General features: G+C 66.8%; 54 protein-coding genes and 1 riboswitch (1 of these 55 only partly in view). Of the genes, 27 read left to right on the forward strand and 27 right to left on the reverse strand.

What is annotated here, in order from left to right; all coding sequences use genetic code 11:
• Positions 1 to 23: 23 nt before the first annotated feature.
• On the reverse strand, positions 24 to 281 hold the full coding sequence (locus tag WC729_RS24125) for a hypothetical protein (RefSeq protein ID WP_372857003.1): 258 nt from the start codon (positions 279 to 281) through the stop codon (positions 24 to 26).
• 107 nt (positions 282 to 388) lie between these two features.
• Positions 389 to 590, forward strand: a riboswitch (cobalamin riboswitch).
• A gap of 255 nt (positions 591 to 845) precedes the next feature.
• On the opposite strand from WC729_RS24125, the gene WC729_RS24130 reads away from it, so the two are divergent.
• The 5 genes from WC729_RS24130 (at position 846) to WC729_RS24150 (ending at position 7750) form a co-directional block, all read left to right on the forward strand.
• Positions 846 to 2783: a TonB-dependent receptor plug domain-containing protein gene (locus tag WC729_RS24130; protein ID WP_372857004.1), complete on the forward strand. Its 1938-nt coding sequence runs from the start codon at positions 846 to 848 to the stop codon at positions 2781 to 2783.
• Positions 2783 to 3793 (forward strand): ABC transporter substrate-binding protein, encoded by a 1011-nt coding sequence (locus tag WC729_RS24135; RefSeq protein ID WP_372857005.1) that lies wholly within the window; start codon positions 2783 to 2785, stop codon positions 3791 to 3793. Before WC729_RS24130 ends, WC729_RS24135 begins: the two co-directional genes overlap by 1 nt.
• A complete protein-coding gene (locus tag WC729_RS24140; protein WP_372857006.1) occupies positions 3790 to 4752 on the forward strand; it encodes a FecCD family ABC transporter permease in 963 nt (320 codons plus the stop codon). The genes WC729_RS24135 and WC729_RS24140 overlap by 4 nt, the downstream gene beginning before the upstream one ends.
• The gene (locus tag WC729_RS24145; protein WP_372857007.1) at positions 4743 to 5519 is read left to right on the forward strand and encodes an ABC transporter ATP-binding protein; all 777 of its coding nucleotides are present in this window, start codon (positions 4743 to 4745) and stop codon (positions 5517 to 5519) included. Before WC729_RS24140 ends, WC729_RS24145 begins: the two co-directional genes overlap by 10 nt.
• Before the next feature lie 308 nt (positions 5520 to 5827).
• Entirely contained in the window at positions 5828 to 7750 is a 1923-nt protein-coding gene (locus WC729_RS24150; protein ID WP_372857008.1) for a PEP/pyruvate-binding domain-containing protein, read from the forward strand.
• A 51-nt stretch (positions 7751 to 7801) separates the two neighbouring features.
• Here WC729_RS24150 and WC729_RS24155 read toward each other — a convergent pair whose 3' ends face one another.
• The 5 genes from WC729_RS24155 to WC729_RS24175 form a co-directional block, all read right to left on the reverse strand.
• On the reverse strand, positions 7802 to 8869 hold the full coding sequence (locus WC729_RS24155) for a cupin-like domain-containing protein (protein WP_372857009.1): 1068 nt from the start codon (positions 8867 to 8869) through the stop codon (positions 7802 to 7804).
• A gap of 393 nt (positions 8870 to 9262) precedes the next feature.
• Positions 9263 to 9610, reverse strand: coding sequence for a DUF86 domain-containing protein (locus WC729_RS24160; protein ID WP_372857010.1), 348 nt, complete (start codon positions 9608 to 9610; stop codon positions 9263 to 9265).
• Positions 9600 to 9896, reverse strand: coding sequence for a nucleotidyltransferase family protein (locus WC729_RS24165; RefSeq protein WP_372857011.1), 297 nt, complete (start codon positions 9894 to 9896; stop codon positions 9600 to 9602). The genes WC729_RS24160 and WC729_RS24165 overlap by 11 nt, the downstream gene beginning before the upstream one ends.
• 45 nt (positions 9897 to 9941) lie before the next feature.
• A complete protein-coding gene (locus WC729_RS24170) occupies positions 9942 to 10529 on the reverse strand; it encodes a hypothetical protein (RefSeq protein WP_372857012.1) in 588 nt (195 codons plus the stop codon).
• 34 nt (positions 10530 to 10563) lie between these two features.
• Positions 10564 to 11145: a TetR/AcrR family transcriptional regulator gene (locus WC729_RS24175; RefSeq protein ID WP_372857013.1), complete on the reverse strand. Its 582-nt coding sequence runs from the start codon at positions 11143 to 11145 to the stop codon at positions 10564 to 10566.
• Between the two features lie 194 nt (positions 11146 to 11339).
• Between WC729_RS24175 and WC729_RS24180 the strand changes: the two genes are divergently transcribed.
• From WC729_RS24180 to WC729_RS24195, 4 genes are all read left to right on the forward strand, one after another.
• Entirely contained in the window at positions 11340 to 11930 is a 591-nt protein-coding gene (locus WC729_RS24180) for a DUF308 domain-containing protein (protein ID WP_372857014.1), read from the forward strand.
• Between the two features lie 437 nt (positions 11931 to 12367).
• Positions 12368 to 13990: an MFS transporter gene (locus WC729_RS24185; protein WP_372857015.1), complete on the forward strand. Its 1623-nt coding sequence runs from the start codon at positions 12368 to 12370 to the stop codon at positions 13988 to 13990.
• Between the two features lie 41 nt (positions 13991 to 14031).
• Positions 14032 to 15225 carry a hypothetical protein gene (locus tag WC729_RS24190; RefSeq protein ID WP_372857016.1) on the forward strand — a complete coding sequence of 398 codons (1194 nt, stop codon included), beginning with the start codon at positions 14032 to 14034 and terminating at the stop codon, positions 15223 to 15225.
• A 46-nt stretch (positions 15226 to 15271) separates the two neighbouring features.
• Positions 15272 to 16297: an alanine racemase gene (locus WC729_RS24195; protein WP_372857017.1), complete on the forward strand. Its 1026-nt coding sequence runs from the start codon at positions 15272 to 15274 to the stop codon at positions 16295 to 16297.
• Between the two features lie 472 nt (positions 16298 to 16769).
• Here WC729_RS24195 and WC729_RS24200 read toward each other — a convergent pair whose 3' ends face one another.
• Complete coding sequence (locus WC729_RS24200; RefSeq protein ID WP_372857018.1) at positions 16770 to 17942, reverse strand: acetyl-CoA C-acetyltransferase; 1173 nt, start codon at positions 17940 to 17942, stop codon at positions 16770 to 16772.
• Positions 17943 to 17976: 34 nt separating this feature from the next.
• Positions 17977 to 18981 carry an alpha/beta fold hydrolase gene (locus WC729_RS24205; RefSeq protein ID WP_372857019.1) on the reverse strand — a complete coding sequence of 335 codons (1005 nt, stop codon included), beginning with the start codon at positions 18979 to 18981 and terminating at the stop codon, positions 17977 to 17979.
• Positions 18982 to 19076: 95 nt separating this feature from the next.
• Here WC729_RS24205 and phaR point away from each other — a divergent pair, with 95 nt between their 5' ends.
• Positions 19077 to 19631, forward strand: coding sequence for a polyhydroxyalkanoate synthesis repressor PhaR (gene phaR / locus WC729_RS24210; protein WP_372857020.1), 555 nt, complete (start codon positions 19077 to 19079; stop codon positions 19629 to 19631).
• An 8-nt stretch (positions 19632 to 19639) separates the two neighbouring features.
• On the forward strand, positions 19640 to 19825 hold the full coding sequence (locus WC729_RS24215) for a hypothetical protein (RefSeq protein WP_372857021.1): 186 nt from the start codon (positions 19640 to 19642) through the stop codon (positions 19823 to 19825).
• A gap of 4 nt (positions 19826 to 19829) precedes the next feature.
• On the opposite strand, the gene WC729_RS24220 is transcribed toward WC729_RS24215, so the two are convergent.
• From WC729_RS24220 to WC729_RS24230, 3 genes are all read right to left on the reverse strand, one after another.
• On the reverse strand, positions 19830 to 20984 hold the full coding sequence (locus tag WC729_RS24220; RefSeq protein ID WP_372857022.1) for an aspartyl protease family protein: 1155 nt from the start codon (positions 20982 to 20984) through the stop codon (positions 19830 to 19832).
• 144 nt (positions 20985 to 21128) lie between these two features.
• Positions 21129 to 22652, reverse strand: a complete 1524-nt coding sequence (locus tag WC729_RS24225; RefSeq protein ID WP_372857023.1) for a CpaF family protein — start codon at positions 22650 to 22652, stop codon at positions 21129 to 21131.
• 102 nt (positions 22653 to 22754) lie between these two features.
• Positions 22755 to 23486, reverse strand: a complete 732-nt coding sequence (locus WC729_RS24230) for a helix-turn-helix domain-containing protein (RefSeq protein ID WP_372857024.1) — start codon at positions 23484 to 23486, stop codon at positions 22755 to 22757.
• A gap of 85 nt (positions 23487 to 23571) precedes the next feature.
• On the opposite strand from WC729_RS24230, the gene WC729_RS24235 reads away from it, so the two are divergent.
• Positions 23572 to 24036 (forward strand): DUF6265 family protein, encoded by a 465-nt coding sequence (locus WC729_RS24235; protein ID WP_372857025.1) that lies wholly within the window; start codon positions 23572 to 23574, stop codon positions 24034 to 24036.
• On the opposite strand, the gene WC729_RS24240 is transcribed toward WC729_RS24235, so the two are convergent.
• The 5 genes from WC729_RS24240 to WC729_RS24260 all read right to left on the reverse strand — a co-directional run bounded on the left by WC729_RS24240 (position 24037) and on the right by WC729_RS24260 (position 28968).
• On the reverse strand, positions 24037 to 24288 hold the full coding sequence (locus WC729_RS24240) for an ATP synthase F1 subunit epsilon (protein WP_332719829.1): 252 nt from the start codon (positions 24286 to 24288) through the stop codon (positions 24037 to 24039). It abuts the gene before it with no gap.
• A 117-nt stretch (positions 24289 to 24405) separates the two neighbouring features.
• Positions 24406 to 25938, reverse strand: a complete 1533-nt coding sequence (gene atpD, locus WC729_RS24245) for a F0F1 ATP synthase subunit beta (protein ID WP_372857026.1) — start codon at positions 25936 to 25938, stop codon at positions 24406 to 24408.
• Positions 25939 to 25962: 24 nt separating this feature from the next.
• Positions 25963 to 26841: a F0F1 ATP synthase subunit gamma gene (locus tag WC729_RS24250; protein ID WP_372857027.1), complete on the reverse strand. Its 879-nt coding sequence runs from the start codon at positions 26839 to 26841 to the stop codon at positions 25963 to 25965.
• Between the two features lie 13 nt (positions 26842 to 26854).
• A complete protein-coding gene (gene atpA / locus WC729_RS24255; RefSeq protein ID WP_372857028.1) occupies positions 26855 to 28384 on the reverse strand; it encodes a F0F1 ATP synthase subunit alpha in 1530 nt (509 codons plus the stop codon).
• Positions 28385 to 28413: 29 nt separating this feature from the next.
• Positions 28414 to 28968 carry a F0F1 ATP synthase subunit delta gene (locus WC729_RS24260; protein WP_372857029.1) on the reverse strand — a complete coding sequence of 185 codons (555 nt, stop codon included), beginning with the start codon at positions 28966 to 28968 and terminating at the stop codon, positions 28414 to 28416.
• A gap of 284 nt (positions 28969 to 29252) precedes the next feature.
• On the opposite strand from WC729_RS24260, the gene WC729_RS24265 reads away from it, so the two are divergent.
• The 5 genes from WC729_RS24265 (at position 29253) to WC729_RS24285 (ending at position 34596) form a co-directional block, all read left to right on the forward strand.
• Positions 29253 to 31022 carry a methyl-accepting chemotaxis protein gene (locus tag WC729_RS24265; RefSeq protein WP_372857030.1) on the forward strand — a complete coding sequence of 590 codons (1770 nt, stop codon included), beginning with the start codon at positions 29253 to 29255 and terminating at the stop codon, positions 31020 to 31022.
• Positions 31023 to 31233: 211 nt separating this feature from the next.
• Positions 31234 to 32085, forward strand: a complete 852-nt coding sequence (locus WC729_RS24270) for a hypothetical protein (RefSeq protein WP_372857031.1) — start codon at positions 31234 to 31236, stop codon at positions 32083 to 32085.
• Positions 32086 to 32153: 68 nt separating this feature from the next.
• Positions 32154 to 33191 carry a bifunctional DNA-binding transcriptional regulator/O6-methylguanine-DNA methyltransferase Ada gene (gene ada / locus WC729_RS24275; RefSeq protein WP_372857185.1) on the forward strand — a complete coding sequence of 346 codons (1038 nt, stop codon included), beginning with the start codon at positions 32154 to 32156 and terminating at the stop codon, positions 33189 to 33191.
• On the forward strand, positions 33188 to 33658 hold the full coding sequence (locus WC729_RS24280; protein ID WP_372857032.1) for a DUF1203 domain-containing protein: 471 nt from the start codon (positions 33188 to 33190) through the stop codon (positions 33656 to 33658). The genes ada and WC729_RS24280 overlap by 4 nt, the downstream gene beginning before the upstream one ends.
• Positions 33659 to 33714: 56 nt before the next feature.
• Positions 33715 to 34596, forward strand: coding sequence for a lysostaphin resistance A-like protein (locus WC729_RS24285; RefSeq protein ID WP_372857033.1), 882 nt, complete (start codon positions 33715 to 33717; stop codon positions 34594 to 34596).
• Here the strand turns inward: WC729_RS24285 and WC729_RS24290 are convergent.
• The 4 genes from WC729_RS24290 to WC729_RS24305 form a co-directional block, all read right to left on the reverse strand.
• The gene (locus tag WC729_RS24290) at positions 34593 to 36131 is read right to left on the reverse strand and encodes a S1C family serine protease (RefSeq protein WP_372857034.1); all 1539 of its coding nucleotides are present in this window, start codon (positions 36129 to 36131) and stop codon (positions 34593 to 34595) included. The two genes, WC729_RS24285 and WC729_RS24290, sit on opposite strands and share 4 nt — an antisense overlap.
• A 74-nt stretch (positions 36132 to 36205) precedes the next feature.
• Positions 36206 to 37780: a DUF1570 domain-containing protein gene (locus WC729_RS24295; RefSeq protein WP_372857035.1), complete on the reverse strand. Its 1575-nt coding sequence runs from the start codon at positions 37778 to 37780 to the stop codon at positions 36206 to 36208.
• A gap of 98 nt (positions 37781 to 37878) precedes the next feature.
• The gene (locus WC729_RS24300) at positions 37879 to 39429 is read right to left on the reverse strand and encodes a hypothetical protein (protein ID WP_372857036.1); all 1551 of its coding nucleotides are present in this window, start codon (positions 39427 to 39429) and stop codon (positions 37879 to 37881) included.
• A 50-nt stretch (positions 39430 to 39479) separates the two neighbouring features.
• A complete protein-coding gene (locus WC729_RS24305; RefSeq protein WP_372857037.1) occupies positions 39480 to 41693 on the reverse strand; it encodes a primosomal protein N' in 2214 nt (737 codons plus the stop codon).
• A 28-nt stretch (positions 41694 to 41721) separates the two neighbouring features.
• Here WC729_RS24305 and WC729_RS24310 point away from each other — a divergent pair, with 28 nt between their 5' ends.
• The gene (locus WC729_RS24310; protein WP_372857038.1) at positions 41722 to 42606 is read left to right on the forward strand and encodes a tyrosine recombinase XerC; all 885 of its coding nucleotides are present in this window, start codon (positions 41722 to 41724) and stop codon (positions 42604 to 42606) included.
• Positions 42607 to 42747: 141 nt separating this feature from the next.
• Here WC729_RS24310 and WC729_RS24315 read toward each other — a convergent pair whose 3' ends face one another.
• The 4 genes from WC729_RS24315 to rsmI form a co-directional block, all read right to left on the reverse strand.
• Positions 42748 to 43347, reverse strand: a complete 600-nt coding sequence (locus WC729_RS24315; RefSeq protein ID WP_372857039.1) for a DedA family protein — start codon at positions 43345 to 43347, stop codon at positions 42748 to 42750.
• Positions 43348 to 43353: 6 nt separating this feature from the next.
• Positions 43354 to 44304, reverse strand: coding sequence for a glutathione synthase (gene gshB, locus WC729_RS24320; RefSeq protein ID WP_372857040.1), 951 nt, complete (start codon positions 44302 to 44304; stop codon positions 43354 to 43356).
• Between the two features lie 55 nt (positions 44305 to 44359).
• Positions 44360 to 44716 (reverse strand): YraN family protein, encoded by a 357-nt coding sequence (locus WC729_RS24325; protein WP_372857041.1) that lies wholly within the window; start codon positions 44714 to 44716, stop codon positions 44360 to 44362.
• A gap of 171 nt (positions 44717 to 44887) precedes the next feature.
• The gene (rsmI, locus tag WC729_RS24330; protein WP_372857042.1) at positions 44888 to 45721 is read right to left on the reverse strand and encodes a 16S rRNA (cytidine(1402)-2'-O)-methyltransferase; all 834 of its coding nucleotides are present in this window, start codon (positions 45719 to 45721) and stop codon (positions 44888 to 44890) included.
• 10 nt (positions 45722 to 45731) lie between these two features.
• Between rsmI and WC729_RS24335 the strand changes: the two genes are divergently transcribed.
• Entirely contained in the window at positions 45732 to 46922 is a 1191-nt protein-coding gene (locus tag WC729_RS24335) for a penicillin-binding protein activator (RefSeq protein ID WP_372857043.1), read from the forward strand.
• Positions 46923 to 46991: 69 nt separating this feature from the next.
• A complete protein-coding gene (locus tag WC729_RS24340) occupies positions 46992 to 47153 on the forward strand; it encodes a hypothetical protein (protein WP_372857044.1) in 162 nt (53 codons plus the stop codon).
• A 47-nt stretch (positions 47154 to 47200) separates the two neighbouring features.
• Here WC729_RS24340 and hemW read toward each other — a convergent pair whose 3' ends face one another.
• On the reverse strand, positions 47201 to 48361 hold the full coding sequence (hemW, locus tag WC729_RS24345; protein ID WP_372857045.1) for a radical SAM family heme chaperone HemW: 1161 nt from the start codon (positions 48359 to 48361) through the stop codon (positions 47201 to 47203).
• A gap of 51 nt (positions 48362 to 48412) precedes the next feature.
• On the opposite strand from hemW, the gene WC729_RS24350 reads away from it, so the two are divergent.
• Entirely contained in the window at positions 48413 to 48970 is a 558-nt protein-coding gene (locus tag WC729_RS24350) for a CAP domain-containing protein (RefSeq protein WP_372857046.1), read from the forward strand.
• Positions 48971 to 49126: 156 nt separating this feature from the next.
• Here the strand turns inward: WC729_RS24350 and rdgB are convergent, their stop codons facing one another.
• Together rdgB and rph are read right to left on the reverse strand one after the other, a co-directional pair.
• Positions 49127 to 49747, reverse strand: coding sequence for an RdgB/HAM1 family non-canonical purine NTP pyrophosphatase (gene rdgB, locus WC729_RS24355; RefSeq protein ID WP_372857047.1), 621 nt, complete (start codon positions 49745 to 49747; stop codon positions 49127 to 49129).
• Complete coding sequence (rph, locus tag WC729_RS24360) at positions 49744 to 50460, reverse strand: ribonuclease PH (RefSeq protein WP_372857048.1); 717 nt, start codon at positions 50458 to 50460, stop codon at positions 49744 to 49746. The genes rdgB and rph overlap by 4 nt, the downstream gene beginning before the upstream one ends.
• Before the next feature lie 87 nt (positions 50461 to 50547).
• On the opposite strand from rph, the gene WC729_RS24365 reads away from it, so the two are divergent.
• The 6 genes from WC729_RS24365 to WC729_RS24390 form a co-directional block, all read left to right on the forward strand.
• On the forward strand, positions 50548 to 51099 hold the full coding sequence (locus WC729_RS24365; RefSeq protein ID WP_372857049.1) for a hypothetical protein: 552 nt from the start codon (positions 50548 to 50550) through the stop codon (positions 51097 to 51099).
• Between the two features lie 60 nt (positions 51100 to 51159).
• The gene (hrcA, locus tag WC729_RS24370; RefSeq protein WP_372857050.1) at positions 51160 to 52203 is read left to right on the forward strand and encodes a heat-inducible transcriptional repressor HrcA; all 1044 of its coding nucleotides are present in this window, start codon (positions 51160 to 51162) and stop codon (positions 52201 to 52203) included.
• 20 nt (positions 52204 to 52223) lie between these two features.
• Positions 52224 to 52775 (forward strand): nucleotide exchange factor GrpE, encoded by a 552-nt coding sequence (gene grpE / locus WC729_RS24375; protein WP_372857051.1) that lies wholly within the window; start codon positions 52224 to 52226, stop codon positions 52773 to 52775.
• The gene (locus tag WC729_RS24380) at positions 52772 to 53779 is read left to right on the forward strand and encodes a hypothetical protein (RefSeq protein ID WP_372857052.1); all 1008 of its coding nucleotides are present in this window, start codon (positions 52772 to 52774) and stop codon (positions 53777 to 53779) included. Before grpE ends, WC729_RS24380 begins: the two co-directional genes overlap by 4 nt.
• Positions 53776 to 54999 (forward strand): threonine synthase, encoded by a 1224-nt coding sequence (locus WC729_RS24385; RefSeq protein ID WP_372857053.1) that lies wholly within the window; start codon positions 53776 to 53778, stop codon positions 54997 to 54999. The genes WC729_RS24380 and WC729_RS24385 overlap by 4 nt, the downstream gene beginning before the upstream one ends.
• Positions 55000 to 55099: 100 nt before the next feature.
• Positions 55100 to 56499: the start of a PAS domain-containing protein gene (locus WC729_RS24390; RefSeq protein ID WP_372857054.1), read on the forward strand. 1957 nt of this gene lie beyond the right edge of the window; only the first 1400 of its 3357 coding nucleotides appear in the window; it begins with the start codon at positions 55100 to 55102; its stop codon lies off the right edge, out of view.

Below are 56499 nucleotides of genomic sequence, written 5' to 3' on the forward strand. Positions count from 1 at the left end.
CCACGGGCTTTTTTATCGCCGCGCTAATCCGCCCTGCGCTGCATGCCCGCATCCGAGGCGCGCAGCATGCGCGAGCGGAATTTCACCCGCTGCCAGAAGGTCGCGTCCTGCAGGCGCCGTTCCTTGATCGCGTCGCCGGTCAGCAGGTCGAGCAACGCGTCGCTTGCTTCTTGATCCTCGGCCGCGAACTCGCCGGAGATTTCATCGAACCGGTCGCGCTGCTCCTCCATCGTGTAGGTGCGGGGCGCAAAGTCGGTCTTTTTGGCTGGGGAACCGCTCATGTCAGTACCGCCTTGATCGAGATCAACGTCTCGAATCGGCATGAGGTTCCGGCCGCATGGCATCGCAAAGCCGGTCGCGCCGCTTGCCACTCCGCCCCTACGCCGATAAGGGCGCGTCCGTGACGGGTTCCCGGCAACGGGAACAATAGGGAAGTCGGTGCGCGGAACCTTCCGCAACTCCGATGCTGCTCCCGCAACTGTAACCGGTTAGCCGGTGCTCCATCACGCCACTGGGTAAAAGCCCGGGAAGGCGGAGCATCAGGCGAAGACCCGGAAGCCAGGAGACCTGCCCGCCACGGTCGATCCATCGCGCGGGCGGGATGCACCGGGCGGACGAGGGCATTGCCTCGAGTGAGCGACATGAACCGGGCCGTCTGGGCCGGATGTCGCCCAAGGCACGTCCGGACCGGTAGGCCCCATGCAAAGGGGTACATCATGTCCATCAGTTCCACAGTCAACGACGCCGGTTCCTTCCATTCCGGGGACGTCACAGTCCATTCCGCAGTTTTGCGTAGCAATCGTTGCGCTCACGGAATTTTTCAGCGTAACCGCCGCCATAACCATTTGAGCCTGCTCGCGGTGTCCGTCGCCCTGTTCGCGACGATGCCGGCCTTCGCCCAGGACGCGGCGCAGGATTGCGCCGCCAATCCTGGCGATTGCGTCGTCAGCACCGCCTCGCTCCGCGCCGACGTGGTCGTCACGGCGACCGGCGTCGAGCAGCCAGTCGAGCAGATCGGCCAGGCCGTCACCGTCGTCGAGCGCGCCGAGATCGAGCGCCGCCAGACCGTCTCCATCTCCGATCTGCTCGCCACCACGCCGGGCGTCACCGTCAGTCGCAATGGCGGGCCCGGCAATTTCACTGGCGTGCGTATCCGCGGTGCGGAGGGTGAGCAAACCCTGACCCTGATCGACGGCGTGCGCGTCAACGATCCGTCCTCGCCCGGCGGCGGCTTCGATTTCGGCAATCTTCTCGCCGGTTCGGTCGAGCGGATCGAGGTGCTGCGCGGCCCGAACTCGGTGCCCTGGGGCAGCCAGGCCCTGGGCGGCGTGGTCAACATCGTCACCGCGACGCCGACCGAGGGGCTGCAGGGCCGCGGCAGCGTCGAATATGGATCGCATGACACCGTCTTCGCCAATGCCGGCGTTTCCGGCGGTAAGGGCGCGGTCACTGCGTCGCTGACCGGCGGCTACCTCCGCACCGACGGCGTCTCGTCCGCCGCGATCGGCACAGAGCCCGATGGCTATCGTCAATATGGCGGTACCGGCAGCGTCAACATCGCCTTCACGGACGGGATCGGGCTCGACCTGCGCGGCTATTATGCGCACAGCCGCCTCTCGCTCGACGGCTATCCGCCGCCCAATTACTTCCCCTTCCAGGACACCGCGGAATATTCCACCGCGCAGGAAATCTACGGCTATGCCGGCCTCCATGCGAACCTGCTCGACGGCCGCTTCCGCAACAAGGTCGCCTTCACCATCGCCGACATCAACCGCGACAATTTCGATCCGTCGTTCGGCACCGCGCCGAGCTTCTTCGGTCGCGGCCGGAGCGAGCGCTACACCTATCAGGGCGATTTCCAGCTGGTCGACCAGGTCCGCCTCGTCGGCGGCGCGGAGCATGAGAACAGCAGCTATTTCGACGGCAAGAGCGAAAAGACCGGGATCACCAGCTTCTATGGCGAAGCGATTGTTCGGCCGATCGATCAGCTGACCGTGACGGGCGGCGTGCGCCACGACGACCATCGCAAGTTCGGCGGTCATACCAGCTTTGCCGGGAATGCAGCGCTCGCGCTCGGTACGGGCACCATCCTGCGCGCCAGCTATGCCGAGGGCTTCAAGGCCCCGACGCTGTATCAACTGTTCAGCGACTATGGCAACGAGCGGCTGAAGCCGGAAACCGCGCGCAACTATGACGTAGGGATCGAACAGAAGCTGCTCGAGGGGCGCTTCACCGCGCGGGCGACCTATTTCCATCGCGACACGAAGGGCCAGATCGATTTCGTGTCCTGCCCGACGGTCGACGTCACCAACCCCAATTCGATCTGCTACCAGCGCCCCTTCGGCACCTATGACAATATCGCCCGCACGCGCGCCCAGGGCGTCGAAGTCGAGCTGGAACTGCGCCCGATCGACGATCTCACGCTCACCGGCAATGTCAGCTATATCGACAGCGAGAATCGCTCGCCCGGCGCCAATTTCGGCAAGGACCTGGCCCGTCGCCCGAAGGAAACCGCCAGCGTCTCGGTGGACTATCGTCTGCCCTTCGGCCTGTCGGTCGGCGGCACGATCAGCGTGGTGGGGGACAGCTATGACGATGTCGGCAACTTCAACCGCCTCGACGGCTATTCGCTGGCGAGCCTGCGTGCCGAATTCCCGATCGGCGATCGCCTCACCGTCTATGGCCGCGTCGAGAATCTGTTCGACGAGAAATATCAGACGGTCGCCACCTATGGCACCTATGGCCGCACGGCCTTTGGCGGCATCCGCGTGAAGTTCGACTGATGAAACGGGCGATCCTGCCGCTCGTCCTGCTCCTCGCCGGGTGCTCGCCCGCGCGGGCGCCGGGCGGCGGCGGGATCGTCTCCACCAATCCCTGCGCGGACGCGATCCTGATCGACCTCGTCCCCGCGAACCGCATCGCCGCGATCAGCCATTATTCGCAGGATCCCGGCGCGACCTCGATCGACCTTTCGGTGGCGAACCGCTTCGCCTCCACCACTGGCACCGCCGAGGAAGTGATCGCGCTGAAACCCGATCTGGTGGTGACCAGCAGCTTCACCCCCGCCAGCACCCGCAATGCCTACGCGCGGGCCGGGCTGAAGACGCTGCTGCTCGATTCTCCCGTCACGATCGAGGCAAGCAAGGCGCAGGTCATGCAGATCGCGTCGGCTGTCGGCGCCGAGGCAAAGGGCAGGGCGCTCAACGCGCGCATCGACGCGGCCGTCTCTTCTGCCCTTCCCCGGCGAAGGCCGGGGCCTAGTTGGGAAGGTGGAGGTAATGGAGCTCAGGCACCAGCCAAGGCAGGTCCCGATACTGGGCCCAGTACCGGGTTGAACATGCCCCGCATGTTCAAGGATCGTCCGGGGGACGATCCGACCCGGTACTCTTCGTCGGGGAAGGATAGTGGGGAAGATCCCTCAGCCCTGCTCTTCATCGCCGGCAACCTCGTCAACGGCTCGGGCACCCTGCTCGACGAACTGCTCACCAGGGCCGGTTTCCGCGACGCCGCGATCGATTACGGCCTGGCCTTTACCGGCACCCTCCCGATCGAAACCATTGCCGCAAAGCCGCCCCGCGTGATCCTCACCCCCGGCCCGTCGCGCACCGCGACCCTCCGCGCCCGCGTCCTCGCCCGTACCGGTGCCAACACGGTCGAGGCGGCCTTCCCGCGCAGCCTGGTCAATTGCGGCGGCCCGACGATCATCCCCGCCATCACCCGCCTCGCCGCGATCCGTCGATCGCTGGATTGGCGGACCGCTTCTTCCCCTCTCCCGCAGGGAGAGGGAAAATGAAATTGAAGCTCGCCCTCCTCGCGCTGCTGGTCGTCCTCGCCTTCGGTCTCTCGCTGATCGCGGGCAAGACCTGGATCCCGGCCGATGCCTGGTTCTCGGACGATCCGCGCTTCGCCATCATCGTCGAGCTGCGCCTGCCGCGCGCGCTGCTCGGCCTCGCCATCGGTGCCGTGCTCGGCCTGTCGGGCGCTGTGCTGCAAGGCTATCTCCGCAACCCGCTCGCTGATCCGGCGGTGGTCGGCGTCTCCTCCAGCGCAGCGCTCGGCGCGGTGGCGGCGATCATCCTCGGCGTTGCGGGCAATCCGCTCATATTGTTCGCCTGCGCGATGCTCACCGCCGGCGGATCGATGGCGCTGCTCGCCGCGCTGACCTGGCGATCGCCGAGCCCCGTCCAGTTCATCCTCGCCGGCACCGTGCTCGCCAGCCTTGCCGGCGCGCTCACGGCCTTCCTCATCTCGATCGCGCCCAACCCCTATGCCGTGGCCGAAGTGATCGACTGGCTGATGGGCGCGCTCACTGACCGCAGCATCGAGGATGTCCGCACCGCGCTCCCCTTCATGGCGCTGGGCGCGATCCTGCTGTTCCTCACCGGCCCGTCGCTCGACGCGCTGACCCTGGGCGAGGCGGCGGCGCGCTCGCTCGGCGTCAGGCTCGGCCGGCTCCAGGCGCTGATCGTGCTCGGTACCGGCCTCACCATCGGCGCCAGCGTCGCGGTGACGGGCGTGGTCGGCTTTGTCGGCCTGGTCGTGCCGCACATGCTCCGCCCGATCTTCGGCCACCGCCCCGCTGCCCTGCTGCTGCCCAGCGCGCTGGGCGGTTCCGCGCTGGTCCTGATCGCCGACAGCCTGTGCCGCCTCGCGCCGGGCGCGGGCGAGGTCAGGCTCGGCGTGGCGATGGCGCTGATCGGCGCGCCCTTCTTCCTGATGCTCCTGCTCAAGGGCCGCACGTCGTGGAACTGATCGTCGAGGGCCTCGGTGTCACGCTGTCCGGCCGCAGAGTGCTGGACGGAGTCAGCGCCGTCCTCCGCCCCGGCCGGGTGACCGCGATCCTCGGCCCCAATGGCGCGGGCAAATCCACCCTGATCAAGACCGCCGCCGCGCTGATCGCGCCGAGTGCCGGTGCCGTCCGCCTCGGCGAGCGCACCGTCGCCGCGCTCGATCCCCGCGAGCGGGCGCGCCGCATCGGCTATCTCCCGCAGGACGCCCGGGTGCACTGGAACATCGCGGCGTCCGACGTGGTGGCTTTGGGCCGAGCCCCGCACCGCGCGCCCTTTGCCGGGCCCGACGCCCATGATGCCGAGGCAGTGACTCAGGCCATGGCCGCGACCGAGACCGGCCACCTCGCCATCCGTCCGATCAACGAGCTGTCGGGTGGCGAGCGCGCCCGCGTCCTGCTGGCCCGGGTCCTCGCCGGCGAGCCCGACTGGCTCCTCGCCGACGAGCCGCTCGCCGGCCTCGATCCGCATCACCAGCTCGATATCCTCGACCGGCTGGGTGAGGTCGCGCGGCAGGGCAGGGGCGTGGCCATCGTCCTGCACGACCTGCTCCATGCCGGCCGCGTGGCGGACGACGTGCTGCTGCTCAAGGACGGGACGATCCTGGCGAGCGGCGAGGCCGGCGCAGTGCTCACCCCGGAGAATCTGCGCATCGCCTTCGACGTCGACGTCAGCGTCCACCGCGACACCGAAGGCCGCCTGATCTGCCTCCCCCGGGGACGGGTGGTTTGATATATATTCAATCCCTCCCCCTTCAGGAGCTCTGCTTTTCCCTCTCCCAGCGGGAGAGGGAAGGGGCCCGCCGCGAAGCGGTGGGAAGGGTGAGGGTGACCAGCATGGGCGTCTCATACTCAACCTCACCCCGCGCTGCTGCGCAGCTTGCCCCTCTCCTGAGAGGAGAGGGGAAGATGGGCGCCTGCACAATGTGTTAATCGCTGGCCGCTGAAGGGGAGGGGCTCTCATTTGGCCAAATCAATTCTCTCTAGCCACTGGACCGCAGCCCCACTTTCGCGCAGCCTCGCGGGGTTCGGGAGGGACTCGTGACCAAAACCATCGCGGCCATGCTTGCCCTTGCCGCCCTCGGCTTCGCGGCGAACGACCTGTCCTCGCTCAGCGGCCAGACGACCGCGCCGGATCGCTCCCCCGCGCCCCAGGCCGGCATCAGGAACGACGCCGAATTCGATCGCCTCGCCCGCACCGAGGGCGGCGGCCGCTTCCTCGCGCTGCCGCAGCTGATGTTCGCCATCGACCGCGCCGCTTCGACGCCGAAGCTGCTGTGGATCGACACGAAACGCTATCGCTATCACCTCGAATATCTCCAGGCGAAATACCTGACGCTCGCCGACAGCCAGACCTTCAACGACGCCAATTATTCCAACCCGAAGCGGCGCTTCATCCTCGGCTCGGTCGTCCGCTATCCCCGGCTGAACCGCTACGGCGTGGAATTATGGGAGGGCGATCTGGTCGAGCCCGCGCTGCTCGCCGACATGATGCGCGTGCTCCAGGCGGGTTTCCCCGCGTCGCTCACCTTCAAGCCCAATTCGGATCAGCAGCGCGAGGCCGCCGGCCAGGCGAAGCTGCCGACCATCGGCGTCGACGAAGCCTATGGCAGCCGCGAGGAGCTGGTCCTCAACCATGGCCGCGCGGTCGGCCGGCTGGTGGTGGTGAAGGAGGGGCAGGAGGACACGCTCACCCCCGGCGACATCGCGGTGCTGACGACCATGCCGATCCGCATGCCGCCAGTCGCCGGCATCGTCTCCGCGACCTTCACCACCCCGATCAACCATGTCAGCCTGCTGGCCAAGACCTGGCGCATTCCCAATGCCTATCGCGCCGATGCCGATCGCCGCTGGGCCGCGCTCGCCGGCCAGATGGTGCTGCTCGATACGCGCGGCGCCATGGTCGTGCTGCGCATGGCGACCCCGGCCGAGGTCAAGACGGCCGAGCGGGCGAAGAAGGCGCGCGCCGTCCAGGTGGCGCAGGCCGACACCGTCTATTCGGGCCTGCCCTCGCTGGTCGAGCAGGACGAAAGCTGGGCCCGCCGCACCGGCGCCAAATCGGCCAATCTCGGCCAGGTGGCGCAACTCGCGGTGCGCGACGGCCGCTTCACCGTGCCGCCCGGCTTCGGCATTCCCTTCTCCTTCTACGACCGCTTCGTTGCGGCCAACCAGTTCGGCCCGCGCATCGCCGCGCTGCTCGCCGATCCGCGCCGCACTGAACCCGCCTGGCGCCAGCAGGAACTGGCCAAGCTCCGCGCTGCCTTCCTCGCCGGCAAGATCCCGGACGCCGATTTCGCCGCCATCACCGCGCGCCGCGCCGCGCTGCTCGGGCCAAAGGGGGTGTTCATCCGCTCCTCGACCAATGCCGAGGATCTGCGCGGCTTCAACGGCGCCGGCCTCTACGATACCGTCCCCAATGTGGTCAGCGCCGAAGATCTGGCGAAAGCGGTAAAAACCGTGTGGGGCTCGATCTGGAACGACCGCGCCTTCGCCGCGCGCGAAGCGGCGGGCATCGACCACCGCTCGGTCCGCGCCGCCGTGCTGGTCCAGATCGGCGTCGATGCGGATTCGGCCGGCGTGATGACCACGATCGACCCGTTCGACGAGCAACAGGCCGACGAGACCCGCATCTTCATCGCTGCGAAGCGCGGCTTGGGCATCCGCGTGGTCGAGGGCCGGAAGATCGCCGAGCAATTGATCTACCGCCCGGAGCTCGAATCGATCCAGGTCCTCACCCGCTCGAAGGACGATGTGCTGCTGCATTTCTCCCCCGGCGGCGGCGTGGAGGAAGTGAAGATCGAAGCCGACCGCCCCGTCCTGTCCGACGATCTGGTCCGCCGGCTGGGGAAGGTCGGCCGCGCGGTGGAGGAAGTGTTCGGCAACCGGCCGCAGGATGTGGAATGGCTCGTGGTCGGCGACCGGATCATGGTCGTGCAGTCGAGGGATTATGTGCGGGGGCGATAGGGTAATAATAGCGTGTTTTCACGCACTGGCGGGCCATTCTGACTGGAACATCTACCGTCGCCATGGAAGCGCACGAGCAAGGCGGCGCAGGCCCGAGACGAACCTCGGCTTCCGCTCCAGTTGCGGCGCCAGCTTCAGCGCGATCTCGGTGCGCAACCCGGTCGCCGCTTCAGCATTGATCTCGCCCTGCACACCGCGCCGCTCGGGCGGAAGATGCGTGCCCGGCGGACCATCGTCGCCGAATACATAATGGCCGAACAAGGCGCGCCAGGCGTCGCGCCGGCTGTCGGGCAGGTTCTTGATCGACATCATCGCGAGCAGCAACGCCTCGGTGCCCACCTCCTGCGTGTTCGCCGCGACCTTCCACCAGAAATTGACGAGCAGATTGATCCGATCGAGCGACCTGACATGATGCCACCAGAGGGAGGGGATGTAGAGCGCATCACCAGGCTCGAGCTCGACCACCTGAGATGCCGCGATCGCCTCAGCGAACAGCGGAAAACGAGCGGGATCGGGCGCATCGAAATCGACCATTGAGACGATCGGGCCGGCCGGGGTCAGCTCGAACGGCCCTGGATAAAGGCCGCGCACCTGTTCGGGCGGAAACAGCGTGAACCGCCGCCGGCCGGCAACGCAGCAGGCGATGTTTTCGGTTGGGTCGTAGTGAGCCGCGACGATGACCGCATTGCCGATCCACAGGCGCGGCCCGACGCTGTCGGGCAGCATTGGCAACCGATTCTCTCGATGGAAGCCGGGAAAATATCGGCGCGCACGGGCTGACTGGATCGCAAAGGCGGGCGGCGATTCCTCCTTCGACAGCGCGACCAGCCGGTCGAGCGCATCGCCGACTTTCATGCTGTCCTTGTGGTAGTTGAAGCCAGTGACGGCAGCGTCGTAGGCGAAGCGGCCCGCCACCGCCGCCGGCGCAGTCTTGGTCACGAGCGGCACGCCGCAGTCGAAGCGTTTCAGATAGGCAGCGAGCGCCTCGCCGCCCTCGCTCGCCGCACGCGTCGCGGGCCAATCCCGCACCAGGCCGCGGACCACCACGGGCCGATAGGCCGGTACTATCTCTTCATGGAAAAGCGCCGCGCTGAAATCGCCGGCATTAATTTCGCGCACCCGTTGCCCCATGTCCTGTTTGCCAGCGAATCCGATTTTGGGCGCGCTGCCGCGTGGGGTCAACGTCGCGGTGCGATGCCAATGGTCATCGCCGCATCGGCAATCCGGTTCGCTGGTCTCCAATCGCGCCTCGGGGAAGAGGGGAATAGAATAGGCGAATTCGATATGCGCCAGGTCGCATAGCGGTTGGCGTGACTGCTCTCGTGACTCAGATGCTCGACGGATCGGGTTTGGCATTGACGCCGACCTGGCGTTCGCCACCCCGAAGTCCTGCGATCGACCGGGCCAGGTTCTCCCGCGCCGCCGTTTTGAAACGCTCACGACCCCAGAGTTACGGTGCCAGTTTCCCAATTATGGAAACGCAACGTCGACAGCCAGCTCCCGCAAAGCAGGTCAGTCGTCCGCCGAGAGCGCCCTTTCGCAGTCGCGCCGCAATTCCGGCAACCGGTCCGTCACGGTCGCGTAGATCGCCGGCAGACTGACACGATCATAGTCGTGGCGAAGCAGGTTGCCCAGGCCCCGCACCGCTGAAACGGGCAGGGATGGCGCGATTTCGCCCATGCGCTCCGGCCCAATCTTGATCACTGCCTCGGTAATCCGTTGCAGGCACCGTTCCACCGCGTCGATCGTCTTTGGATCGACCGCGAACGCCGCATAGTCCATGTTCCCCACATAGGATGCGATCCGGTCGATATTGTCGACGATATCCTGAAGGCGAAGCCGCTCGCGGCTAGAAGACACGCACGCGATCCCGATCGATTTCCGCCTGCATGCGCGCGGTGCGGGCGGGTTCGGCGACCAGATCGACCGTCGCGCCCAGCATCTCCGAAAGCTGCTCTGCGATCTCCGCGAAACGGAACAGGTCGATCCGTGCGGCATCGTCGAACGTCGCGGCCAGGTCCACGTCCGACGCGGAGTTGCCGTCACCGCGTGCCGTCGATCCGAACAGCGACAGATGTTCCAGGCCCATCGCGCGAATATCCTTTTCGCGCTTTCTGAGCTGGTCGAGGATCGCTTCGTATTTCACGGCCGGAAATATAGCTGGAAACGCCGTGCCCTACAAACCGCTGCGTCAGCCACTGCGCAGCTTTGCGATCGATCGGGCCAGGTTCTCCCGCGCCGCTGCTTCGAACCGCTCTCGCCCCCAGCCCGAGAAATACAACGCCTCCCGCGCCAGAAACCCCTCGAGAATAGCCGCCCGCCCGGCCCGAAACACGTCCTCCGGCACCTCGCGATACTCATGTCGCACGCCCGCTTCATACGCATCGAAGACCGCCGGCGCTGCGCCGAGGATCGACAGGTCCATGTCGAGGAACATCGCCATGTCCGCCACCTCGTCAGCGAGCAGGTCGGCGGGGATCGCATGATGCGCAGTGGCTTCGATCAGGCGCAGCGTCCGGCCGAGCGTCGGCTCGGGCACGACTCCCTTCAGCATCTCCGCCGCCAGCGCCGCGCTGCGGCTTTCATTGTCCTTGCGGCGCGGTTCGTAGATCGCATCGTGCAGCAGGATCGCGCAGCGCACTGCCTCGGCATCGTGCAGTTTGTCCTCGACCTCGGCATGGAGCGCGAGCAGCGCGAGCGGATGGCTCCAGCCGTGATAGCCGCGGTCGGGCCCGGCATGGAGGCCGCGAATCTCGTCGATCAACGCATCGCTCAGCATTGCTTCCCTTCCGGCCTGCGCGCTGCTGACATCGTCAGGCGCGAATGCGCTGAATCGAGGCCTCGACGATGAGGTCGAAGCGCCCGGGATCGTCGAACGCGCGCGCGGCGAGCATGGCGCCGTACACCGATGCCATGAAGGCCTCCGCTTCGATGGCAGGGGAGGCGTTCAGCCGCATCGCGCCCTGTTCGACCCCGAGCGTCAGCACCCGCGCGAGCCATCCGGCAAGATCGACGAAATGGCCGCGGACCGAGATGGCGACTTCCGCCGGGAGACCCGGAAGGTCGGCGGCAAGGATCGCGGCGAGGCAGAAGGGTGCGCTCTGGTCCTTGATGCAGCGTTCCCAATAGCCCGTATAGGACAGGAGCTGGTCCATCGCGACGGGCGAACCCTCCTCCAGCGCCGCGATCTGGGCGCGGATGATCGCGCGGCCCTGCTCCACGACCGCGACCACCAGGTCGACCTTCGACGGAAAATGATGGTGGATGCTCGCATTGCGGATACCGAGGCGTTTCGCCAGGTCGGCATAGCTGAAGCCGTTATACCCGCCGCGCATGATCAGCTGGGCGGCGGTACCCACCAGCTTCCCCGCCGTATCGCCTTGAACAAACCCCATCGCACCTACCTTCTGATAGGTAGATATATCCGTGAGAGAGACTGCGCAAGGCGCTGACGGCCATGTCGCATGAGCCCAGCCCCGATCGGGACGGCCGTTCCCAGCCCATGCCACTGCAACGACAGCAGCGCGCAAGCCCATTGACCGAGCGACTCCTACCTACTAGTAGGTAGACACATATTCGGAGAATCACCGTGCAGCATCAGTCCATCGATCATCGTCGCGTCGCCTCCTCGGCTGCCTGGCTCAGGAACTATTATGTCATCCGCTTTGCCGTATCCGCGGCCTGGGTGGTCCTGGCCTTCACCGTCGCCAGGCAGGCGCCGATGATCGCTGCCGTCATGCTGGTCGCCTATCCCGCCTGGGACGCGCTCGCGAACTTCATCGATGCGAAGCGCAGCGGCGGCCTTGGCCGCAACAGGAGCCAGCTACTCAACGTCGTCGTCAGCGGGCTCACCGCGATCGCCGTCGCCGTCGCGCTTGGCCGGGGCATGAATTCGGTACTCGCCGTCTTCGGCGTGTGGGCGGTGCTCGCGGGACTGTTCCAACTCGCAACGGCCATCCGGCGCTGGTCGGCGTTCGGGGCACAATGGGCCATGATCCTCAGCGGTGCCCAGTCCGCCCTTGCAGGTGCCTTCTTCGTGACGATGGCGAGCAGCCCGGCGGTTCCCGGCATCGCCGACATTGCCCCCTATGCGGCGTTCGGCGCCTTCTACTTCCTCGTTTCCGCGATCTGGCTGACGGTCGGCAATGCCCGTCGCGGTTCGACCAGCGCGGCCATCTGACTACGCCGCCATCGCGCACCATGCCTCCAACCTGGGCGTGGTGCGCAAGGAACGCGGATGGCGCCTGCCATGAGGATCTGGCTTAACTTTATTTCTCACAAGTAGTTAATATTGAATAATAAAATACCATTTCGACCGACGTCGAAAATGTCAGCAACCTCCATGACATTTCCAACACCGAAGGCGCCGGGAATGTCAGCGACCTGCATGACATTCCTGTCGACCGCCTCGATTCAACCCGGCCGCCAAACCGCCTGGATCAGCATCACGGCGGACGCCCGCGTCCCGTCTCTTTCTCATCGCCTGCTCTCATGTCCAGCGCACCACGGGCAAGACACGCCCGGCGCCACCAAAGCGATTGTCCGCGCCCACCGATCCACCCCATCTTGCCGCCCCGGCATATCCCGCTAAACCTCCCGTCAAGGGGAGAAGCAAACATGGCCACGATCACGGCTGCCGACATGGCGTCCGAACCGGGTGCGACGCCCGAACCGAGCCGGAAGGACATCCAGCTCGTCATTACTGCGTCGTCGCTCGGCACGATCTTCGAATGGTATGATTTCTTCATCTACGGCACGCTCGCCGCCTCCGGCATCATCGGCCGCGTCTTCTTCCCCGCCGGCAACGAGCTGGTCCAGACGCTCGCCGCCTGGGCGGTGTTCGCGGTCGGTTTCGGCTTCCGTCCCCTGGGCGCGATCCTGTTCGGTTTCCTCGGCGACAAATGGGGCCGCAAATACACCTTCCTCGTCACCATCACCCTGATGGGCGTCGCCACTGCCGGTGTCGGCCTGGTGCCCTCGGCCGCCTCGATCGGGCTCGCCGCGCCCTTCATCGTCATCTTCCTGCGCATCCTGCAGGGCCTGGCGCTGGGCGGCGAATATGGCGGCGCGGCGATCTATGTCGCGGAGCATAGCGGCAAGGGGAAAAGCGGCTTCTACACCAGCTTCATCCAGGCCAGCGTGGTCGGCGGCTTCATCCTCAGCCTGATCGTCGTGCTGCTGTCGAAATGGCTGATGCCGGCCGCGGTGTGGGACAGCTGGGGCTGGCGCTTCCCCTTCGTCTTCTCGCTGGCGCTGCTCGCCGTGTCGCTGTGGATGCGCCTGAAGCTCAACGAGAGCCCGGTGTTCAAGGCGATGAAGTCGGCCGGCGAGACCGCCAAGAACCCCTTCACCGAAAGCTTCACTTATCCCGGCAATCTCCGGCGGCTGTTCGTCGCGTTGTTCGGCATCTCGGCCGGGCTGACGGTCATCTGGTACACCGCGACCTTCACCGTGCTCTCCTTCCTCCAGACGACGATGCGGGTGAACGCCACCGCGGCACAGCTCATCGTCGGTGTCGGCGCGACGCTCAGCCTGTTCTGGTTCATCTATTTCGGGAAGCTGTCGGACAAGGTCGGCCGCAAGACGCCGATCATCCTCGGCTATGCGATGACCCTGGTGCTGATCTTCCCGCTCTTCTGGATGATGGGCGGCGCGGCCAACCCCGAGCTATCGCGCGCCGCGCGCCGCGCGCCCGTTATCGTGTCGGGCCCGTCCTGCGACTATAATCCCTTCGCCGCGAAGCAGGTCGACAAGTGCGGCGAGCTGCTCGATTATTTCTCGAAAAAGGGCGTCACCTACACCAAGGCGCAGACCCCGGTGACCCTGGTCACGATCGGCCAGGTGCCGGTCGCCGATACCAGCCCGGCCGGTCTCGATGCGGCACTGGCCAATGCCGGCTACAAGCTCGACAAGGTCGTGCCGACGGTAAAGAGCATCATCCTGATCATGCTCGCGATCATCGTGATGGGCGCACTGTCGGGCATGACCTACGGCCCGGTCGCGGCCCTGCTGTCGGAGATGTTCCCGCCGCGCATCCGCTACAGCTCGATGTCGATCCCCTATCATATCGGCACTGGCTATTTCGGCGGATTCCTGCCCTTTATCGGCCAGTATATCGTCGCCCGGACCGGCGATCCCTATGCCGGCCTGTGGTACACGTTCGCGGTGGTCGCGATGGCGCTGGTGGTGACCGCGGTCGGCCTGCACGAGACCAAGCCCGGCACGGCGAGCGCCGACTGATGCAGGGTTGGCGCGTGTTGGCCGTCGCGCCGATTCTCATGATGCCTGGCGCTGCGGCAGTCGCACAGACTGCCCCGCCACCCATCGTTGCCGTTCCGGTCGCCCCGCGCGTGGCGCCGGATCCCTATGCCGCATGGATCAAGGCGTCGGGCACCATGGACTATCATGGCCGTCCGGTCCGGGTCGATCTGCTGGTCAACGGTCATGAGGCGGCGATCCGGGCCAGGGCGGGCGCCGCGGTTGAGATGCGCCCCGTCACCACCGCTGACATGGCGATCCTGCTGCTGCTCGATCGTCGGCTGGAATTCCTCTGGCCTGCCCTGCTCGACTGGGCCGGCCCGGATCTCGGCAGGTTCCGCGACTTCTCCGTCGCTGATGCGGAGGCGGCTTATAACAAGGGCGAGCTACGGGCGCCGCCGCGCACGACCGCCGAATCGAGCACTCGGCCCAAGACCCGCCGGCTGTTCCAATATTCGGAAGCGTTGTGGTTCGCCGGCTATCGCGACAAGGCCCGCGCCCTGGTCGACACGGCGCGCACGGAGACCGGGCGGCGGACCGACTGGGACCGTACGGAGTGGACCATGCTCTCGGCGCGCCTTGCCTCCTACACCAGCAATGAGGGTCGGCGCGACGACGCGATCAGGCTGTTGATCGAGGCAAAGGCGACCCTGGGGGCCGACAGTCCCTATGCGATCAACTTCGACATCAATCGTGCAGCCTATCTCGCCGAGGCTGGCCGCTCGGCCGAGGCACTGGCGCTGATCGAGACGCTTGCCCCGCAATTCGAGACGAAGAAGGACGGCAAATACGGCAAGGGCGGGGAAAAGGTGCCCGGCAGCGAGCGCCAGTTCGCCTGGATCAAGGCCTGCGCGCTGTCCGGGCTCGGCCGCGCCGAGGAAGCGACGCGCGCGCTCGCGCCGGTGCTCAACGAGCGCCAGGCGAGCGACCCGGATTTCGTGGTCACGCCGAACGCGGCGATCCGTCAGCGTGCCTATGTCTGCATGAAGCAGGTCGACGGCGTCGTCCGCGAGCTGCTCGCCGAGATGGACGAGGTGCTCGTCGCTCCCCGCGCGCTCTACTGGATGACGCCCGGGGCGACGCCGGCGGGGCTGGACCCGGCAATGCTTGCCGCGGTCCGCGCCGATCCGCGCATGAAAGCGGCGATGGCCGGGCGACTCCGCCCGCTCCCGGCCGAGCTGACTCCTGCGCTGAACGGATGGGCTGGTCCCTCCTGACGCGCCGCACTGGCGCCCGGGCCGTGACATCGTTAGGTCGCGGCCAATGACGTCCGCTCCTCTTCGCCTGCGCCTCGACGGCGCTACCCTTGCCGACAATTGGCGCACCCTCGCCGCGATGAGCGGCGGCGCGGCGTGCGGCGCGGCGGTGAAGGCGGACGGCTATGGCCTGGGCGCGGTCGACGTCGCGAAGCGGCTTGCGGCCGCTGGCTGCCGCGACTTCTTCGTCGCCACCTGGGCCGAAGCGGCGGCGCTGGCGCCGCTCGGCCTGCCGGTCACCGTGCTCCACGGCGTGCGCGATGAGGATATGGCGCTGGCCCTGACCGGCATCGCTCGCCCGGCGCTCAACACTGCTCATCAGGTCGCGCGCTGGAGGGCGGCGGGCGGTGGCGCCTGCGACGTGATGATCGACACCGGCATGAACCGGCTCGGCCTGTCGGTCGACGATCTGCCGTTGCTCGAGGGGCTCGTCATCGAGACGCTGATGAGCCATCTCGCCTGCGCCGATGAGGATGTGGCGATGAACGAGCGCCAGCGCGCGGCCTTCGCGGCGCTCGCCGGCCGGACGGGCGCGAAGCGGATGAGCCTCGCCAATTCGGCCGGTATCGCGCTCGGCCCCGATTATGCCTTCGACCTGACTCGCCCCGGCCTTGCCCTCTACGGCGGTATCCCGCGTGGCGAACTCGGCGCGATCCGCCAGGTCGCGACGCCCGAGGCGCAGATCCTCCAGCGCCGCACCGTGCCCGCGGGCCAGACGATCGGCTACAACGCGACCTGGACCGCGCCGATGGCGACCGAGGTCGCAGTCCTCAACCTGGGCTATGCCGACGGCTATTTCCGCGGCTTCTCGAACACGGGCGCGGCGCGGTTGGGTGGGCAGGTGCTGCCGCTGCTCGGCCGGGTCTCGATGGACCTGATCGCGATCGACGTCACCGCCGCGCCGGAACTGGCGGAGGGCGATTGGCTCGCGCTCGACTATGCCCTGCCCGAAGCGTCAGCGCGGTCCGGCATGTCGCAATATGAACTGCTCACCAGCCTTGGCGACCGCTTCGATCGGCTCTGGAGCGACTGACCGGAGCGCGGCTCGATTCAACCCCTGCGACAATCGTCTATCGTCACCGCCGGCACGAAGGCGTCAGCCAATCGTGCCGGCTCTTTCTCATGACCGTTTCGAATATTTCCAAGGCCATCGCCTCGTCCGCGGCCTTCTCGCCAGACGCGCGCCATTCTCACATTCGCGCGTTAGCGACTCTCACATTGCGCAGAATCTATACTTCGCATTCAGGCTAGTGGCGGCATCTGTTCGCGAAGCGTACGTGACGCTGTCGCGATCATCACGAAAAATCCAAGCCAAGCTACAGAAAGTCGGCATGAGAGATCTACGCGAAAAACACGTAAACCGACTCTCACATTAGCTCGAACTCTGGCTCGTTACTGATACGGATTGCGCAGAATGACTTTGCCGGATCGGCCGGGATCGATCCGGATCGCCAGTCTCGCCTGCAATGCTGCAGGCGAATGAGAACGCAAAATCGTCGGCGGGCTTACCGCTCCACGCACATGGCGATGCCCATGCCGCCGCCGATGCAGAGTGTGGCCAGGCCCTTCTTCGCGTCGCGCTTGCCCATCTCGTACAGCAGCGTCGTCAGCACGCGCGCGCCGCTCGCGCCGATCGGGTGGCCGATCGCGATCGCGCCGCCATTGACGTTGACCTTCTCGGCATCCCAGCCGAGCTCCTTGCCGACCGACAGCGCCTGCGCCGCGAACGCTTCGTTCGCCTCGATCAGGTCGAGATCGGCAATGCTCCAGCCCGCTTTCTCCAGCGCGCGGCGAGTCGCCGGCACCGGGCCGATGCCCATGATCGACGGGTCGACGCCGGCTGAGGCCCAACTCGCGATCCGCGCCAGGATGGTGGAGCCACGCTGTTCGGCTTCCTCGCGGCTCATGATCACCAAGGCCGCCGCGCCGTCGTTCAGGCCCGATGCGTTGGCGGCGGTCACCGTGCCGTCCTTCTTGAACGCCGGGCGCAGGCCCGATAGGCTCTCCAGGGTCACGCCGGCGCGGATATATTCGTCGTCCGCCACGATCGTGTCGCCCTTGCGACCCTTGATCGTCACCGGCACGATCTCGTCCCTGAACCGGCCCGAGGAGCGCGCCGCATCGGCGAGGTTCTGCGAGCGGACCGAGAAGACGTCCTGCATCTCGCGCGTCACCTGGTACTGCTCGGCGAGGTTCTCGGCGGTGATGCCCATGTGATAATTGTTGAACGCATCGGTCAGGCCGTCGCTGATCATCGTGTCGACCAGCGAGAGATTGCCCATCTTGGTCCCGCCGCGCAGGTTCTGCGCGTGAGTCGAGAGCGACATGGATTCCTGTCCGCCCGCGACGACGATGCGCGAATCGCCCGCCTGGATCGCCTGTGCCGCCAGCGCGACGGCGCGCAGGCCCGATCCGCAGACCTGATTGACGCCCCAGGCCGGGATCTCCTTGGGCACGCCCGCCGCCATCGATGCCTGGCGCGCGGGGTTCTGGCCCTGCGCCGCGGTCAGCACCTGACCCAGGATCACCTCGGACACGTCGGCCGCCTCGACCCCGGCCTGCGCCAGCGCGGCCTCGATCGCGATCCGGCCAAGCTCATGCGCCGGAGTCGACCCGAAGGCGCCGAGGAAGCTGCCGACCGGCGTGCGCTTGGCGGCAGTGATGACGATGTCCTGCATGAGTCGAGGCTCCCGTTGGAGAAGGATTTGGGCGCTATCTAGTGCCGGGGATCGCGCTTAGCCAGTCCGCCAGCGGTTCCCATAATTGCGATCGCCCGCCGCGCCCCACGATCATGCCGACATGCCCCGCGCCCAGATCGCGCCGGTCGGGCAGGTCCGCTGCGCTGCGGGCCGGTACGATCCGGTCGGTCATCGACACGAAGTCGACCGCCGGGCACGCCAATTGCGCCGGATCGGCAATCGCCCCGCCGACTCGCCAGCGCCCGCTGCCGGGCAGATCGGCCTCGATGAAGTCGTCGAACATCTGCCGGCCGGCGGCATAGGGCAGGGGGGCACCGGCATTCGCCCAATCCTCCATCGCGACGAAGGATCGGGCGGTGGCGCCGCCCGGCTCCATCGCAGCGAACGCCTCGTACTTCGCGATGGTGCGCGCCGGGTCGAGTCGCCAGAATCCGGTCTGCAGCACTTCCATCGGCACCAGCCCCATCGCCTCGCAAGCCGGTTGTGCGGCGCGCCAAAGCTCGGCGATATCGCCCCGTGCTGCATCGCCGAAGCCCGAAAAGCGCCAGGGCGCAGCAATCATCGCAAGTCCCGCGACCGGTACCGCGCAAGCGGCGGCCAGCGCGATGGTCCCGCCCAGGCAATAACCGGCCAGCACCGGTGGCTCCTCGAACTTCGCGATCAGTGGCAGCAGCAGCTGCTCGACATGCGCAGTGACGTCCATATCACGCTCGGCCGGGTCGGGCGTGCCCCAGTCGAGCAGGAACGGCCTAAATCCCTGATCTGCAAGCCATTGTATCAGCGAATTGCCGGACATCAGGTCGAGAATGAAAGCCGGATTGATGAGTGAGGGGATGACGATCACCGCCCGTCCGTGGCTGCCCTTCGCGCTGTAATCGCGCAATCTCGCGCGGCCCTTGCGGAACCGCGCGGGCGCCAATCGGCGCGTCCGGCCGCGCGGCGCATCCTGATACGCGCGCAATCCGGCGAGTGCTGCCGCCCGCCGTTCGGGCGATGCTGCAGTCTCATTGCGCAACATATCCAGGAACAGCGGTAACGGGCGTGGACCGTGTTGCGGTGCGGTATGAAAGGGTGGTACAGAAGGATCAAGCACAGGGTCGGGAGCCTTCTTTCATGAAGAAGCAGAATGCGGGCGACGGCCCGGTTATCATCAAGAAATACGCTAATCGGCGTCTCTATAACACCGAGACCTCGTCCTATATCACGCTCGAGCACCTCGCCGCGATGACTCGTGAAGGCCGCGACTTCAAGGTCGTCGACGCGAAGAGCGAAGAGGATATCACGCATAACATCCTTACCCAGATCATCATGGAGGAGGAATCGCGCGGGCAGACCATGCTCCCGGTGAACTTCCTGCGCCAGCTGATTGCGATGTACGGCGATTCGATGCAGCAGATGGTGCCCGGTTATCTGGAGGCGTCGATGGACAGCTTCCGCCGCAATCAGGAGCAGTTCAAGTCGGCGGTCGAGGGCGCCTTCGCCAACTCGCCCTTCGCCGATCTCGCCAAGCGCAACATGGCCATGTTTGAGGCTGCGACCCAGGCGTTCAAGCCCGGCGCCAAGCCCGGCGACGCCCCCGTGCCCGCCGCGAGCAAGGACGATGAGATCGCCGCGCTCAAGGCCGAACTCAGCCGGCTTCACGAGAAGATCGAGAAGCTCGGCGACTGATCCGTTCGATGGTGAGTCCGTTCTGGATCGGCGCGGGCGGCTCGCTTGCGCTGGCGATTGTCGCCGGATTCCGCGACCGGCGGCGCAAGCGCCGCGCCAATCTCGACTCGATCGGGCTGGTCGACTGGCCGACCGTTCAGGTGCTCGCGCTGATCGCCGCTGCGATCCTCGCCAGCATCGCGGCCAATAGCTGAGTCGTCAGTAAAAGGCCGCGAGCGTCAGCTTCCGCTCGCCGCCGCCGCACAGCCCGAGCGTCACCGTCCGTCCCGCTTCTCCCGCCGGCCAGTCGCTCGCCGGCGGCGCGACGCCATCGACCGAGCAGATCCGCTCCCCGGCGCGCCAGCCTGCCGATTCACCCGGCCCGCCCTTCATGACGTGCAGCACGACCAGCGCCTCGCCCTGCGCTTCGACCAGCAATCCGCTGGTCGATCGTGCCGGCGGCCTGTCCGCCTCCGGGCCGGGGCTGAGGATCATGTGCCCGGCCTTGGGGTCGAGCAGTACATGGTATCGCTTGAGGAAGCCGGACCCGATCCGCCCCGCGACTCCGATCCGGGTCGAATAGCCGCCCGCCCGCTCGACATTCATCGCGACATTCCGCGCGGTCAGCGCCCCGAGCGTCAGCTCGGACAGGATCGCCAGGTCGGTGACGACCGGGCCGGCGAGCCCATGGCTCATCGTCGTGGTCATGTGCGGCGCCAGCGCGCCGTGCGGCCGCCAGGCATCGCCCGATACGGTCATCGCGCCGCCATCGCCGGTATCGATCACCATCGGCCGCACGCGGACGCCGTGAAGCTCCATCTCGGTGATGTAGAAGCTCAGATCGGTTCCGATCCGCAGCGGCGCGCTCTTGCCGGGAAAGGGCAGGCGGCCCGATTGCAGCAACCGGAAACGCCGCGCCGGATAATCCACATCGAGCGCGTAGCCGCCGACCAGGTCGATGCCGACCAGCATCTCCACCGCGTCGCCCCCGGTCGCCGCCTGCGCCAGATCGAGCACGGCCAGCTTGCCGCCGCTGCGGCGCAGCCCGCCGAAGCTGATCGACGCGGCATCGGCCCATTCGATTCCGACGGCGCCGCCGATCGCCGCAGCGCTGCGCTCGCCCCGCGTCCTCAGCTTCATCCGGCGCGCATAGGCGCGGGAGATGGTGGTGACGCTGACCGCGGTGTCGAGCATCGCCGTCACCGGCCTGTCATCGAGCTCGAGCGTGAAGCGGATCTGGTCCTGCGGAGTCAGCTCGAACGACACCCACCGCGCCTCGGTGTCGCTGGCGAGAGTGAGGATCGGTGCCGGCGCAGGTTTCTGCGCGAACGCCGGCACGGCCAGGAATAGTAATAGGAGAGTGAGCCAGCGCATCGCCTCCGCGATACCAAAACCCCTCTCCCAGCGGGAGAGGGAGGGGCCCATGCATAGCATGGGAGGGTGAGGGCGACCGGCAACCTTCATGTCACCCTCATCCGGCGCTTCGCGCCACCTTCTCCCGACGGGAGAAGGATTAAATCAGAGACACGCCTCGAGATACGCCTGATCGAAGCCGAACTGCCGCGCCTTTTCCAGCGTGTACGGCCGCAGGCCCATCGAGCGGTATTCGCCGATGATCTTGCCGTCGGCGCTCTCGTCGAGATATTCGAACTTGAACAGCTCCTGGGTGACGATCACCGGGCCTTCCATGCCGATCACTTCGGTCACGTTGGTCACGCGGCGAGAACCGTCGCGCAGACGTTTCACCTGGATGATCATCTCGACCGAATCGGCGATCTGGCGGCTGATAGCTTCCTTCGGCACCTTGATGTCGGACATCATCACCATGTTCTCCATACGGGCGAGCGCCTCGCGCGGGGAGTTGGCGTGGAGCGTACACATGGAGCCGTCATGGCCCGTGTTCATGGCGGCGAGCATGTCGAAACACTCGCTGCCGCGGATTTCGCCGAGGATGATGCGGTCAGGGCGCATACGCAGGGCGTTCTTGACGAGATCGCGGATGCTGACCTCGCCCTGACCCTCGAGGTTCGCCGGCCGGGTTTCGAGCGGCAGCCAGTGCGGCTGCTGCAGGCGAAGCTCGGCCGCGTCCTCGATGGTCAGCACGCGCTCGCCCGGATCGATCATCTTCGACAGGGCGTTGAGCATGGTGGTTTTACCGGAACCGGTACCGCCGGAGATGACGACGTTGAACCGGCACGCGCCCGCGATCTTCAGCGCGGTCGCCATCTTCGGGCTCATCGAGCCGAAGCCGGCCATCATGTCGAGCGTGATCGGCTTGGCGGAGAATTTACGAATCGAGATCGCGGTACCGCGCAAGCTCAGCGGCGGCACGATCACGTTGACGCGGGAGCCGTCCTTCAACCGGGCGTCGGCCAGCGGCGTGGTCTGGTCGACGCGGCGGCCGACCGAGTTGCAGATGCGCTGCGCGATCTGGAACAGATGCTCCTCGTCGCGGAACTGGATATGCGCCAGCTCCAGCTTGCCCTTGCGCTCGACGAAGGTCTGCTCGGGGCCGTTGACCATGATGTCGGTGATGTTCGGATCGGCCAGCAGTTCTTCGAGCGGCCCGAGACCGAGCAGCTCGTCGACCAGCACCTTTTCCAGCGCGAACTGTTCGCGGCGGTTGAGCGTCAGCTTCAGCTCGGCGAGCACTTCGCCGATGATCGGGCGGAATTCCTCGGCCAGCTCGTCCTTGTTCAGGGTGGCGGCCGCTTCGGGATCGACTCGCTCGAGCAGGCGGGGAAGCACCTGCTCCTTGATCTTGTGGATCGAGGCTTCGAAGCCCTCGACCCGGCTGTTGCCGGCCTCGCCCGAGGCATTCTGCCGGTCGGCAAGCCGCGCCAGTGCATCGGCGTTGTTCGGATTGCCGGCAGGGGCTTCGGGCTCACCGGGCAGCGGCAATGTTGCGAGCGGCGGGAATTGCTCGCCGCCGGTATCCGCCTCGCGCGGCGCGGCGCCGCCCTGCATCGGGCGGGCAACGCCGAACGCCGGACGGGCTCCGGGCCCGTTGGCCACTCCGGGACGACGCCCAAATGCACTCATGCCGATAGATCCCTCATGCTCGGGGACAGGCGTACCGCCCAAGGCTTGATAATTGACTAACCATTGCGCGGGATTGTCCGTAGCGCCCGATTGTTCGGGTAATCAGCGCTCGCCGGTCAGGAAGGGGCCCTTCGCCTTTGCCCGCGCCGCGCGCGGGGCGGTCCGGGCCAGCAGGCGGAAATCGCGTGCCATATGCGCCTGGTCGGCAAAGCCATGGCGCGCCGCCTTGTCGGCCAGGGTCGTTGCCGGTTCGGCGACATCGGCCATGGCCTTGCGAAAGCGAATCAGCCGGAGATAGCTGCGCGGCGGCAACCCGACCACGCGCTCGAACCAGCGCTGCACCATGCGATGCCCATGGCCGCTGGTGCGCACGATATCGGCGACGCTGGCTGCGGCCAGCACATGGGCGCCGAGCGGCTGAGACGGCGCCGCGGCGAATGCCTCGATCAGATGCGGTACGATCCCGTCCGGTTCGTCGGGCAACGATCCGGCCACGCTGGTCTCGTCGAGCGCGATCCACCGGCCGGCAAAGGCGGGGCAGGGCAGGTCGCTCAGCATCGTCCAGGCCCAGGGCCACAGCCTGATCCCGATGAACCGTGCGTCGCCGCTCATCCGGAAGCGCACCGGCGCCAGGTTCAGCCCGGTCGCGAACAGCGGCGGCTGCTCCTCGCCCCAGATCGATCGCCCATGGGTGCGCCGGATGATCTCGATACAGCCATCGGGCGTCGCATCCTGTTCGATCCAGTCGCGCACGGTGCCGTCGCCCGCGATCGTCCAGATCGCGGCGACCAGCCCGTCCAGCGCCGGCGGCAGGGGCAGTTCGGCATAGTCCACGCGCGATGCTATCCCATGTCGTGTCGGTTCAAGCCAGCATCCCGACTGGCGGCTATGCCGGCCCGACATGAAGAGGGAGGACAAGATGCGCCGGACGACCCTGTTGATCGCCACGCTGGCCCTGTGCGGAGGCGCCGCCATGGCGCAGCAAGCCAAGCCTGTCGCGGAAGGCCCTCCCGGCTGGATGGCCGGCTGCTGGATCGAGCAGAGCGGACAGAAATGGACCGAGGAATGCTGGACGCCGCCCCGCGCCGGCACGATGCTCGGCTCGAACCGCGCCGGGGAAGGCGCGACGCTGAACTCGTGGGAGGCGGCGCAGATCTTCCCGGACGCTACGGGCAGGCTGACCTATTGGGCTTCGCCCGACGGCGGCACGCGCATCCCGTTCCCGCTCGCCTCGCGCACCGCGACGGAGCTGGTGTTCGCCAACCCGGCGCATGATTATCCGCAACGCATCCGCTATTGGCGGGACGGCGCGACGCTCAACGCGGAGATTTCAATGCTGGACGGCACCAGGCCGATGCGCTGGCATTTCAGCGCGATGCGCTAGTTATTCGGCGCGCTCGGCGAGTACGGTCAGGCCGGCCGAGCTGACTTCGGCAAAGCCGCCCTCGATCGCGATCGTCTCGGGCTCGCCCTTTTCGGTGCGATAGATCGACAGCGCGCCGTCGCGGATCGTCGACATGACCGGCGCATGCCCTTCGAGCACGCCGAAATCACCCTCGGAGCCGGGGACGACGACCATATAGACCTCCTCCGAACGGACGAGCTTTTCCGGGGTGACGAGTTCGAAGTGCAGCATTCTATCTCTCCCCCCTCCCCTATAGGGGAGGGGCAGGGGGTGGGGGAGTGGTAGCGACCTTTTCGCAGGTCAGGCCCCACCCCAATCCCTCCCTTGAAGGGGAGGGGCTTCTTCTCCTTACGCGTCCTGCGCCATCTTCTCGGCCTTGGCGATCGCTTCTTCGATGCCGCCGACCATGTAGAATGCGCTCTCGGGCAGGTGGTCATACTCACCCTCGACCACTGCCTTGAAGCTCTTCACCGTGTCCTCGAGCTGCACGAACTTGCCCGGGATACCGGTGAAGACCTCGGCGACGTGGAACGGCTGCGACAGGAAGCGCTGGATTTTACGCGCACGCGACACGGTCAGGCGATCGTCTTCCGAAAGCTCGTCCATGCCGAGAATCGCGATGATGTCCTGCAGCGACTTGTACTTCTGCAAGGTCGACTGGACGGCGCGGGCAGTCTCGTAATGCTCCTGGCCGACGACGCGCGGCTCGAGCACGCGCGAAGTGGAGTCGAGCGGATCGACCGCCGGGTAGATGCCAAGCTCCGAGATCGCGCGGTTGAGCACGGTCGTCGCGTCCAGATGGGCGAAGGACGTGGCCGGCGCCGGATCGGTAAGATCGTCGGCAGGCACATAGATCGCCTGCACCGAGGTGATCGAGCCCTTGTTGGTCGAGGTGATGCGCTCCTGCAGCGCGCCCATGTCGGTCGACAGGGTCGGCTGATAGCCCACGGCCGACGGAATACGGCCGAGCAGCGCCGACACTTCCGAGCCCGCCTGAGTGAAGCGGAAGATGTTGTCGACGAAGAACAGCACGTCCTGGCCTTCGACGTCGCGGAAATATTCAGCGATCGTCAGGCCCGACAGCGCGACGCGAGCGCGGGCGCCCGGCGGCTCGTTCATCTGCCCATAGACCAATGCGACCTTCGAACCCTCGGACTGCGGATTGCCGTCGGCATCCTTGGCGATGACGCCCGCGTCGAGGAACTCGTGGTAGAGATCGTTGCCCTCACGGGTACGCTCGCCGACGCCGGCGAACACCGAGGTGCCGCCGTGCCCCTTGGCGATGTTGTTGATCAGTTCCTGGATGAGCACGGTCTTGCCCACGCCGGCGCCGCCGAACAGGCCGATCTTGCCGCCCTTCGCGTACGGGGCGAGCAGGTCGATGACCTTGATGCCGGTGACCAGAATGGCGCTCTCGGTCGACTGGTCGACGAACAAGGGCGCCGAAGCATGGATCGGTGCGGTTTCGGTGTGGCCGACCGGGCCACGCTCGTCGATCGGCTCGCCGATGACGTTGAGGATGCGGCCGAGCGTCTTCGGGCCGACCGGCACGCGGATCTGCGAGCCGGTGTCGGTCACGGTCTGGCCGCGGGTCAGGCCCTCGGTCGCGTCCATCGCGATGGTGCGAACGGTGTTCTCGCCGAGATGCTGCGCAACTTCGAGAACCAGGCGGTTGCCGTTATTGTCGGTCTCAAGTGCCGAAAGGATCGCCGGCAGGCTGCCCTGCGGGAAGGCGACGTCGACGACGGCGCCGATGACCTGGCTGATGCGGCCGACATTGTTCGTCGTCGCGACGGTCGCGGTCGCCGTCGTCTCCGGAGCGGCTGCCTTGGGCGCGCGCTTGGCGGCGGGCTTCTTGGTGGTCGGGGCTGCGGTTGCCATTGTCTATTCCTTGCTTCGAACTGCTTAGAGCGCTTCGGCGCCAGAGATGATTTCGACCAGTTCCGTCGTGATCGCGGCCTGGCGGGTGCGGTTGTACTGGATCGTCAGCTTGTTGATCATGTCGCCGGCATTGCGCGTGGCATTGTCCATGGCGGTCATACGGCTGCCCTGTTCCGATGCTGCGTTCTCGAGCAGCGCGCGGAACACCTGGATTGCGACGTTGCGCGGCAGCAGGTCGGCCAGGATCGACTCTTCGTCCGGCTCATATTCGACCGCGGCGCCACCATCGGCGACGGGCGCTGCATTGGTGTCGATCGCGACCGGGATGATCTGGCGACCGATCGGCTCCTGCACCAGCGCCGACTGGAAGCGGGCGTAGAACAGGTGGGCGATATCGAATTCGCCCGCCTCGAAGCGTGCGATCACGTCATCGGCCACCGCACGGGCATCGGCAAACGCTACCCGCTTGATATGGCCCATCTCGTGATCGGCAACGACCAGCTGGGGGTAGAAGCGCTTCAGCACGCGCCCCTTCTTGCCGGCGATGTAGATTTTCACCGTCTTGCCGGCGGCGATCAGCTCCTCGGCCTTGCGGCGAGCCGCGCGGACGATGTTGGTGTTGAACGCGCCGGCCAGGCCGCGCTCGCTGGTCGCAACGATCAGCAGGTGAACCTGGTCCTTGCCGGTCCCGGCGAGCAGCTTGGGCGAGGATTCGCTCACGCTCACCTTGGCGGCGAGGCTGGCCATCACCTTTTCCAGCCGCTCGGCATAGGGGCGGCCGGCGACGGCCGCTTCCTGCGCACGGCGCAGCTTCGCGGCGGCGACCATCTTCATCGCCTTGGTGATCTTCTGCGTCGACTTCACCGAGCCGATGCGAATCTTCAGTGCCTTGAGGCTGGCCATCTGGCGCCCTTACTTACGCGAAGGTCTTGGCGAAGGCGTCGAGCGCAGCCTTGAGCTTGCCCTTGGCGTCGTCGCCCAGATCCTTGGTGTCGCGGATCAGGCCGAGCACATCGGCATGGTTCGCGCGCAGATCGGCAAGCATCGCGGCTTCGTAGCGGACAACGTCCTGCACCGCGACGGCATCCAGATAGCCGTTGGTGCCGGCGAAGATCGACGCCGTCTGCTCCTCGAACGGCAGCGGGCTGAACTGCGGCTGCTTGAGCAGCTCGGTCAGGCGCGCGCCGCGGTTCAGCAGCTTCTGGGTCGAGGCGTCGAGGTCCGAACCGAACTGAGCGAACGCGGCCATCTCGCGATACTGCGCCAGCTCGAGCTTGATCGAGCCCGACACCTTCTTCATCGCCTTGGTCTGCGCGGCGGAACCGACGCGGCTGACCGAGAGGCCGACGTTGATCGCGGGGCGGATGCCGGCGAAGAACAGGTCGGTTTCGAGGAAGATCTGGCCGTCGGTGATCGAGATCACGTTGGTCGGGATATAGGCCGACACGTCGCCGGCCTGGGTCTCGATGATCGGCAGCGCGGTGAGCGAGCCCGAGCCATTGTCCTTGTTCATCTTCGCGGCGCGCTCGAGCAGGCGCGAGTGAAGATAGAACACGTCGCCGGGATAGGCTTCGCGGCCCGGCGGGCGGCGCAGCAGCAGCGACATCTGACGGTAGGCGACGGCTTGCTTCGACAGATCGTCGAACACGATCAGCGCGTGCATGCCGTTGTCACGGAAATACTCGCCCATCGCGGTGCCGGTGTAGGGCGCGAGGAACTGCAGCGGGGCAGGGTCGGACGCAGTCGCGGCGACGACGATGGAATACTCCATCGCGCCATTCTCGGTCAGCGTGCGGACGAGCTGCGCCACGGTCGAGCGCTTCTGGCCGATCGCGACATAGATGCAATACAGCTTCTTCGACTCGTCGTCGCCGGCGTGGTCGTTCTTCTGGTTGATGAAGGTGTCGATCGCGACGGCCGACTTGCCGGTCTGGCGATCGCCGATGATCAGCTCGCGCTGGCCGCGGCCGACGGGGACGAGGGCGTCGATCGCCTTCAGGCCGGTCTGCACGGGCTCGTGCACAGAGGTGCGCGGGATGATGCCCGGGGCCTTCACTTCGACGCGGCTGCGCTCGGTCGTCTCGATCGGGCCCTTGCCGTCGATTGGGTTGCCGAGGCCATCGACCACGCGACCGAGCAGCGCCTTGCCGATCGGAACGTCCACGATCGTGCCGGTCCGCTTGACGATGTCGCCTTCCTTGATCTCCGAGTCCGACCCGAAGATCACGACGCCGACATTGTCGGCCTCGAGGTTGAGCGCCATGCCCTGCACGCCGTTCGAGAATTCGACCATCTCGCCGGCCTGGACATTGTCCAGCCCGTGAATGCGCGCGATGCCGTCGCCAACCGACAGCACCTGGCCGGTTTCGGAGACCTGGGCCTCGGTACCGAACGAAGCGATCTGGTCCTTGATGACCTTCGAGATTTCAGCGGCGCGGATATCCATTGTCAGCCTTTCCCAACAGCTAAGAGCTGTCAGCCTTTCATTGCGTGCGCGAGAGTGTTGAGACGGGTCTTGATCGAGCTATCGATCATCTGCGAACCGATCTTGACGACCAGCCCGCCAAGCAGGGCAGGGTCGACCGACAGGTCGACGGAAACGTCACGGCCGATCCGGGTGCGCAGCTGCTGCTTGAGCGCGTCGACCTGGGCGGCGGAAAGCGGATGGGCCGACGTCACTTCGGCCTTGGTCTCGCCACGATGGTTGGCGGCGAGCGAGCGGAACGCGCGGATGATCGCGGGCAGTTGCGACAGGCGGCGATTCTCGGCCAGCACGCCGAGGAAGTTCTTGGTCGTGCCGTCGACGCCGATCGACGCGGCGACCGCGGCCACGGCCTTGGCCGCGTCCTGGCGCGAGACGAGCGGGCTGGCGACGAGCCGGGCGAACTCGGGCGATTGCTCGAGCGCGGCACGCACATCGGCGAGGCTCGCCTCGACAGCGTCGATCGTCTTTGAATCGCGGGCAAGCTCGAACAATGCGGTGGCGTAGCGACCGCTTAAGCTTGCTTGAATACCGCCGGATGTCTCCACGCGATCGAAATCCTCGTTTGAAACTGTTTGCGACCCATACGAAAAGGGAGGCCGGAATCGGCCCCCCTGATGGGTCGCCGCGCGGTTAGCATCGGGTTGCACGGGATGCAACCCGAGTCCGACCCGCTGCCTTGAGCCTGTCTATAGGATATAGGCCTTATTTGGTCATATGCGGCATTGCCCGCACGGACATGATTTTGTGTCGGTAACGATTCTTTGCCGGTTTCATGTAACTGTAACAATCAGTTAACCATCCGTTTGTGCCTTGCTCCCATAGCGGGGCCATGCCTCGCCCAGACATCGCCGCCATCCTTGCAACGCTGAAGCAGCTCGCCGCATGGCGTGGATCGGGGGGCGGCAGCATCCGCGCCCAGCTTCGCCGCATCGTCTGGAGCCTGCTCGGCATCCAGGCGCTGCTCGCCATCGCGCTGATCGGTACCACGCTCAGCACCAGCCACGGCGTGCGGTCGCTCGTGCTCGACCGGCTCGATCCGATCGGGGAATTGCAGCGAGTCAACGACAGCTATGTCACCGCCCTGCTCACCGCGCAGAAGGTGCAGAGCGGCAACCTCTCGGCCGACAGCGCGATCAGCGCGATCGAGGAAGCGCGCGCCACCATCCGCAGCAGCTGGCAGTCCTTTTCGGGCCAGGCGCTCGACGCGCGCCGCGGCGTCGCCGTCGCGCAGGTCGCCGATGCCCGCCGCGATGCCGACGCGGCGATCGTGCGCCTGCTCGATCTCCTGCGCAGCCGCCGCGTCGACCAGCTCGACTTCTTCGTCAGCGGCGCGCTCTATGCCGCGATCGATCCGCTCACGGTCGCCAGCAACGGGCTGATCGACGATCTTCGGGCGGACGCTGCGCATGAACGGGCTGCGCTCGAACGCGGCTTTGCGACGACCTATCTCATGGTCGCCTTCGTAACGTTGCTCGCCGCGCTGATCGGCTGGTGGGGCATGCGCATGCTGACGCTGCGGATCGAACAGCCGCTCGCCGAGATTGCGGTCGCGACTGGCGACATCACGCTCGAGCGCGACGATACGCCGATCCCCGGCCTCGACCGCACCGACGAGATTGGCGAGATCGCCCGCGCATTGGCCTTTGCGCGCAAGCGCTCGGGCGATGCGCGCCGGCTGAGCGACGAATCGCACCGCGCCAACGAAGCGCTTCATCGCCGCCAGGTCGTCGAGCATGAGGCGCGGGCGAAACGCGCTGCCGATCTCGATGCGTTGTTTGCGGTCTTCGAGCGCGAGGTCGGCCTTGTCGTAAGCGAGCTCATCTCGGCTGGCCCCGCCCTGCGCGAGACGGCGAACGCCATGTCGGGCGAGGCAGGGACCACTGAGCATCATGCCCTCGCGACCGCTGCGCTGGCCGAACAGAGCGCGTCGAGCGCCCGTACCATCGCCCAGTCCGGCGCCGCACTCGCCGGGGCGATCGAGCGCATCAGCGATGAGGCCCATGAATCGAAGACCGGCGCGGCCCATGTCCGGGCACGCACGCTCGAAGGCCGCGCTCATGCCGAATCGCTCGGCGTACTGGTCGGCGAGATCGCCGGCGTGCTCGACCTGATCTCCCAGATCGCCGGGCAGACCAATCTGCTCGCCTTGAACGCAACGATCGAGGCGGCGCGCGCCGGCGATGCCGGCCGCGGTTTTGCCGTGGTCGCCGACGAGGTGAAGGGCCTTGCGCGGCAGACCCAGGTGGCCGCGGGCCGGATCGAATCGCGCCTCGCCGCCGTCTCGCGCGCGAGCGATACGGTGCTGGAGACGATCCAGTCAGTCGACTCGCTCGCCGCGGATCTCGATCGTTCGGCCGCCAATGTCGCCGGCGCGGTCGAGCAGCAACGCGACATGACACGCCGCATCGCCGCCGCCATCGCCGAGGTCGAGGGCGGCACCGCCGACGCGGCCGCCAATATGCAGATGCTGCGCGAACGCGCCGAACGCTCGCGCCGCAGCGCCGAGGACGTGGCCCGCACCGCCGAAGCGGTGGCGGGCGGCGTCGAGACGCTGCGCAGCCGGATCAACCGCCTGATGGACGATGTGCGCGTGGCGTGAGGCGCCACCTGTTTATCCGCAGAGCGGCTTGCCCGGAATGGCGCTATATTGCTGCCCGCTGATCATGGTGCGTGCGAGCCTGATGGGCGAACCGCGCCGGACGCAGGTCTCGGAAGGCCGGAGAAAGGGTCTCGCCAATCGCGGAGCCGACTTTAGAGTGCGTGGGGCGGAACACGGGCTCACGCTCTTTCCGGACAAGTGGGGAATAGCCATGGGTCTGACTGACTGGTTCAAGCGCAAGCCCACCGAGCCGCTACAGCCGGCAGAACCGACGCCCGAACAAACCCGCTTCTCCTGCGACCGGAGCAAATTGTTCGATATCGAGCGGACCGCAACGCTCGCCGCCCTGCTCCGCGTGCCGGCCGGCGAGCGCGACCTGTCCTGGTCCGAGGCGTTCCACGATGCGGCATGGTATGCCTCGGTGGTGATGCCGACGCTGGAGCCGTTCGTCGGGCCCGACGGCTTCCCCTATCTGCGCTTCGATATTCCGCATGAGGGTCCGTTCGACTCCCAGTCGCTGGGCAATCTCGCCGCGCAGTGCGTCGATGCCCGGGTCGGTGCCGCGCTGTTCGCCTCGCCCGACGACCCTGTCGACCAGGCAGCCTTTGTCTTCTCGATGGGCGCGCTGGACGGGATGCTGCGCTTCGGCACGATCGACGGCGATCCCGTCGATGCGGCCGAAGCCGGCGCGGAGGATGCCGCGATGTTCGATGTCGATCGCGGGGATCGCGCGCAGACGCTCACCGTCCGCCAGGCGCACGAGGTGATGATCGGCGCGCCGTCGCGTTCCTATCTGCCGCCGAGCAGCGCGCGGCCTTTATATGACCGCCTGACGCGCGGCTGGGGCGTGGAGGCGCCGCGCGTGGCGCTACTGATGGATCCCGCGATGCGGCCGACGCGCAGCCTGGTCCTGGGCGTGAAGCGCAGCGATTTCCCCGCCGAAGCGCCGATCGACGACATGATGCGCACATTGCTCTGGTATCTGCCGCCGCGGCGCATGCTGATCCTGACGCCGGAAGACTGGACGGTCGGGACGATGACCCTGCTCGCCGATTATGTCTGAACGGGGCGACGAACTTTGAGCGCAAGCCTCGGGATGTGGCGGGCATTGGGGGCGCCTATATCGGCATCATGACACAGCAACTCGCCATTGACGCCGATACCGCCTGGGCCGCCTTCGAACGGCGCGACCGGGCCTATGATGGCCATTTCGTCGGTGCGGTCACCTCGACCGGCATCTATTGCAAGCCGAGCTGCCCGGCGCGGCACCCGAAGCGGGAGAATGTCCTGTTCTACCGCGATGGCGCCGAGGCACGCGAGGCAGGATTCCGCGCCTGCCTGCGGTGCAAGCCCGACGAGGTCGGCCGCGACCGGGTCGCGGTGGCGCGGGCAGTCGCCCTGATCGAGGCGGACGAGGACGGCATCGGGCTGGAGGAACTCGCTGCCCGGGTCGGCTATGCGCCGCATCATTTCCACCGCCTGTTCAAGCGCGCGACCGGCGTGACGCCCGCCGCTTATGCCCGCGGCCTGAAGGCGCAGCGCGCGGCCAAGGCGCTGATCGACGAGGATACCGTCACCCAGGCGATCTACGAGGCCGGTTATTCCGCTCCCAGCCGCTTCTACGAAGGCGGCGCCAAGCGGCTGGGCATGACGCCGAGCGCGTGGCGCAAGGGTGGGGCAGGGGTGACGATCCGCTGGACCATTGCCGACACCAGCCTTGGTCCGATGCTCGTCGCCGCGACCGACAAGGGCCTGTGCCGCGTGTCGTTCGACGAAGGCGAGCAGGCGCTGAAGGAGCGTTTCCCCAAGGCCGAGATCGTGCCCGGCGGCGCGGCACTGGCCGACCTCGCGGCGCGCGTCGTCGCCAGTGTCGAATCTCCCGATCGTCACCATGACCTGCCGCTCGACGTGCAGGGCACCGCTTTCCAGGAGGCAGTGTGGCAGGCGCTCCGCGCCATCCCGGCGGGGGAGACGCGCAGCTATAGCGAACTGGCGGCGATCGCCGGCAATCCCAAGGCGGTTCGCGCCGCCGGCACCGCTTGCGGCCACAACCAGGTCGCGGTCGTCATTCCCTGCCACCGCGCCCAGCGCAGCGACGGCACGCTCGGCGGCTATGCGTACGGCCTCGACCGCAAGGCCGTGCTGCTCAAGCGGGAGGGCGTGGCATGAGCGGCTTCGCCATCACCGGGCTCGATCCGGCGCCCTTCGTGCCGCTCTACGGCTTCAGCGATGCCGAGCTCGCCGGCCTCGGGGTGATCCGCATGCCGGTCGATGCGAAGCCCGGTTTTCCCTGCCGCGTCTCGCTCGAGGATGCCATGCCGGGCGATCATGTGCTGCTGCTCAATTACGAGCATCTGCCCCTCGCCTCGCCCTATCGCCAGCGCCACGCGATCTTCGTGCGCGACGGGGCGACCGAGGCAGCGCGGTTCGAGAATGAGGTGCCCGAACAGCTCGCGATCCGCACCCTGTCGGTCCGCGCTTATGATGCGAACGGCATGATGACCGACGCCGATCTCACCGAAGGCCGCGACCTGCCGGCGCTGATCGATCGTTTCTTCGCCGATCCGGCGGTCGCCTGGCTGCACGCGCACAATGCGAAACGCGGCTGCTTCGCCGCCAGGATCGACCGCACCTGATTTTGCGTCGGCTGGCCAGCCGGTCTAGGTTCCCCCTATAAAATCAAGGGGGACTCATGGAACCGATCAAGCCCGTCACGCCGCCGAACAGCCTGGTCTGGCGTATCGTGCATTTCCCGCTGGTGCTGCTGGTCATCGGCATCGCGTTCGTGGCTGGCGCGATCATGACATCAGCCTTTGTCCGCAAGGCTTTTCCCGAAGCCGCGAACAACTGGCTCGCCGTCCTGATCGCCGTTCTGGTCGCGGCGGTTTTCGTCGCCTTTTATTGGGCGTTCGTGCGGCTGGTCGAACACCGGCCAGCTGTCGCCGAATTTGCGCTGAATGGCTGGGCAAAGGAACTCGGCGCGGGCTTGCTCAGCGGGGTCATCCTTTTCTCGATCGTGGTCGGTATCATCGCCGCGCTCGGCGGCTATCGGGTGATCGGTCACAATCCCGTTTCCGTGCTGCTGCCGGTGCTCGCCATCTCGATCACGTCGGGCGTCACCGAGGAGATCATGCTGCGCGGCGTCTTCTTCCGGCTGATCGAATCCTGGCTGGGCAGCTGGATCGCCCTGATCCTGTCGGCGGCCGTGTTCGGCGCGCTGCACCTCGGCAATCCCAACGCGTCGCTGCTTGCCGGTTCAGCCATCGCGCTCGAAGCGGGCGTGATGCTCGCCGCGCTCTATATGCTGACGCGCCGGCTATGGGCGGCGATCGGGCTGCATGCCGCCTGGAATTTCTCGCAGGGCGGCATCTATGGCATCGCCGTTTCCGGTTTCAAACAGGACGGCCTGATCATCCCGCGCATCAGCGGCTCGGACCTGCTGACCGGCGGCTCCTTCGGCGCAGAGGCCTCGCTCCCGGCGATCATCGTCTGCACCGCCTTCGGCGTCGCGTTGCTCGTCCTGGCCTATCGTCGCGACCGCTTCGTCAAGCCCTTCTGGCTGCGCAAGGCCTAACCGGTCGACCTGCAGGAATAGACGATCTTCTCGTTCGGATAAGCGGGCAGCAGGGTGCGGATCGCGCTCTGCTGCGTCGCCAGATTGGCGCGGCCCGCCTCGTCCGGGGTGCACGCCTTGATCGTCACCTGCGACCGGATCTTCCGCAGCGCGTCCATCTGCGCTGCGGTCAGGAAATAGCGCTGGTTCGAATAGAGTCGCGTCGCCGGGTCGAACTGCAGGACGGAGACGGTCTGGTCCTCGGTCGGCACCAGGATCCGGTCCCATTTGCTGCCATTCTCGGCATATTGGGTGCGCCCGTTCATGCACCCTGCCGTGCCCCAGTCGATCGTCAGGTCCTCGACCGAGGAGGATACCACCCGGCTGCGCTCGGGCGCCACGGTGCACACCATCTTGCCGAGCGCCGCGGTCGAGGAGACCGCCGGCGCGTAAGTCGGTGCGACATCGGGCGGCAGAGTCACCTCGCCGCTCGGCCGGGTGAAGAACACTATTGCCGCCGCGACCATCAGCACCCCGCCCGCCGAGGCCGCCCAGATCGCCTCGCGCCGCTTGCGCCGCACCTCGAGCAACCCGCCCCCGCCGATCGCGAGCGCGCCCGCGACCAGCAGCACGGCAGCCAGCGCCATGATATTCTCGCGGTAGCGCTCGGCCGCGATCCGCGCATTGCCCAGCGCCTGCTCGCGTGCGACCGCCGCCTTGGCCGCCGCCTCGCGCTTCGCCGCGTCGGCCTCGGCGCTCGCCCGCGCATCGGCCTCGCTGTCCTGCTTCACCCGGTCGAGAATAGAGGTGCAGGGCGTGCCGACCGCGGGATAATCCTGCTTCGCCTCGCGCAGGAACGCCGCGACCTCCGAATCGGCGATGGCGAAACCGAAGCTCGAATCGCCCTCCTCGCCCTTGGCGAAAGAGGAGTTCACGCCGATCACCCGCCCGCACGGATCGAGCAGAGGCCCGCCCGAATTGCCCCGCGCGATGTTCGCGGTGTGGAGCAGCACATCGACCCCTGACATGGTCCGCCGTCCCGAGAATACGCCCTCGGACCGGATCGGCGACAGCGGATGGATATAGTCGACCGCCGAGCGCGCCGTCGCGAGATCGACATTGCCCGGATAGCCGAGCGCGGTGACCAGCGCGCCCTCCTCGACCGGCCCGGTATAGAGCGCGACCGTCGGCAGCCGCGTGCCGGTGAACTCGATCAGCGCGAGATCGCGCGCCGCATCGATCGCGATGACCTTGCCCTCATAGCTCTTGGCGCCCTCGGAGGGGACCACGCCGACCACGACATTGTCGGGATAGCGCTTGGCCAGGTCGACGACATGCGCATTGGTCACGATCCGGTTGGGCGTGATCGCAAAGCCGCTGCCATGGCCGAAGCCGACCACCTCGTCGTCGACCACCGCGATCGTGACGATCCGCACCACCCCGCGCCCGGTGGCGGAGATGTCGTCGGCGCGCGCGGGCGCGGTGAAGGCGATGAGCAGCGCGAGCGCACCGAAAAGGGCACGGCGCACGGCGACGGGGAAAGGGGCGATCGGCATCGCCGGCGATTCTGACAGCAACCGGCGCCCGGGAACAGGGAAAACGCGCGCGACGAACCGTCGTCGCGCACGCCTCAGTTCTTTTTGTCAGCCGGTTTCGCCTTCGCGTCTTCCGCCTCCTTCTTCGCCTTGGCCGCGTCCGCCTGCAGCACGGCGAGCGCCACTGCGGTGCCGCCGCTGTCGAGCGCCGCGATCATCCGCTTCGCCTGGTCGGCGAGATCGCCGCCATGCGGGCTGTATGCGATCGGCTCCAGTGCCACCCGCGCCGCCTTGGTCTCGCCGTCCTGCAGGAGCACCCGCGACGCCTGGAGCCGCAGGCCGATATTCTGCGGCGACAGCTTATAGGCATAGAGCATCGCGTCGCGCGCGCTCTTCGGTGCGCCCTGGCCCGCCTGGCCGAAGCTCTCGTAATAGAGCTGAGGCGGCCAGGAATAGAGAGGGTCGATCTTGTTCGCCGCCAGGAACCAGCGGCGGGCCACGGTCCAGACGGCGGGGTCCTTGTTCTCTGCCTTCTTGGCAATCGCCATCTGAGCCATGCCCTTGTAGATCAGCGCGTGGACCGATTTCGGATCCGCGGCCAGCGCCCGGTCCGCTGCGGCATTGGCTTCGGCCAGATTTCCGGCGTCGAACTCCGCCTCGGCCAGCGCATTCTGCGCCCCGGCGTCGTTGGGATAGGGAGCCGCGAGCTGCCGCGCCTGTGCCACCACTTCCTTGGCCAGCTTCTGGTCAACGCCGTTATAGGATCGCATCATCGCTGGCATCACCGCTGCCTCGCCGGGCGTGAGCGGCCGCGTCGTGACTTCGCCAATCGGCAATTCGCTCGCGCTCAGTTCGGTCGCCGGAAGTCCCTTGCGTGCGCCATAGGCGTTCAGCTTGAGGTCGAGCGATGAGGTCAGGCCAAGCGCCGCTTCGGCTTCCTTGGCGGGTTTTCCCTCGTTGATCGCCGCTATATAGGCGGCGAGCTGCTTCGACCGGTCCTTGTCGAACATCAGATAATGAGTCAGCAACCAGGACCGCCCGTAGAAGATCTGCATCTGCATGGCGTCGCGATAGTCCGGCCGGCCCGCCACCAGCTGTTCGACCGGCAAGTCGTTCATCCGGCTCATGCCGTACATGCGATAGGTTGGGCCCGCTCCGATGACGACACCGCCGTCACGCAGGGTCTTCGCCGTGGCGAAGAGTTCGGCAAAGCCCTCACTGAACCAGGTCGGGAAGACGACGTCGCCCCAGCTCGAATACATCAGATGATGGGTATATTCATGTTGAAGTACGGTGCGCGGGCTCAGCATCCCGCTCGAATCCGACGGGCTCTGCGCCGGAACGAAGGCGAAGGGGCCCGACGGATAGCTGCCCCTGTAGTAGCCGCCGACGTTCGAGTTCTTCATGCCCAGCATCTTCTGCACATCGGCCATCGACGGCAGGACGAACACGATCACCCGGGCATTGGACCCGACCTCCCTGTCCCGGAGGTTCAGCGCGACGCGGACGGCGCGGTCGAACCGCTCGAGCTGGGCAGTGGTAGCCTTCACCTTTTCAGGTGAATCGTCGGCATAGACCAGGAAATGCTCGGATTTTCCCTGTTGCCATTCGGCATGGGCAAGCGATGGCGCCAGGCACAGAACCCCAGCCAGCAACAGCTTACGAAACATCGAAAATCCCCCAAAAGATACCTGATGCTAGCGACGCAGCGACACGCCCGCAAGCAAACCTCGACAGGGGTCCGTTCCTCCCTGTCCAGCTATCCCGATCAGGTCGGCTTGTCCGCCTGAAGCTTCACCAGCCGGTCGTACATCTCGCGCGGCGTCTCGTGCTTGGTGGAGCCCGCAAGGCGATAGCGCTCCTGGTCCTTGTCGCGCTTGGCCTTTTCCTTCGGGGTGAGGCTGTCCTTCTCGGAGAAGGCCGCGAGCCTGATGGTCACGATCGCGTCCTTGATGGCGCCGTGCGCCTCGAAGCTGGAGGCGAGTTGGTAGCGGACTTCATTGTCGAACGGCACCAGGTCCAGCGCCCTGTACAAGGCGTTGTGCGCGTCCGCCGTCGGCAGTATCCCCTGCATCCTGAAGCTGTCGAAATAGGTCTTGAGGACGAGTGGATCGTCGGGCGCCTTGCGCGCGGCGTTCGCGACGATGCGACGTGCCGCGGTCCATGCCGCGGTATCGGTCGATTTCGCCTCGCTCAGCGCGTCGAGCTTCAGCAGGCCCTGGTGCATCATCGCCTGCGGATCGTCGGGGGCGATGGCGTTCCACCGTTCGACCGCGACTGCATAATCGGCGCGATCTTCGGCCAGGCGATCGGCCTCGGCACGCAGGCGCAAGGTGAAGACCGTCTCTCCCGCTCTCGCCGCATCGGCGCGTACGCGCGCGGCGAACCGCTTCGCATCCGCTTTTGGGATACCGTTGAACAGCTGAAGATCGTCCAGCACCATGATGGCATGGTCGGCGGGCAGCGGCTCGACCGTGATCGGCTTGATCAGGACGGGCTTGAAGGTGATGCCGGTCGCCGGCAGCCGGGGGCGGCGGCTGTAGCTGATCAGCTCCGCATTGAGCTTGCCGAGATCGCCAAAGGCGTTGTTGGCGGCTTCCTCGAACGACTTGCCGCTGTTGATCTCGTTCAGATATTTGGCGAGCTGCCCGTCGCGCTTTCCGCCGAGCGTCAGATAATGGGTCAGCAGCCAGCCTTCGGCATAAAGCCATCCCAGGTCTTCGCCCATATCGTCATAGGTCCGGGCTTTCAGGATCTCGCGAACATTGACCCACCGATCGAACGCGAACGTGTAGTAACGCCCTTCCGATTTCTGGCCGACGATCACTTCATCGGTATCGTCCACCTTCGATGCGCCGACGAATTCGGCAAAGCCCTCCTCATACCAGGGCGGATAGGCGACCCTGTAATATTGGAACATGAAATGATGAGTCAGCTCGTGGAACAGCACGAGTTGGGACGAGAAGCCGTGAGCGCTGTCATTGGCGCGGCTGATCACTGAGTACGGCCCGCGCACATTCGCTTCGTAATAGCCTGCGACACCGGCCTGCGGAAACGGCATCGACCGGTACACGTCGTCATATCCGGGCAGGACGAACAGCTTGACCTTCAGGCCGGGCTTGTCCTTTTCAAGGCCCGTCACTGCGTGCTGCAGCAGGTTCAGCTTCTCCAGCCGTTCGGCCTGGTGTCGCACATTGGCTTCGCTGTCTTCGCTATAGACGATGAAATGCTCCGACTCCGCCTTGTACCATTTGGCATACGCCGCGCCCGGCAGGCACATCGCCCCAGCCAACAACGGCGCTACTACTTTGCGAATCATCACTTATTTCCCCCGAAACCTGACGACGACGGTGTAGCGCGCGATAAAGCCTAGAGAAAGCTGTAAGGATCCACATCGACCACGACTCTGACCTTGCTCGGCCAGTCGAGCTTGCCCAGCCAGTCGCGGATCACATCCTGCACATCGAGCGCACGCCGGGCATGGACCAGCAGGCGGAACCGGTGCCGCCCGCGCAGCATCGCCAGCGGGGCGGGGGCGGGGCCGTACACCTCCATCGCCTCCAGCTTCGGCGCGGTGCGGCCGATCTGCGTCGCGATTTCCTGCGCCGCCGCCTGGTCCTCGCTCGACACCACGATCCCGGCGAAGCGGCCGAAGGGCGGGGCTCCGGCCTCGCGGCGGGATTCGGTCTCGGCTTCGTAGAAGGCGTCGGCATCGCCCGTCACCAGCGCACGCATCACCTGCGCGTCCGGGCTGTGCGTCTGGATATAGACATGCCCCGGTTTCTCGCCGCGCCCGGCCCGGCCCGCCACCTGCATGATCTGCTGGAAGGTGCGTTCGGACGCGCGCAGGTCGCCGCCGCCAAGCCCCAGATCCGCGTCGATCACCCCGACCAGCGTGAGGTTGGGGAAATGATAGCCCTTGGTGACGAGCTGAGTGCCGACCACGATGTCGATATCGCCTGCCTCCATGCGGTGGACGAACTCGGCTGCCTTGGCCGGCGACCAGATCGTGTCCGAGGTGACGATCGCGGTCTTCGCTGCCGGGAACAGCGCGCGCACTTCGTCGGCGATCCGCTCCACCCCCGGCCCGACCGCCACCAGCGTATCCTCGTTGCTGCACTCCGGGCAGGCGCGCGGCACTGGCTCGATATGGCCGCAATGATGGCAGGCCAGCCGCGCGACCAGCCGGTGCTCGACCATCCACGCCGTGCAATTGGGGCATTGGAAGCGGTGCCCGCAAGTCCGGCACAGGGTCAGCGGCGCATAGCCGCGCCGGTTGAGGAACAGCAAAGACTGCTCGCCGCGCTCGAGCCGTTCCTCGATGCCCTTGACGATCGCCGGCGCGATCCAGCGCCCGCGTTCGGGCGGGTTGGCGATCAGGTCGATCGCTTCGATCGCCGGCATCTCCGCAGCGCCCCAGCGCCCGGGCAGCTTCAGCTCGGCATAGCGCCCCAGCGCGACCTGCTGCCGCGTCTCGATCGCCGGCGTGGCCGAGGCGAGGATCACCGGGCATTTCTCGAACAGCCCGCGCATCACCGCCACGTCGCGCGCATGATAGTGCACGCCCTCTTCCTGCTTGAAGCTCGTCTCATGCGCTTCGTCGACCACGATCAGGCCGAGATTGGCATAGGGCAGGAACAGCGAGGAGCGCGCGCCCACCGTCACCAGCGCCTGCCCGCTGGCGATCGCCCGCCACGCGCGGCGCCGCTGCGACTGACGCAGCCCCGAATGCCAGGCGACCGGCGCCACGCCGAACCGCGCGGCGAAGCGCTGCAGGAACGGCTCGGTCAGCGCGATCTCGGGCAGCAGCACCAGCGTCTGCCGCCCGGCCCGGATCGCCGCGGCCACCGCTTCGAAATAGACCTCGGTCTTGCCGGAGCCGGTGACCCCATCGAGCAGGGTCGGCTGGAACGCTTCCGCCGCGACATTGGCGATCAGTACCTTCGCCGCCGCGCGCTGGTCCGGCGACAGCGCGGGTACGCCATGCTCGGGATCGGGCAGGGGAAAGGGGCTGTCGATATCCACCTCGACCGCTTCCAGCGCCCCGGTCTTCACCAGCCCGCGGATCACGGCGTCGGAGACGTCGGCGGCCAGCGCCAGCTCGCGGATCAGCCCCTGGCGCTCGCCGATCCGCTCGATGGCCTGTTCGCGTTGCGGCGTCAGCCGGTCCGGCACCAGCCCGGTCGCGCGATATTCGGTGACGGTCCGCCCGCCCTCGAGCGCCGAGGTCGAGGCAAGCGCCATGCGCGCGACCGAGGCGGGCGGGGCGAGATAATAATTGGCGGTCCATTCGATCAGCCGGCGCAGCGGCGCCCCGAGCGGCGGCACCGGCATCACGCCGACCAGATTGCGCAGCCTGTTGTCGCCGACCTCGGCGTCGGACGGCATGTTCTCCGGTTCCCACACCACGCCGATCAACTGGCGCGGCCCCAGTGGCGCGACGACGATCGACCCCGGCTCGACCTGCATCCCATGGGGAATGCGGTAATCGAGCGGGCCGAGCGCTGAATTCATGACGAGGACGCGGGCGCGGGACACGGCGCCCATATGGCGGCTCGGCGGCCCCGCGCAAAGCTTCCGCATGCAGCCGCTTCGGCGCTATGGTCGGATCATGTCCGGTCTCGCCCCCGAATTCGCCGATCATCTCCGCCGAGACCGGCGGCGATCGGTCCACACGATCCGCGCTTATGAAGCGACGGCCAACCGACTGATCCACTTCCTCGAAGGCCATTGGGGCGGCGCCGTCTCGCGCGATTCGCTCGGCCGGGTCAGCGCGGCCGATCTGCGCGCCTATCTTGCGTTGCGCCGGGGCGAGGGGCTGGGCAATGCGTCGGCGGCGCGGGAATTGTCGGCGGTGCGCTCCTTCCTGGTCTTTGCTGGCGGGGCAGGGGCGGCACCCCGGGTGAAAGGGCCGCGCGTCAAGAAAGGCGTGCCGCGCCCGATCTCGCCCGACGAAGCGGTCGCACTGGCCGAAGATGTCGAGGAGAATGCCGCCTTACCCTGGATCGGCGCGCGTGACTGGGCAGTGTTGATGCTGCTCTACGGCGCCGGCCTGCGTGTGGGCGAGGCGACGGGCCTGACCGGCGCGATACTCCCGCTCGGCCCGACGCTCAGCGTCACCGGCAAGCGCGACAAGACCCGGATCGTGCCCCTGCTGCCGCAGGTGCGCGACGCGATCGAGGCCTATCTCCAGACCTGCCCCTGGCCGATCTCCCGCGACGCGCCGCTGTTCCGCGGCGCCAAGGGCGGGCCGCTGTCGCCTGCGATCGTGCGCCGCTCGGTCCAGGCGGCGCGAATCCGGCTGGGGCTGCCCGAACGCACCACGCCCCATGCGCTGCGCCACAGCTTCGCGACGCATCTGCTCGGGCGCGGTGCCGACCTCCGGGCACTGCAGGAGCTGCTCGGCCATGCCAGCCTCAGTTCCACCCAGATCTACACGGCCGTCGATGCGGCGCATCTGCTCGACGTCTACCGGAATGCGCATCCGAGGGCTTAGGATGACCGCTTCCCTTCACCTTCCCCGGCGAAGGCCGGGGCCCAGTTGGGGGACGATTCTGATTGGCGTTGCGCCCTGTTACATAAGCTTTCGCGACTAGGCCCCGGCCTTCGCCGGGGAAGGTAGTGGGGGAAAGCGACTCTACCCCCGCGGCTTCCACGTAAACACGCGCCACACATAAACCAGCACGATCCCCACCATGATCGCCAGCGCGCCGGGGCCGATGAACCGGTCCAGCTCATGGAAGTTCGCGCCGAGATACCAGCCGCCCCACGTCAGGAAGCAGTTCCACACCGCACTGCCCGCCGCGGTCCACAACAGGAAGCGCCAGCGTGGCATGCAGGTCATGCCGGCGGGCAGCGAGATGATCGTGCGGAAGGCCGGCATGAAGCGGAACACGAAGACGATCCACTCGCCGTGGCGCGTGAAGAAGGCGTGGAGCCGCTCGACCTCATGCCAGTCCACGGTCAGCCAGCGGCCGTGCCGGTCGACCCAGGGCTTCAGCCCGAGATAACCGAAGCGCCGGCCCAGCGCGTACCAGAAATAATTGCCGACGACCGTTCCCGCCGTGCCGACCGCGATCAGCGGCAAGGCCTCCATCTGCCCGCGCGCCACCGCGATGCCGCCCAGCCCCATGATCACCTCGGACGGGATCGGCGGGAAGACATTCTCCAACACCATCAGCACGAAGATGCCGAAATAGCCGCCCCAGGCGGTCAGATCGATGATGAACTCGGTCACGAAAGCTTACGCAGCGACCTTCGCCTCGATCGCATCCCAGATCAGGCCCGCCACATCAGTCCCGTCGAACCGCTCGATCGCGACGATCCCCGTGGGCGAGGTGACGTTGATCTCGGTCAGCCATTTGCCGCCGATCACGTCGATTCCGACGAACAGCAGCCCGCGCTTCTTCAGCTCGGGTCCCAGCACCGCACAAATCTCTTCCTCTTCGGGCGTCAGGATCGATTTCTCCGCCGACCCGCCGACCGCGAGGTTGGATCGGATCTCGCCCGCGCCCGGTACGCGGTTGATTGCACCGGCCACGACGCCGTCGATCAGCACGATGCGCTTGTCGCCCTTCGCCACGTCGGGAAGGAAGGCCTGGATCATGTGCGGCTCGCGGTACGCGGTGTTGAACACCTCGATCAGCGCCGACAGGTTCGCCCCGTCACTGCCGACCTTGAAGATCGCCTTGCCGCCATTGCCGTGCAGCGGCTTGACCACGATCTCGCCGTGCGTGGCGAGGAAGGCGCGCGCCTCGTCGAGCGAGCGCGTGACCAGAGTCGGCGGCATGAAGCGCGCATAATCGAGCACGAACACCTTCTCGGGCGCGTTGCGGACATTGGCGGGGTCGTTCACCACCAGCGTCTCGTGCGCGATCCGTTCGAGCAGGTGAGTCGCTGTGATATAGCCCAGGTCGAACGGCGGATCCTGCCGCATCAGCACGACATCGGCTTCTTTGCCCAGGTCGAGGCTGACCGGGTCGCCGAAGCTGAAATGGTCGCCCGCGACGCGCTGTACCGTCACCGGATGCGCCTTGGTCCAGACTCGGCCGTCCGAATAATTCAAATCCTCGGCGGTGTAGTGGAACAGTCTGTGCCCGCGCGCCTGTGCCGACAGCATCAGCGCAAAGGTCGAATCGCCCGCAATGTTGATCGAATCGAGCGGGTCCATCTGGACGGCCACGGTGAGCATCAAGGGACCTCTTGTTCGTGCGGTGGTGGCGGCGATGTAGGGTGCGCGGCGGCGGAAGTCACCCGATCCACGCATTCTCGATATGACGTGGCCGCGTGCCGGGCGCGAGCAGGATCACGTCGACGCGGATGTCGTCGCCCGGCCCGGCATATTTCGGCATCAGGAACTCCGCCGCCGCCGCGACCCGCGACAGCCGGCGCTCATCGATCGCGAAGTCGAGCTCGGCCGAGGTCTTGCGCATCTTCACTTCGACGAACGCGACGAGGTTCCCGCGCCTCGCGACCAGATCGACCTCGCCCGCCGGCGTGCGCACGCGCCGATCGAGGATGCGCCAGCCCTTGAGCCGCAGCCACCATCCGGCCAGCCGCTCGCCGCGACGGCCTGAGGCTTCGGCAAGACGGCGGTCACGCGCCACCAACTCCCCTCCCTTCAAGGGAGGGGCTGGGGGTGAGTGCGCGCGTCCGCGCGCCCAAAAAGAATCGTCTCACCTCACCCGAAGCGTCGATCGGGGCATCGAGCCCCGCTCGACGCTCACCCACCCCTTGCCCCTCCCTTGAAAGGGAGGGGTGAAGAAGAGCGGCCCCCATCACCCCTTCATCTCCAGCGCCCGGGCATAAAGCTCCTTGCGATCCACCCCGAGCTTCTTCGCCACCTCGCTCACCGCTTTCGCCATCGGCAACCGCGTCAACGCCTCGGTCAGCGCCGCCTCCGCATCGTCAACGCTTGCCGCCTCGGGCTCGCCCGGTGGTGCCACCACCACCACGATCTCCCCCCGCGGCGGCGCATCGGCATAGCGCGTGGCGAGCGACGACAGGGTCCCCGTCACCGCTTCCTCGAATTTCTTGGTGATCTCCCGCGTCACCGCTGCGTCGCGGTCGCCCAGCCCCTCGGCCAGTGCCGCCAGCATCGCCCCGAGCCGCGGACCGGATTCGTAGATCACAAGCGTCGCGCGAACCGACCCGATCTCGGCGATCGCCGCCGCGCGCGCCTGCGCCTTGGGCGGCAGGAAGCCGCAATAGAGGAACCGGTCGGTCGGGAGTCCCGCCAGAGTCAGCGCGGCGATCGCGGCACAGGGCCCGGGAATCGTCACCACCAGATGCCCGGCCGCGCGCGCGTCGCGCACCAGCTTGTAGCCGGGGTCCGAGATCAGCGGGGTGCCGGCGTCGGACACCAATGCCACCGCCTCGCTGCCCATCCGTGCGATCAGGCCGGGGCGGACATGTTCGGCATTATGGTCATGATAGGGTGTCATTGGCCGTTTGACGCCGATATGACGCAGCAGACCCGCCGTCACACGCGAGTCTTCGACCGCAACTACGGCGGCGTTCGAGAGTATATGCGCAGCGCGCGGGCTCAGATCGCCAAGATTGCCGATCGGGGTGGCAACGATATAGAGACCGGGCGCGAGTTCGGCGTTCATTGGAGCAGTCATGGCAGAGGCCCTATCGATACCGCAACGGGGAGCGAAGCTTCTTCGTGCAGCAATCATCGCGGGAGCATTGGTCCTGAGCGGCTGCCAGTCGGTGGTGCCCCGCGGTCCCCGCACAGGCCCGCCGCCGCCGCCGCGCGTGGTCCAGGAACAGCCGCAGCAGGTCCAGCCGGGCATCCCGGTCGACGTCGCGCGCCACCGTGTCGCGCTGCTGGTGCCGCTGACCGGCTCCAATGCCGGCGTCGGCCAGAGCCTCGCCAATGCGACTCAGCTCGCCCTGCTCGATACCAAGAACGAGAAGGTGCGGATCACCACCTATGACACCAATGGCGGTGCCGCCGCCGCTGCGCAGCGCGCGCTGGCCGAGGGCAACAAGCTGATCCTCGGGCCGTTGCTCGGCGAGGATGTGCGCGTGGTGACGCCGATCGCACGGCGCGCCGGCGTGCCGGTGATCAGCTTCTCCAACGACGTGACCGCCGCCGGCAACGGCGCATATCTGATGGGCTATGCGCCCGCCCAGGCGATCGGACGCGTGGTCGACTATGCCAAGGGGCGGGGCGTGACCGATTTCGCCGGGCTGGTCCCCAACGGCACCTTTGGCGAGCGCGCGTCGACCGCGTTCCTGCGCTCGGTCGAGAGCGCGGGCGGGCAGGTGCGCTCGCTCCAGACCTATGGTCGCACGCCCGGCGCGATCACCTCGGCGATCACCCGCCTGGCGCAGAATGCCCCGTTCGGTGCCGTGCTGATCGCCGACAGCGGTGCGACCGCAGCGACGGCAGCCCCGCTGATCCGCCGCAATGGTGGCGCGACGGCGCATATCCTCGGCACCGACCAATGGAATCTGGAAACGTCGATCGCAGGGCGGCCGACCTTGAACGGTGCCTGGTTCGCCAGCGTGTCGGACGAATTGTACCGCCACTATGCCGCCAAATACCGCGCCCGCTTCGGTGCCGCACCCTATCGCCTGTCGAGCCTCGGCTATGATTCGGTGCTGCTGACGGTGCGCATCGCGCGCGACTGGCCGGTCGGCAGCCCGTTCCCCGAGGCGCGGCTGCGCGATCCGGGCGGGTTCGTCGGCATCGACGGCCCGTTCCGCTTCGGCCGCGACAGCGTCGCCGAACGCGCGCTCGAGGTTCAGGAGATTCGCGCCGGGGCGACCGTGGTGGTCTCGCCGGCGCCGACCGGTTTCTGATTCAAATCGTCCGCGAGACATAGGATCAAAGAGCGAATCGGGCGCCTGGCGTCCGGTTCGCTCTTTCTCATGGTCGATGAAATGTTGGACGGTTTTGCTGCTGTTTCAGCGAAAGAACAGCGGAAAAGTGCAGCATTTTCCGCTGTTTTTTCCGCTGTTATCCATAACAGCGGAAACGCCGCGCAAGCGACTGGAAATAAAGGCGTAATTCGCCGCCAAAATCCAACATAACAGCGGAAGAAAAAAAGAAACCGGAAAACGGCGCTTTTGTTGGACGCTCAGGCGGCGTCGTTGACGATTTCGGGCAGGATCGCGTCGAGCAACAACATGCCCGCCTCGGTCACGGTCAGGTGGTCGCCGCCGCGGACAAGCAGTCCCTGTTCCTGCAACCGGACAGCGGCGGGCCAATGGATCAGCGCATCGACGCTGGTCTCGCCCAGCCGCGCGATCCGCGCGAGGTCGACGCCCTCGCGCAGGCGCAGCCCCATCAGCAGCGCCTCGGTCGCGCGGGTATGCGGGGCGAGCGGTTCCTCGCTCTCGGTGCCGTGCTGGTTGCGCTCGACCGCGCTCATCCAGTTTTCGGGCTTCTTGCGGCGCACCGTGGCGAGCCCGCCGCGCCGGCCATGTGCGCCCGGCCCGATCCCGGCATAGTCGCGGTAGCGCCAATAGGTCAGGTTGTGCCGGCTCTCGGCACCTGCCCGGGCATGGTTGGAGATCTCATAGGCCGGGATACCGGCGGATGCGGTGATCGCCCGCGTCGCCTCGAACAAGTCGGCGGCGCTGTCGCCATCGGGGATGACGATCCGCCCCGCCGCTGCCTCGGTGGCGAAGCGTGTGCCTGGCTCGATGGTGAGCTGGTAAAGCGACAGGTGCTCGGTACCGAAGCCGATGGCGCGGGTCAGCTCGGCCTCCCAGTCGGCGAGCCGCTGGTCGGGCCGGGCATAGATCAGGTCGAAACTCACTCGGGCAAAAGCCCGCTGCGCGGTGTCGAGCGCGGCCAGGCCTTCTGTCTGGTCATGCGCCCGGCCGAGGAATTTCAGCGCCTGGTCGTCGAGCGCCTGCAGCCCGAGCGACACCCGGTTCACCCCCGCCGCCGCGATATCGGCAAAGCGGGCTGCCTCGACCGAAGAGGGGTTGGCCTCGAGCGTGATCTCGACATCGGGTGCGAAACCCCAGGCCCGTTCCGCCGCGTCGATCACCGCCGCGACCGTCTCGGGCGGCATCAGCGAGGGCGTGCCGCCGCCGAAGAAGATCGAACCGAGCGTGCGGCCCGGCAGTTGGTCGGCTTCATGGCGCAGGTCGGCGAGCAGGGCGGCACGCCACGCAGCCTGGTCCACCTCGGCGCGGACATGGCTGTTGAAGTCGCAATAGGGGCATTTCGACACGCAGAACGGCCAATGGACATAGAGCGCGAGCGGTGGCGTTTGGGGATCGGTCATGCGCGCCCCATATGATCGTGCGAACGAGGCCAGGGAAGAGGCAGGGCGAAGATGCGGTTTCTGCTGATGGCGCTGGTGGTGCTGACGGGCTGCTCGGCCGCCGCTCCGCCCCAGAGCGAGCGGGTGATCGAGGAGCGCGGCTTCTCAGGGATGGCACCGCGCGGCGAGGCGCTGATGCGCCAGGCGATGATCGACGCGCATAACCGCGCCCGCGCCGCGGCCGGAGTGCCGGCGCTGGTCTGGAACCCGACGCTCGCGGCCGACGCCGAGCGCTACGCCCGCGACCTGGCGCGCACCGGCAAGTTCGAGCATGCGGAACAGCCCTCGGGACCCGGGCGCCAGGGCGAGAATCTCTGGACCGGCACCCGCGGCGCCTATCGTTACCCGGAAATGGCCGCCCACTGGGTCGACGAACGCCGCGACTATCGCCGCGGCTCGACCCCTGACTTCAGCGTGACAGGGCGCTGGGAGGATGTGGCCCACTACACCCAGATCATCTGGCGCCGCACGACGCAGTTCGGCTGCGCGACGGCGAGCAATGCGACGGATGATTATCTGGTGTGCCGCTACACCCCGCCGGGGAATGTCGTGGGGCAGATGCCGACCTGAAAATCCCTCTCCCAGTGGGAGAGGGAAGGGGCCCGCGCCGAAGGCGTGGGAAGGGTGAGGGTGACTTGCAGCCCGACGTCCGTCACCCTCACCCTTCCGCAGCTTCGCTGCTCCCTCCCTCTCCCGCTGGGAGAGGGAATTAGAAGGGAGAGGGGCTTAAAGCACCGCGGCCATCATCGCATCGAACGCCCGTGCGCGGTGGCTGATCGCCTTTTTCGCATCGGGCATCTCGGCAAAGGTCAACTCGCTACCTTCGGGCACAAAGATTGGGTTGTAGCCGAACCCGCCGGTCCCGCGCGGGGGCCAGACGAGCGTGCCGTCGACCCGCCCCTCGAACCACTCGACATGCCCGTCGGGCCAGGCGAGCGCGAGCACGCAGGTGAAATGCGCATCGCGGCTTGCCTCGGGCCCCACTGCCTCGATCGCATCGTTGACCCGCTGCATCGCCACCCGGAAGTCCTTGCCTTCGCTCGCCCAGCGCGCGGAGAAAATCCCCGGATCGCCGTTCAGTGCCTCGACGCACAGGCCGCTGTCGTCGGCGAGCGCGGGCAAGCCGGTCAGGTCGGCCGCCTGCAGTGCCTTCAGCTCGGCATTGGCGAGGAAGGTGGTGCCGGTCTCCTCCGGTTCGGGCAGGTCCAGCTCGGCGGCCGAGACCGGCTCGATCCCGTACGGGCCGAGCATCTCGAGGATCTCGCGCACCTTGCCAGGGTTGTGGCTGGCGATGACGAGCTTGCCGGGTGCCAGCTTGCGGATTGCCTGGGGCGGGACTTCGGTCATTTCGCGACGGCCCTGGCCTGGGCGGCGAAGATGTCCGAGCAGCCGATCCGGGCGAGGCGGAGCAGGCGAAGCAGCGCTTCCTCGTCATAGGTCGCGCCCTCGGCCGTCGCCTGGGCTTCGGCGATATTGCCATTCTCGAGCAGCACGAAGTTCGCATCCGCATCGGCGTTCGAATCCTCGTCATAATCGAGGTCGAGCACCGGCGTGCCCTGATAGATGCCGCAGGAGATCGCCGCGACCTTCTGGCTCAGCGGATCGACCGTCAGCTTGCCCGAGGCGAGCAGCCCGTCGATCGCGAGGCGCAGCGCGACCCAGGCGCCCGAGATCGAGGCAGTGCGCGTGCCGCCATCGGCCTGGATCACGTCGCAATCGAGCACGATCTGGCGCTCGCCGAGCAGCTTCATGTCAGTGACGGCGCGAAGGCTGCGGCCGATCAGCCGCTGGATTTCCTGGGTGCGGCCGGACTGCTTGCCCTTGGCTGCCTCGCGCTGGCCGCGCGTATGGGTGGCGCGCGGGAGCATGCCGTACTCGGCGGTGACCCAGCCTTCGCCCTTGCCGCGCAGGAAGGGCGGGACCTTCTCCTCGACCGAGGCGGTCACCAGCACCTTGGTGTCGCCGAAGCCGATCAGCACGGAGCCTTCGGCATGACGGGTGAAGCGCGGCTCGATCGTGATCGTGCGCATCTGATCGGGGGCGCGGCCGGATGGGCGCATTGGGGAAATCTCCTGAAACGGGTCGGGCATGGCACCTAGACGCGACAACGCGAACACGCCAGTCTTGGTGGAGTTCACGGAGACAATATGATGCGCCTTTGGGCCGTGGCATTGATCGTGTCGTTGGTGGCTTTGCTATTGGCACCATCGGAGGCAGCGCGGCCTCCTGATACGATCATCATCCGTATTCGCTCGATCAACATGGTATGCCTCGGATTGTGTCCGGACTTCTCGGTGAGCATCGCGCCGAACGGCGTTGTCACGCAACGTAATTTCGAGCTCGGGAGCGACCACGTCATCGGGACCGAACGCTACAGGCTCAGCGTCTCCGAACGTACCGACCTGACGCGGCGACTCGACAAGCTCAGGCCGATCGGAGATCGTCAGTTCGGGCGGGCGTGTGACGCGTACCCAATGCGCGGGGCTGACAACAAGCGGATTTCAGGCCGGCTCCTGCGCGGCGCCAGCCATTATGACATCCAGTGGCGGGGCAGTGCAGCGCCATCAAGACTCAGAGCCTGTTTCGAAGATGAGAGGGTGCGTCACGCCGTATTCGCTGCGCTGGCAGTCGTGCGCATCAATCCGATCAGCGGTAGGCGCCTTAAAGCTGGTGAAATCGCATCAATCGCGGAATGGTGAGGGCTGGCGGGGATGACAAGCAGCGTTGAGACGCGCATCGTTGCTCCTTACATGACACCCATGTCCGCGCCCCCGATCACTGAACTCAACGACCGCGCGCGTGACGTCTTTCGCGTCGTGGTGGAGAGCTATCTCGATACGGGTACGCCGATCGGATCGCGCACCATCGCGCATCTTTCGGGGTTGAACCTCTCGCCCGCGTCGATCCGCAACGTGATGCAGGATCTGGAGGAGCTGGGCCTGCTCGCCGCGCCGCATACCAGCGCGGGGCGCATGCCGACCGAGATCGGCCTGCGCCTGTTCGTCGATGGCATGATGCAGGCGCTTGAGCCATCGGCCGAGGAACGCGCCGCGATCGAATCGCGGGTGTCGCAGGTCGGGCCGGTCGAGGAGGCGCTCGCTGCCACCACTGCCGCGCTCTCCGGGCTGTCGGCCTGTGCCGGGCTGGTGCTCGTGCCCAAGCGCGAGCTGGTGTTGCGCCAGATGAGCTTCGTGCCGCTCTCTGCCGACAAGGCGCTGGCCGTGCTCGTCGCCGAGGATGGGTCGGTCGAGAATCGCGTGATCGATCTGCCCACCGGCGTGTCGTCCTCGTCGCTGGTCGAGGCGGGCAATTATATGACCGCGATGCTCTCCGGCTTGACCATCGCCCAGGCGCGTGCGCGGATCGAACATGAGATCGGCGAGGAGCGCGCGCTGGTCGACACCGTCGCCCGGACTTTGGTCGAACGCGGCCTCGCCATCTGGAGCGAAGACGGCAATCGCCGCCCCGTGCTGATCGTGCGGGGCCAGGGCCGGCTGATCGACGCGGCGGCCGCGGCCGACCTCGAACGGATCAGCGATCTGCTCGACGATCTGGAGGGCAAGCAGGATATCGCGCGGCTGCTCGACAGCGCCGGCGCAGGCGATGCGACCCGCATCTTCATCGGCGCCGAGAATAAATTATTCTCGCTTTCGGGGTCATCCGTCATTGCGAAACCGTTCCGCGGCCTCGATGGACGCGTGGTCGGCGTGGTCGGCGTAATCGGGCCGACTCGGTTGAACTATGCTCGCGTCGTGCCCATGGTGGATTTCACTGCCGCGACACTCGCGCGGCTCATGCCCTAACAGGATCGAAGCGACATACGATGATCGAAGACGAAAAGATCGAAACGCCCACCGCCGAAGACCTGCGCGAAGAGACTGCGCAGGACGCCCCCGAGCTTGCCGAGCATGACCGCGTGGCGAAGCTCGAGGCCGAACTGGCCGAGGCGAAATCGTCGCTGCTCTATGCTCATGCCGAAGCGCAGAATGTCCGCCGCCGTGCCGAGAAGGAAGCTGTCGATGCGCGCGCCTATGCCGCGACCGCGTTCGCGCGCGACCTGCTGTCGGTCGCCGACAATCTCGCCCGCGGGCTCGAGGCGATCCCGGCCGAGCTGCGCGACGACGAGAAGCTGAAGAGCGTCGTTGCCGGCCTGGAAGCGACCGGCCGCGAGCTTGAATCAGTGTTCCAGCGCCACGGCATCAAGAAGATGAGCACGCTTGGCGAAACGCTCGACCCCAATTTCCACCAGGCGATGTTCGAGCTGCCGAGCGACAAGCCGGTCGGCACGATCGTGCAGGAAATGCAGGCGGGTTACATGATCAAGGACCGGCTGCTGCGCCCGGCGCTGGTCGGGGTGGCAAAGAAGCCCGAGTGAATCCGGCGGGGGTCGATCTGGGCGAATGGCTCAGGCTGGCCCTGCCGCTTTCTATTGGTGGGCTGATCTATTGGCTGGTGGCCCGGCGGGGCGGATGGCGACGGGAAAAGACCGTCGCCGTCGGGGATATCGGCGACCCGTACCGCGTCTTCGCGCGCGATCACGACCGGATTCTGGCGGCGAAGGACGTGCCGGCAGCGCTGGAAGGTCATCGCCTGGATGGTGCGCAGACGCGGGCACTCCGCGATCCCGATCTGTGGGCCGAAGCGGTCCACGCATCCCGGGCGATTCTCGCCACCTATACGCGCGATCGCTCCGAGCAACTGCGCCAGGCGCTCGCGGCCGACCTCGCCGTGGCGCCGCCAAAGGACTGGGCGGTCTGCATCCTGGTCGACCAGTCCGGGTCGATGCGCGGCGACGGCATGCGCAACGCCGCGGCCGCGACGCGGTGGCTGGCCGACAACCTCCACGCGATGGGCCTGCACACCGCGCTGCTCGGCTTCACCACGCTGGGCTGGAAGGGCGGAGAGCCACGCCAGCAATGGCTGAAGGCCGGTCGCCCCGAGCGCCCGGGCCGGCTCTGCGCGCTACTGCACATCGTCTATCAGAATTTCGGCACGGCGCTTCTGGAGCGCGACTGGGAAGTGATGCTGCGCCCGGACCTGCTGCGCGAGAATGTCGACGGCGAAGCGCTCGACTGGGCCTATGGGCTGCTCAAGGTGCGTACCGAACCGCACAAGCTGTTGCTGGTGATCTCCGACGGCGCGCCGGTTGACGACTCAACGCTGATGCAGAATGGCGATACGTATCTGGAGCGCCATCTCCAGTCAGTGATCGAGACGATCGAGGCTGATTCAACGGTCGCTTTGGCCGCGTTCGGGGTCGGCTTCGAGGTCAGTCGCTATTATCAACGCTCGGCATCTGTCGCGGAAATCCCCAAGCTGCCGGAGGCATTGTCCGGTTTGGTCACAAAAAGCATCGCTGAAATGGTCCGAAGCCAATGAACGAAAACCTCACCACCGACCGCCCGACCTTCGTCACGCATCTCGAATGCTCGATGACGGGTGAGCGCTACGAGGCCGACACCCTCCAAGGCCTGTCCCGCGTCGGGCGGCCGCTGCTGGTGCGCTACGATCTCGCCATGCTCCGTGCGATGATTCCGCGGGCGATGGTTGCCGCGCGGCCGACCGATATGTGGCGCTGGCGTGAGCTGCTGCCGGTACGCGCCACGCGCGACGTGGTCAGCCTGGGCGAGATCGAGACGCCGCTCGTGCCGATCCCGCGCTCGGGCGGGTCGAATGTGCTGGTCAAGGACGAGGGGCGGCTGCCGACCGGATCGTTCAAGGCGCGCGGGCTCGTCATGGCGGTGTCGATGGCCAAGGCGCTGGGCGTGACGAAGATCGCGATGCCGACCAACGGCAATGCCGGTGCTGCGCTCGCTGCCTATGCAACGCGCTGCGGAATCGAGACGATCGTCTTTTGCCCCGACGATACGCCCGAGATCAACGTGCGCGAGATCGCGCTGCAGGGCGCGCGCGTCTACCGCGTCAACGGGCTGATCGACGATTGCGGCGCGATCGTCGGCAAAGGCGCGGCGGAAGGGCTGTGGTTCGACTTCTCGACCCTCAAGGAGCCGTACCGGATCGAGGGCAAGAAGACGATGGGGCTGGAGCTGGCCGCCCAGTTCGGCTGGAAGCTGCCTGATGCGATCTTCTACCCGACCGGCGGCGGCACCGGACTGATCGGCATGTGGAAGGCGTTCGACGAGTTGGAGAAGCTCGGCTGGATCGGTTCGCAGCGGCCCCGCATGTTCGCGGTGCAGGCCTCGGGCTGTGCGCCGATCGTCCGGGCGTTCGATGAGGGTGTCGAGCATGCCGAGCGCTGGGAGGATGCGGCGACGGTCGCGGCGGGCATCCGCGTGCCGAAGGCAGTCGGCGACTTCCTGATCCTGCGCGCGGTGCGAGAGAGCGGCGGGCAGGCGATGGCAGTGGGCGATCCGGCGATCCTCAAGGCAGTGGACGATGCCGCGAAGAAGGACGGGCTGCTGCTCTGCCCCGAAGGCGGCGCGACGCTCGCGGCGTACAAGGAGGCGCTCCGCACCGGGCTGGTCGACGAGGACGAACGCACCGTCCTGTTCAATTGCGCGACGGGCCTGAAATACCCGATGCCCGAGGCGAACGACACGATCGACCGGCATGCGGAGATCGACCTGGCTGCGCTCTGACTCGCCTTCCGGGGGGTGGCGGCCGTGTTGACAGGGGCGGGGCTAGTGCTCACGGGAGGCCATGGCCGGACCTGCCGGCTGCGGTGCAGATCGAGGCTCGATGCCCAAGGCTTCCGTCCCTGACGCGCGTACCGGCCCGGCGGTGACGCCCGCGCTCGGCTTCCTTGACGGCGGCGGGGAGATGGGCGAGCGAATCCGCAGTTTCGACTGGTCGGACCATGTCTTCGGGCCTCCGCAGGACTGGCCATTGGCAATCAAGGTCGCGGTCAGCCTGTGTCTCCATTCCAGCTTCCCGATCGCGCTCTATTGGGGACCGGAGCTTCGCCTGCTCTACAACGACGCTTCGGCGAAGGTGACGGCGGATCGCCATCCCTGGGCGCTCGGCCGGCCTGCCGCCGAAGTCCGTTACGATAGCTGGCACCTGATCGGCCCGCAGCTCGAAGGCGTATTCGCGACAGGCGAAGGCTATTCGAGATCGAACCAGCGTATTCCGATGGTCCTGCACGGCGTGCTGACCGACACCTGGTGGACCTACAGCATCTCCCCGATCCGCGACGAGAATGGCGTCGTGCTGGGCGTGATGAGCCAGGGCCATGACATGACCGCCAAGGCGCTGGCGGAGGCGTCGCTACGCGCGAGCGAGGAGCGGCTGACCATGGCGCTCGAGGCCTCGGGCAATGTCGGCACGTGGGAATGGGATCTGGCCAGCGACATCCTCGTGGGCGACGAGCGGATGGCCCGGCTCTACGGCGTCGATCCCCGTCTCGCGCGGGAAGGGGCGCCCGCCTCCGCCTATATCGTGCATATCCACCCGGACGATTATCTGCCGTTCAGCCAGGTGATGCAGGCGGCGTTCGTCCAGGAAAGCGCGGTTTCGACCGAATATCGCCTGGCGCTTCCCGACGGCACCGAGCGCTGGCTGGCCGTGCAGGGGCGCAGCCGCAACGGCCCGGACGGACGGCCGCAGCGCTTCTCCGGCGTCACACTCGATATCACCGAGGCGAAACGGAGCGAGGCGGCGCTGCGCCATGCCAAGGACGAGCGCGAGTTCATCCTGGCGCTGGTCGAGCGGCAACGTGCGCAGCAGGACCCCGACGATGTGATGCAGCTCACCGCCGAGGCCGTGGGACGCCGGCTCAAGGTCCACCGCGCGGGCTTCTTCCAGGTGATCGACGACAGCATCATCCAGTATGGTGCGTGCTGGGCGGGTGGCTTGCCGCCGCTGACCGGATCGGTCCCGTCGGCCAGCTTCGGCACCGAGCTAGGCACGGTGATCCGCGCCGGTCGAACGCTCGTCTTCGGTGCGCCGACCGATGCGTTGCGCCCCGCGGACGAAGCGCTGGACGCGACCGGATCGCGCGCCGGGGTAAGCGTGCCGCTGATTCGCGAGGGGCGGTGGGAGGCGGGCTTCTATCTGAGCCATGCCGAGCCGCGTGCCTGGACACCGGGCGAGATCGCGCTGGTCGAGGAAGTGGCGCAGCTATGTTGGGACGCGGTGGC

The organism is Sphingomonas sp. (genome assembly GCF_041661825.1).
Taxonomy (GTDB): Bacteria; Pseudomonadota; Alphaproteobacteria; order Sphingomonadales; family Sphingomonadaceae; genus Sphingomonas.

What these genes read in the sequence shown, in the direction of transcription:
- atpD (WP_372857026.1), bottom strand. Translation starts at nt 25,938, where the DNA reads ATGGCAACCGCAGCCCCGACCACCAAGAAGCCCGCCGCCAAGCGCGCG.
- WC729_RS24300 (WP_372857036.1), bottom strand. Translation starts at nt 39,429, where the DNA reads ATGATTCGCAAAGTAGTAGCGCCGTTGTTGGCTGGGGCGATGTGCCTG.
- hrcA (WP_372857050.1), top strand. Translation starts at nt 51,160, where the DNA reads ATGTCCGCGCCCCCGATCACTGAACTCAACGACCGCGCGCGTGACGTC.
- WC729_RS24195 (WP_372857017.1), top strand. Translation starts at nt 15,272, where the DNA reads ATGACGTCCGCTCCTCTTCGCCTGCGCCTCGACGGCGCTACCCTTGCC.
- WC729_RS24125 (WP_372857003.1), bottom strand. Translation starts at nt 281, where the DNA reads ATGAGCGGTTCCCCAGCCAAAAAGACCGACTTTGCGCCCCGCACCTAC.
- hemW (WP_372857045.1), bottom strand. Translation starts at nt 48,361, where the DNA reads ATGACCGATCCCCAAACGCCACCGCTCGCGCTCTATGTCCATTGGCCG.
- WC729_RS24365 (WP_372857049.1), top strand. Translation starts at nt 50,548, where the DNA reads ATGATGCGCCTTTGGGCCGTGGCATTGATCGTGTCGTTGGTGGCTTTG.
- WC729_RS24350 (WP_372857046.1), top strand. Translation starts at nt 48,413, where the DNA reads ATGCGGTTTCTGCTGATGGCGCTGGTGGTGCTGACGGGCTGCTCGGCC.
- WC729_RS24385 (WP_372857053.1), top strand. Translation starts at nt 53,776, where the DNA reads ATGAACGAAAACCTCACCACCGACCGCCCGACCTTCGTCACGCATCTC.
- WC729_RS24270 (WP_372857031.1), top strand. Translation starts at nt 31,234, where the DNA reads ATGGGTCTGACTGACTGGTTCAAGCGCAAGCCCACCGAGCCGCTACAG.
- WC729_RS24215 (WP_372857021.1), top strand. Translation starts at nt 19,640, where the DNA reads ATGGTGAGTCCGTTCTGGATCGGCGCGGGCGGCTCGCTTGCGCTGGCG.
- WC729_RS24190 (WP_372857016.1), top strand. Translation starts at nt 14,032, where the DNA reads ATGCCTGGCGCTGCGGCAGTCGCACAGACTGCCCCGCCACCCATCGTT.
- WC729_RS24185 (WP_372857015.1), top strand. Translation starts at nt 12,368, where the DNA reads ATGGCCACGATCACGGCTGCCGACATGGCGTCCGAACCGGGTGCGACG.
- WC729_RS24335 (WP_372857043.1), top strand. Translation starts at nt 45,732, where the DNA reads ATGGCAGAGGCCCTATCGATACCGCAACGGGGAGCGAAGCTTCTTCGT.
- WC729_RS24235 (WP_372857025.1), top strand. Translation starts at nt 23,572, where the DNA reads ATGCGCCGGACGACCCTGTTGATCGCCACGCTGGCCCTGTGCGGAGGC.
- rsmI (WP_372857042.1), bottom strand. Translation starts at nt 45,721, where the DNA reads ATGAACGCCGAACTCGCGCCCGGTCTCTATATCGTTGCCACCCCGATC.
- WC729_RS24175 (WP_372857013.1), bottom strand. Translation starts at nt 11,145, where the DNA reads ATGGGGTTTGTTCAAGGCGATACGGCGGGGAAGCTGGTGGGTACCGCC.
- WC729_RS24310 (WP_372857038.1), top strand. Translation starts at nt 41,722, where the DNA reads ATGTCCGGTCTCGCCCCCGAATTCGCCGATCATCTCCGCCGAGACCGG.
- WC729_RS24225 (WP_372857023.1), bottom strand. Translation starts at nt 22,652, where the DNA reads ATGAGTGCATTTGGGCGTCGTCCCGGAGTGGCCAACGGGCCCGGAGCC.
- WC729_RS24140 (WP_372857006.1), top strand. Translation starts at nt 3,790, where the DNA reads ATGAAATTGAAGCTCGCCCTCCTCGCGCTGCTGGTCGTCCTCGCCTTC.
- grpE (WP_372857051.1), top strand. Translation starts at nt 52,224, where the DNA reads ATGATCGAAGACGAAAAGATCGAAACGCCCACCGCCGAAGACCTGCGC.
- rph (WP_372857048.1), bottom strand. Translation starts at nt 50,460, where the DNA reads ATGCGCCCATCCGGCCGCGCCCCCGATCAGATGCGCACGATCACGATC.
- WC729_RS24205 (WP_372857019.1), bottom strand. Translation starts at nt 18,981, where the DNA reads ATGTTGCGCAATGAGACTGCAGCATCGCCCGAACGGCGGGCGGCAGCA.
- WC729_RS24240 (WP_332719829.1), bottom strand. Translation starts at nt 24,288, where the DNA reads ATGCTGCACTTCGAACTCGTCACCCCGGAAAAGCTCGTCCGTTCGGAG.
- WC729_RS24220 (WP_372857022.1), bottom strand. Translation starts at nt 20,984, where the DNA reads ATGCGCTGGCTCACTCTCCTATTACTATTCCTGGCCGTGCCGGCGTTC.
- WC729_RS24305 (WP_372857037.1), bottom strand. Translation starts at nt 41,693, where the DNA reads ATGCGGAAGCTTTGCGCGGGGCCGCCGAGCCGCCATATGGGCGCCGTG.
- atpA (WP_372857028.1), bottom strand. Translation starts at nt 28,384, where the DNA reads ATGGATATCCGCGCCGCTGAAATCTCGAAGGTCATCAAGGACCAGATC.
- WC729_RS24285 (WP_372857033.1), top strand. Translation starts at nt 33,715, where the DNA reads ATGGAACCGATCAAGCCCGTCACGCCGCCGAACAGCCTGGTCTGGCGT.
- WC729_RS24280 (WP_372857032.1), top strand. Translation starts at nt 33,188, where the DNA reads ATGAGCGGCTTCGCCATCACCGGGCTCGATCCGGCGCCCTTCGTGCCG.
- WC729_RS24135 (WP_372857005.1), top strand. Translation starts at nt 2,783, where the DNA reads ATGAAACGGGCGATCCTGCCGCTCGTCCTGCTCCTCGCCGGGTGCTCG.
- rdgB (WP_372857047.1), bottom strand. Translation starts at nt 49,747, where the DNA reads ATGACCGAAGTCCCGCCCCAGGCAATCCGCAAGCTGGCACCCGGCAAG.
- WC729_RS24340 (WP_372857044.1), top strand. Translation starts at nt 46,992, where the DNA reads ATGGTCGATGAAATGTTGGACGGTTTTGCTGCTGTTTCAGCGAAAGAA.
- WC729_RS24265 (WP_372857030.1), top strand. Translation starts at nt 29,253, where the DNA reads ATGCCTCGCCCAGACATCGCCGCCATCCTTGCAACGCTGAAGCAGCTC.
- WC729_RS24295 (WP_372857035.1), bottom strand. Translation starts at nt 37,780, where the DNA reads ATGTTTCGTAAGCTGTTGCTGGCTGGGGTTCTGTGCCTGGCGCCATCG.
- ada (WP_372857185.1), top strand. Translation starts at nt 32,154, where the DNA reads ATGACACAGCAACTCGCCATTGACGCCGATACCGCCTGGGCCGCCTTC.
- WC729_RS24200 (WP_372857018.1), bottom strand. Translation starts at nt 17,942, where the DNA reads ATGCAGGACATCGTCATCACTGCCGCCAAGCGCACGCCGGTCGGCAGC.
- WC729_RS24170 (WP_372857012.1), bottom strand. Translation starts at nt 10,529, where the DNA reads ATGCTGAGCGATGCGTTGATCGACGAGATTCGCGGCCTCCATGCCGGG.
- WC729_RS24250 (WP_372857027.1), bottom strand. Translation starts at nt 26,841, where the DNA reads ATGGCCAGCCTCAAGGCACTGAAGATTCGCATCGGCTCGGTGAAGTCG.
- WC729_RS24290 (WP_372857034.1), bottom strand. Translation starts at nt 36,131, where the DNA reads ATGCCGATCGCCCCTTTCCCCGTCGCCGTGCGCCGTGCCCTTTTCGGT.
- phaR (WP_372857020.1), top strand. Translation starts at nt 19,077, where the DNA reads ATGAAGAAGCAGAATGCGGGCGACGGCCCGGTTATCATCAAGAAATAC.